Origin of the sequence: Streptomyces sp. NPDC058457 (assembly GCF_042720695.1) — a bacterium.
In the GTDB taxonomy this organism is placed as follows: domain Bacteria; phylum Actinomycetota; class Actinomycetes; order Streptomycetales; family Streptomycetaceae; genus Streptomyces.
Map to the genome: position 1 here is coordinate 1 of NZ_JBHXLU010000107.1, position 40,496 is coordinate 40,496.

General features: G+C 72.0%; 43 protein-coding genes and 3 pseudogenes. 12 read left to right on the forward strand and 34 right to left on the reverse strand.

The genetic code is table 11. The annotated features are described in order from the left end of the window. Positions 1-110 (forward strand): annotated as a pseudogene (locus ACFWPS_RS46375) (transcriptional regulator); the annotation flags it as partial. Between the two features lie 187 nt (positions 111-297). On the opposite strand, the gene ACFWPS_RS46380 reads toward ACFWPS_RS46375, so the two are convergent. From ACFWPS_RS46380 to ACFWPS_RS46430, 11 genes are all read right to left on the reverse strand, one after another. Continuing rightward, a complete protein-coding gene (locus ACFWPS_RS46380; RefSeq protein ID WP_383718245.1) occupies positions 298-990 on the reverse strand; it encodes a DUF305 domain-containing protein in 693 nt (230 codons plus the stop codon). After that, complete coding sequence (locus ACFWPS_RS46385; RefSeq protein WP_383718249.1) at positions 987-1,643, reverse strand: DUF3105 domain-containing protein; 657 nt, start codon at positions 1,641-1,643, stop codon at positions 987-989. The genes ACFWPS_RS46380 and ACFWPS_RS46385 overlap by 4 nt, the downstream gene beginning before the upstream one ends. Before the next feature lie 112 nt (positions 1,644-1,755). Further along, the gene (locus ACFWPS_RS46390; protein WP_383718251.1) at positions 1,756-2,184 is read right to left on the reverse strand and encodes a hypothetical protein; all 429 of its coding nucleotides are present in this window, start codon (positions 2,182-2,184) and stop codon (positions 1,756-1,758) included. A 53-nt stretch (positions 2,185-2,237) separates the two neighbouring features. Next, positions 2,238-4,178 (reverse strand): copper resistance protein CopC, encoded by a 1,941-nt coding sequence (locus tag ACFWPS_RS46395; RefSeq protein ID WP_383718254.1) that lies wholly within the window; start codon positions 4,176-4,178, stop codon positions 2,238-2,240. After that, complete coding sequence (locus ACFWPS_RS46400; protein WP_383718256.1) at positions 4,175-4,396, reverse strand: hypothetical protein; 222 nt, start codon at positions 4,394-4,396, stop codon at positions 4,175-4,177. Before ACFWPS_RS46400 ends, ACFWPS_RS46395 begins: the two co-directional genes overlap by 4 nt. Continuing rightward, positions 4,393-4,596 (reverse strand): hypothetical protein, encoded by a 204-nt coding sequence (locus ACFWPS_RS46405; protein WP_383718258.1) that lies wholly within the window; start codon positions 4,594-4,596, stop codon positions 4,393-4,395. The genes ACFWPS_RS46400 and ACFWPS_RS46405 overlap by 4 nt, the downstream gene beginning before the upstream one ends. Before the next feature lie 12 nt (positions 4,597-4,608). Further along, positions 4,609-4,854, reverse strand: a complete 246-nt coding sequence (locus ACFWPS_RS46410) for a glutaredoxin family protein (protein ID WP_383718261.1) — start codon at positions 4,852-4,854, stop codon at positions 4,609-4,611. After that, entirely contained in the window at positions 4,851-5,519 is a 669-nt protein-coding gene (locus tag ACFWPS_RS46415; RefSeq protein ID WP_383718264.1) for a peroxiredoxin family protein, read from the reverse strand. The genes ACFWPS_RS46410 and ACFWPS_RS46415 overlap by 4 nt, the downstream gene beginning before the upstream one ends. Beyond that, positions 5,516-6,478: a cytochrome c biogenesis CcdA family protein gene (locus tag ACFWPS_RS46420; RefSeq protein WP_383718266.1), complete on the reverse strand. Its 963-nt coding sequence runs from the start codon at positions 6,476-6,478 to the stop codon at positions 5,516-5,518. The genes ACFWPS_RS46415 and ACFWPS_RS46420 overlap by 4 nt, the downstream gene beginning before the upstream one ends. 89 nt (positions 6,479-6,567) lie before the next feature. After that, the gene (locus ACFWPS_RS46425; RefSeq protein WP_383718269.1) at positions 6,568-7,545 is read right to left on the reverse strand and encodes a M56 family metallopeptidase; all 978 of its coding nucleotides are present in this window, start codon (positions 7,543-7,545) and stop codon (positions 6,568-6,570) included. Then, on the reverse strand, positions 7,542-7,913 hold the full coding sequence (locus tag ACFWPS_RS46430) for a BlaI/MecI/CopY family transcriptional regulator (protein ID WP_383718272.1): 372 nt from the start codon (positions 7,911-7,913) through the stop codon (positions 7,542-7,544). Before ACFWPS_RS46430 ends, ACFWPS_RS46425 begins: the two co-directional genes overlap by 4 nt. A 179-nt stretch (positions 7,914-8,092) precedes the next feature. Between ACFWPS_RS46430 and ACFWPS_RS46435 the strand changes: the two genes are divergently transcribed. The 6 genes from ACFWPS_RS46435 (at position 8,093) to ACFWPS_RS46460 (ending at position 11,855) form a co-directional block, all read left to right on the forward strand. Then, entirely contained in the window at positions 8,093-8,857 is a 765-nt protein-coding gene (locus ACFWPS_RS46435; RefSeq protein WP_383718275.1) for a cytochrome c biogenesis CcdA family protein, read from the forward strand. Between the two features lie 225 nt (positions 8,858-9,082). Beyond that, positions 9,083-10,141 (forward strand): cation diffusion facilitator family transporter, encoded by a 1,059-nt coding sequence (locus ACFWPS_RS46440; protein WP_383718277.1) that lies wholly within the window; start codon positions 9,083-9,085, stop codon positions 10,139-10,141. 143 nt (positions 10,142-10,284) lie between these two features. Continuing rightward, the gene (locus ACFWPS_RS46445; protein WP_383718280.1) at positions 10,285-10,467 is read left to right on the forward strand and encodes a hypothetical protein; all 183 of its coding nucleotides are present in this window, start codon (positions 10,285-10,287) and stop codon (positions 10,465-10,467) included. Positions 10,468-10,472: 5 nt separating this feature from the next. Continuing rightward, entirely contained in the window at positions 10,473-10,811 is a 339-nt protein-coding gene (locus tag ACFWPS_RS46450; protein ID WP_383718284.1) for an ArsR/SmtB family transcription factor, read from the forward strand. A 59-nt stretch (positions 10,812-10,870) separates the two neighbouring features. Then, a complete protein-coding gene (locus ACFWPS_RS46455; RefSeq protein WP_383718287.1) occupies positions 10,871-11,098 on the forward strand; it encodes a DUF6126 family protein in 228 nt (75 codons plus the stop codon). Between the two features lie 265 nt (positions 11,099-11,363). After that, complete coding sequence (locus ACFWPS_RS46460; RefSeq protein WP_383718289.1) at positions 11,364-11,855, forward strand: DUF834 domain-containing protein; 492 nt, start codon at positions 11,364-11,366, stop codon at positions 11,853-11,855. A 151-nt stretch (positions 11,856-12,006) separates the two neighbouring features. Here ACFWPS_RS46460 and ACFWPS_RS46465 read toward each other — a convergent pair whose 3' ends face one another. The 17 genes and pseudogenes from ACFWPS_RS46465 to ppdK form a co-directional block, all read right to left on the reverse strand. Continuing rightward, positions 12,007-13,485 (reverse strand): NADH-quinone oxidoreductase subunit C, encoded by a 1,479-nt coding sequence (locus ACFWPS_RS46465; protein WP_383718293.1) that lies wholly within the window; start codon positions 13,483-13,485, stop codon positions 12,007-12,009. Between the two features lie 3 nt (positions 13,486-13,488). After that, the gene (locus tag ACFWPS_RS46470) at positions 13,489-15,171 is read right to left on the reverse strand and encodes a proton-conducting transporter membrane subunit (protein WP_383718296.1); all 1,683 of its coding nucleotides are present in this window, start codon (positions 15,169-15,171) and stop codon (positions 13,489-13,491) included. Then, a complete protein-coding gene (locus ACFWPS_RS46475; RefSeq protein WP_383718298.1) occupies positions 15,171-15,875 on the reverse strand; it encodes a hypothetical protein in 705 nt (234 codons plus the stop codon). The genes ACFWPS_RS46470 and ACFWPS_RS46475 overlap by 1 nt, the downstream gene beginning before the upstream one ends. Further along, positions 15,872-16,828, reverse strand: a complete 957-nt coding sequence (locus tag ACFWPS_RS46480; protein WP_383718301.1) for a respiratory chain complex I subunit 1 family protein — start codon at positions 16,826-16,828, stop codon at positions 15,872-15,874. Before ACFWPS_RS46480 ends, ACFWPS_RS46475 begins: the two co-directional genes overlap by 4 nt. Continuing rightward, positions 16,825-18,858 carry a proton-conducting transporter membrane subunit gene (locus ACFWPS_RS46485; protein WP_383718303.1) on the reverse strand — a complete coding sequence of 678 codons (2,034 nt, stop codon included), beginning with the start codon at positions 18,856-18,858 and terminating at the stop codon, positions 16,825-16,827. The genes ACFWPS_RS46480 and ACFWPS_RS46485 overlap by 4 nt, the downstream gene beginning before the upstream one ends. Beyond that, the gene (locus ACFWPS_RS46490) at positions 18,855-19,337 is read right to left on the reverse strand and encodes an NADH-quinone oxidoreductase subunit B family protein (protein ID WP_383718305.1); all 483 of its coding nucleotides are present in this window, start codon (positions 19,335-19,337) and stop codon (positions 18,855-18,857) included. The genes ACFWPS_RS46485 and ACFWPS_RS46490 overlap by 4 nt, the downstream gene beginning before the upstream one ends. Positions 19,338-19,555: 218 nt before the next feature. Then, the gene (locus ACFWPS_RS46495; protein ID WP_383718361.1) at positions 19,556-19,906 is read right to left on the reverse strand and encodes an ArsR/SmtB family transcription factor; all 351 of its coding nucleotides are present in this window, start codon (positions 19,904-19,906) and stop codon (positions 19,556-19,558) included. 337 nt (positions 19,907-20,243) lie between these two features. Beyond that, the gene (locus ACFWPS_RS46500; RefSeq protein WP_383718308.1) at positions 20,244-20,669 is read right to left on the reverse strand and encodes an ATP-binding protein; all 426 of its coding nucleotides are present in this window, start codon (positions 20,667-20,669) and stop codon (positions 20,244-20,246) included. Further along, on the reverse strand, positions 20,669-21,076 hold the full coding sequence (locus ACFWPS_RS46505) for a pyridoxamine 5'-phosphate oxidase family protein (RefSeq protein WP_383718310.1): 408 nt from the start codon (positions 21,074-21,076) through the stop codon (positions 20,669-20,671). The genes ACFWPS_RS46500 and ACFWPS_RS46505 overlap by 1 nt, the downstream gene beginning before the upstream one ends. Next, positions 21,073-22,806, reverse strand: coding sequence for a SulP family inorganic anion transporter (locus ACFWPS_RS46510; RefSeq protein WP_383718313.1), 1,734 nt, complete (start codon positions 22,804-22,806; stop codon positions 21,073-21,075). Before ACFWPS_RS46510 ends, ACFWPS_RS46505 begins: the two co-directional genes overlap by 4 nt. Then, on the reverse strand, positions 22,803-23,132 hold the full coding sequence (locus tag ACFWPS_RS46515; protein ID WP_383718316.1) for an ArsR/SmtB family transcription factor: 330 nt from the start codon (positions 23,130-23,132) through the stop codon (positions 22,803-22,805). Before ACFWPS_RS46515 ends, ACFWPS_RS46510 begins: the two co-directional genes overlap by 4 nt. Positions 23,133-23,284: 152 nt before the next feature. Continuing rightward, a pseudogene (locus tag ACFWPS_RS46520) lies at positions 23,285-23,365 on the reverse strand (PhnA domain-containing protein); the annotation flags it as partial. 143 nt (positions 23,366-23,508) lie between these two features. Next, positions 23,509-23,958, reverse strand: coding sequence for a pyridoxamine 5'-phosphate oxidase family protein (locus ACFWPS_RS46525; RefSeq protein WP_383718318.1), 450 nt, complete (start codon positions 23,956-23,958; stop codon positions 23,509-23,511). 426 nt (positions 23,959-24,384) lie between these two features. Further along, positions 24,385-25,188 carry a hypothetical protein gene (locus ACFWPS_RS46530; protein ID WP_383718321.1) on the reverse strand — a complete coding sequence of 268 codons (804 nt, stop codon included), beginning with the start codon at positions 25,186-25,188 and terminating at the stop codon, positions 24,385-24,387. 95 nt (positions 25,189-25,283) lie between these two features. Next, a complete protein-coding gene (gene adhE / locus ACFWPS_RS46535; protein WP_383718324.1) occupies positions 25,284-27,947 on the reverse strand; it encodes a bifunctional acetaldehyde-CoA/alcohol dehydrogenase in 2,664 nt (887 codons plus the stop codon). Positions 27,948-28,292: 345 nt separating this feature from the next. Continuing rightward, positions 28,293-29,003, reverse strand: a complete 711-nt coding sequence (locus ACFWPS_RS46540) for a CBS domain-containing protein (RefSeq protein ID WP_383718327.1) — start codon at positions 29,001-29,003, stop codon at positions 28,293-28,295. Between the two features lie 59 nt (positions 29,004-29,062). Beyond that, complete coding sequence (gene ppdK / locus ACFWPS_RS46545; protein ID WP_383718330.1) at positions 29,063-31,747, reverse strand: pyruvate, phosphate dikinase; 2,685 nt, start codon at positions 31,745-31,747, stop codon at positions 29,063-29,065. A gap of 136 nt (positions 31,748-31,883) precedes the next feature. Here ppdK and ACFWPS_RS46550 point away from each other — a divergent pair, with 136 nt between their 5' ends. Further along, entirely contained in the window at positions 31,884-32,210 is a 327-nt protein-coding gene (locus ACFWPS_RS46550) for a hypothetical protein (RefSeq protein ID WP_383718333.1), read from the forward strand. 16 nt (positions 32,211-32,226) lie between these two features. On the opposite strand, the gene ACFWPS_RS46555 is transcribed toward ACFWPS_RS46550, so the two are convergent. Further along, positions 32,227-33,783 (reverse strand): oxidoreductase, encoded by a 1,557-nt coding sequence (locus tag ACFWPS_RS46555; RefSeq protein WP_383718336.1) that lies wholly within the window; start codon positions 33,781-33,783, stop codon positions 32,227-32,229. A gap of 159 nt (positions 33,784-33,942) precedes the next feature. Beyond that, the gene (locus ACFWPS_RS46560) at positions 33,943-34,122 is read right to left on the reverse strand and encodes a hypothetical protein (RefSeq protein WP_383718339.1); all 180 of its coding nucleotides are present in this window, start codon (positions 34,120-34,122) and stop codon (positions 33,943-33,945) included. 320 nt (positions 34,123-34,442) lie between these two features. Between ACFWPS_RS46560 and ACFWPS_RS46565 the strand changes: the two genes are divergently transcribed. The 3 genes from ACFWPS_RS46565 (at position 34,443) to ACFWPS_RS46575 (ending at position 36,988) form a co-directional block, all read left to right on the forward strand. Beyond that, positions 34,443-35,345, forward strand: coding sequence for a universal stress protein (locus ACFWPS_RS46565; RefSeq protein ID WP_383718342.1), 903 nt, complete (start codon positions 34,443-34,445; stop codon positions 35,343-35,345). Positions 35,346-35,423: 78 nt separating this feature from the next. Continuing rightward, complete coding sequence (locus ACFWPS_RS46570) at positions 35,424-36,320, forward strand: universal stress protein (RefSeq protein ID WP_383718345.1); 897 nt, start codon at positions 35,424-35,426, stop codon at positions 36,318-36,320. 341 nt (positions 36,321-36,661) lie between these two features. Further along, positions 36,662-36,988 carry an NAD(P)(+) transhydrogenase (Re/Si-specific) subunit beta gene (locus tag ACFWPS_RS46575; protein ID WP_383718349.1) on the forward strand — a complete coding sequence of 109 codons (327 nt, stop codon included), beginning with the start codon at positions 36,662-36,664 and terminating at the stop codon, positions 36,986-36,988. Positions 36,989-37,038: 50 nt separating this feature from the next. On the opposite strand, the gene ACFWPS_RS46580 is transcribed toward ACFWPS_RS46575, so the two are convergent. Next, positions 37,039-37,338 carry an SHOCT domain-containing protein gene (locus ACFWPS_RS46580; protein ID WP_383718351.1) on the reverse strand — a complete coding sequence of 100 codons (300 nt, stop codon included), beginning with the start codon at positions 37,336-37,338 and terminating at the stop codon, positions 37,039-37,041. A gap of 211 nt (positions 37,339-37,549) precedes the next feature. Here ACFWPS_RS46580 and ACFWPS_RS46585 point away from each other — a divergent pair, with 211 nt between their 5' ends. Then, on the forward strand, positions 37,550-37,819 hold the full coding sequence (locus ACFWPS_RS46585) for a hypothetical protein (protein WP_383718354.1): 270 nt from the start codon (positions 37,550-37,552) through the stop codon (positions 37,817-37,819). A 216-nt stretch (positions 37,820-38,035) separates the two neighbouring features. On the opposite strand, the pseudogene ACFWPS_RS46590 reads toward ACFWPS_RS46585, so the two are convergent. The 3 genes and pseudogenes from ACFWPS_RS46590 to ACFWPS_RS46600 form a co-directional block, all read right to left on the reverse strand. Beyond that, a pseudogene (locus ACFWPS_RS46590) lies at positions 38,036-39,622 on the reverse strand (oleate hydratase); the annotation flags it as partial. A gap of 235 nt (positions 39,623-39,857) precedes the next feature. Further along, positions 39,858-40,067 carry a hypothetical protein gene (locus ACFWPS_RS46595; RefSeq protein WP_383718355.1) on the reverse strand — a complete coding sequence of 70 codons (210 nt, stop codon included), beginning with the start codon at positions 40,065-40,067 and terminating at the stop codon, positions 39,858-39,860. Positions 40,068-40,139: 72 nt separating this feature from the next. Continuing rightward, on the reverse strand, positions 40,140-40,496 hold a 357-nt coding region (locus ACFWPS_RS46600), incomplete at its 5' end, for a response regulator transcription factor (protein ID WP_383718357.1).

The window sequence follows — 40,496 nt, forward strand, 5'->3', positions numbered from 1 at the left end:
CCGCCCGCCGAATCCTCACCGAACTGCTCCACGGGCAGAACGTGCTCCTCGCCGAACTACGGCAGGCCGACGCGTCCGCCGCACCCCTGCCCGCCAACAACCGCGGCTGACCGGCGTGTACTGCGGTCGTGGTCCACGGCATGCGCCGCAGGTCCCTGCCGACCTCGGGACGGCTGCCTGACCGGGCGTCGGTGAGGCCGTCATTCGGTGCCGGAGTTCGCGCTTTCGGTGCTCGGGCGCGAAAGCAGCCGAGACGGAGTTGGCGGCGTGTGATCAGGGCCCTCGCGGCGGCGTACGTCATCGCGGTGCCGAGCCGCGTTCCTTGAGCAGGTCGGTCATGACCTTCATCTCGGACTGCTGGGCGTCGACCATGCCCTGGGCCAGTCTCTTCTCCTGCGGGACCGTGCACTGCTGCGCGCAGGCGCGCGCCATGTCGATGCCGCCCATGTGGTGGGTGTACATCAGCTGGAGGTAGCGGATCTCCGCCTGTTCGCCGTCGAGTTTGCCGAGCTGCCCCAGTTCCGTGTCGGTGGCCATGCCGGGCATCAGGGAGCCGTCCTTGATCTGGTGGCCCATGTGGCCGCCCTGCATCCAGGTCATGTAGCCGTCGGGTGAGGTCACGGGCAGGTTCCACAGGTCGAGCCGGCCGAGCAGCATGCCGCGCTGGTTGGCCTGGGTCTGGGCGATGTCGTAGGCGAGGCCGCGTACCTCTGCGTCGGTGGTGCGGTCGCGGACGAGGTAGGCCATCTCGACGGCCTGTTGGTGGTGGACGGCCATGTCCCGGGCGAAGCCGGCGTCGGCCGAGTCGGCCGTGGGGACGGTGGCCGACTCCTTGTCGTCGTTGCTGGTGACGGCCGGCAATGTCAGGGCCAGGACGACGGTGACCAAGGCCGCCGCGCCGATCGTCAGCCGGCGGCCGATGCCGGGGCGGTGGTTCTGGGCGTCCCCGGGGTCGGTGGCGTCCGGTGCGGTGAGGGTCGTCTCGGTCATGACGCGGTCAGTCCGTTCGTGCAGGCGGCACCCGGCTCGGGGGTCTGCGGGCCCTGGACGTACTTGGTGAGGAACTGCTCGACCCTCGGGTCGGAGGCCGTCTTCACGCTGAGCTGGTGGGCCCAGGCGGTGAGGGTGATCGCTCCGGACTGGGTCCTGTCCGGGCTCATCAGCGTGTAGGGCGTCTTGGAGACCTTGCCGGCGAGGGTCTTGACGTCGGCGGCGGTGGCCTTGTCGTTGTAGGTGACCCAGACCGCGCCGTGTTCGAGGGAGTGGACGGCGTTCTCGTTCGCGACGGCCTTGGTGTAGACGTTGCCGTTGCAGGTCATCCACACCGGGGCGTGGTTGCCGCCGACGGGCGGGTTCTCCGGGTAGTCGACCTTGGTCTGGACGTGGTTGCGGGTGAGCTTCTTGGCGTCCCAGACCTTCTCGCCGGATATCGGCTTCGCGGCCGCGGCGGCCTTCTGTTCGTCCTTCTGGTCAGCGCTGTTGACGGCGTAGGCGCCCCAGCCGACCAGCCCGGCCACGATGACGGTGCTGAGGGTGATGGTGATGATGCGGTTGCGGCGTTCGCGTGCTCTTTCGGCGCGGCGCATCTCCTCGATACGGGCCTTGCGGTCGGCGGCGGCCTGCTTCTTGCTGGTCTTGGACATGACTGGGTGTTCCTCGTCCCCGCCGGACCATGTCGTCGGGCGGCGGTGGGTGCAGGGATGGGATGAACGGACGCTGTGCCCCGCGCGCGTGGGCGCACGGTGCGGCGTTCGTCTACGTCCGCTGCACCTGGAGGAAGTGGAGGTCGGGAGCGCCACGCGTGGGCGTCAGGCCGAGGGAACACGCCAGGACGGCCGAGTCGGCGAGGCTGGAGATGCGGGGCAGGAGGGCCGGCGCGGGCTGGGCCGCGGTGGGGAGCACGGCCCGGACACCGTGCGTGTCCTGAGCGCAGCAGACGTCACCGGCAGGGCAGTCGGCCGGGTGGGTCACCTGCACCGCACGGTGCTCGGTCGGATGGCCCGGTGTCGTCGAGGAGGCCGACGTGGTTGTCATGGCGGCTGTTGCCAGGTCGGCGGCGGCATGTGCTGCGGGGCCCAGGCACATCACCAGCGCGGTGAGCAGCATGGCCAGGGCATGGGACAGCGCCGTGGGCCGCGTGGTCCGCCACGCGCCGCGGCGCCCGTGCTGTGTCCCGCTGCTCATCACGGAGATGCTAAGCGGCCGCTGTGAACGCACTGTTGGCGGGGTCGGGGCCGTCAGTGCCCATGGCCCTCCTCCTCGTCCGTCTCCGGGTAGACGAAGGTGCGGGTGACGAGGTGGTCGGGAGCGGTCAGGGTTTCGTGCAGGATGCGGCCGGTGCCGTCGAGGGTGAGGTCGAGCTGGGTGTGCTCGGCGGGGTAGGCGAGGGCGAGGCGGCGGTGGCCGTTCTCGTCGGGCAGCCGCGTGGTGACCGGGGCGGTGCCGCTGCCGTACGGTTCGGCGGCGAGGAAGTCCTTCCCGGTGAGGGGGAGTTGCTTGAGGTCGCCGAGGCCGAGGGCGGTGTTGCTGGTGACCAGTTCGTGCACGGTGAGGCGGGGGACCTGCTGCATCGCGGCGACCGTCTCGCGCAGCAGCGCGGCGTCGGGGCGGGGCGGCCAGGTGATGGCCAGGCCCGCGCGGCCGCCGGCCCATTCCTCGCCCGCGGCGGCGGTGAGGGTGAGACGGCTGGTGCCGGTGCGCCAGGCCAGCGGGGTGTAGAAGCAGCCGGTGCCGCAGCCGCGCAGGGCCAGCCGCCGCTTCTTCCCACGCGGATCGGCGAGGGTGGCCGTGAGGCCGTAGGACTGCTGGGAGGCATCGCCGACCTGGGGTGCGGTCAGTTCGAGGATGAGCCGGCCGGTGCCGGCGCGGGCGCTGATGCCGATCTCCCCGGCGCGGGTGCCGGCGGGCACGAGGGGGCCGGTCGTCGGGGGCGCGAAGGACAGCGGGCGGTTGGTGTCGGCGGGGGCGCGGACCACGGTGAGGGTGGCCGACAGGACGAGGACGACGGCCAGGACGGAGGCCTCGACGCGGGCCGGGAGGTACGCGAGGCGGCTGCGCCCGCGGTGCAGGTGCCGGCGCGCGAGGCAGGCGAGTGTCGCGGCCACCGCGACCAGTGCGATCTTGACGACCAGGAGCCGGCCGTATCCGGTGGTGAAGACGTCATCGAGGGGGACGAGCAGCAGCGCGGCGATGACACCGCTCGTGATCACTGCCGCGAACAGCCAGGCGGCCAGCCGTGCGTAGGCCAGCAGCAGGGTGCGGGCGGCGGTACGGTCCCCGCGCCAGGCGACCGTCGTGCGCAGGACCTGCACCAGGGCACCGGCCCACAGCGCGGCAGCCGCGAGATGGATCAGGGTCAGCACCGGTCCGGCGACGGTCTGTTCGGCCTGGGGGTGTGCGCGCAGGGCTTCGGCGACGACCACGGCGGCGAGCGGGACGAGCGCCCAGGTACGGCGGCGGCCGGGAACGGCGACTGCCGCGAGGGCGAAGCCGGCCACCTCGATCAGCGACAGGATGCCCGGGCGGGTGTCGATCGCCGAGCGCGGTGAGCCGTCGCCGATCACCAGTGCGGTCAGGCCGAGGGCGGCGGCGCAGCCGACGAGCGCGGCGGGCAGTGCCCACGGGCGGGGCCGCTGTGCGGGTGCGTCGGGGACGCGGGTGGCGAGGCGGTGGAGTGCGGCTTCGCCGAGGAGCAGGGCCAGGGCGGTGAACAGCAGCCAGCGCAGGGCGGTGGTGGGGACGGGGTCCTTGGCGGTCGTGCTCTGGCCGGAGGCGAGGGCGACGGTGCGTGGGCCGATGGCGAAGCGGTAGCTGCCCGTCATGATGTCGCCGTCCTGGGCCGTGACCGTCCAGTCGACGGTGTGCACGCCCTCCGCCGGCTTGCCGCGCAGCGGGAAGGTGAGGGTCCGGCCGCCCTGGCTCCTGGTGGGCTTGCCGAGCGTGGCTGCGGGCGTGAGACGTACGGCGGAAGTGCCGCTCACACTTACCGGCTGGTCGAAGACGAGGACCAGTGAGGCCGGGGAGGCGGGGACCGTGCCGTCCGCGGCCGGGCCGGTGAACAGCAGGGTGGCGTGCGCGGAGGCCGGGGCGGCGGTGCCCATGAGCACGGCCAGGACGAGCGAGGCCAGCGTGAGGAGTGTGTGGCCGGGGCGTCGGAGGGTTGGTGGGAGGGCGGTCACCGGTCGAGGGTCTCCGGTCTGCTGGTCGGGTCGGTCGGCAGGGTGGTCTCGTCGCGAAGACGTCGCAGTTCCTCGTGGGCGGCGCGCAGCTCCGTCTGGAGCCCGGTGTCGGGCTCGGCGTGGCAGGCGCGGTTGCGGGTCATCGGGCGGACGCAGCAGAACCAGGTCAGTGCGGCGGCCGGCGCGGTGGCGGCGAGGGGCAGCCGGATACCGCTCACGCCGGATGGTCCTGGATGCCGCCCTGCGGGGTGCGCTCGGTGCGCAGGGCGTCGATCTCCTTGCGCAGGCGCAGGAGTTCCTGCTGCTCGGCGCCGGGGTCGGGCTGTGCGCCGGGCTTGGGGCGCATCATGAACCACATCATCGCGCCCATGCCGACGGGGCAGGCGAGGGCGGGAAGTACATACAGCAGCTGTTCCATGGCGGATGCTCCTCAGGTCTGGGGTATTCGGGCGAGTTCACGGCGCAGGGCGCGTTCGGAGACGCGTCCGTGGGCGATGAGCCGGTCGTCGTGGAGGAGCCCGGGGGCGAACAGCAGGCGGTGCCGGGCGGCGAGTTCGCGTCCCTCGGCACTCTCCAGGGACACCTCGGTGACCTCGGCGTCGGTCTCCGCGAGCAGTTTCTTCGCGCGCTCGCACCAGGCGCAGTCGGCCTGGGTGAGGAGGGTCAGCGCGATCACGACCTCACCCCGGCCTTGAGGTCGGCGAGGAGTCTGTCGACAGGGACGAACATCGTGTAGTCCGGGGCGCCGCCGTAGTCGGCGCGCCAGCGGATGGTGCCGTCCGGGCCGACGAGCAGGAAGCTGTGGCCGTCGCGGGAGTCGCCCATCATGCCGTACTGGTTGGCCCCGTACTGCTTCGAGACCTTCAGGTCCGGGTCCGACAGCACGGGCGTGGACAGACCCATGTCCTTGGTCTTGCGGGCGATCAGGTCGGCCCGGTCGGAGGTGACGGAGACGATGCCGTCGATGCCGGCGCCCCTGACCTCGGCGGCGGACTTTTCCAGGGCGGTCATCTGGTCCCAGCAGGGCTGGCAGGTCAGTCCCTCCTGGAAGTACAGCAGGACGTTCTTGCCGCGGTAGTCGGAGAGGCTGACCCGCTTGCCCGTGGAGGCGGCGAGAGCGAAGGCGGGCGCCGTCCTGCCGATGCCCGGGGTGCCGACGTCGTACGACGCACCACTGCTGGAGGTGTTGCGGGCCGGGGAGGTGGAGAAGACCGCGTACAGCACGACCAGTGCGACCACGGCGACCGCCGAGCCGATGATCCATGTCAGGCGGCGCCGCCCGGCGGCCAGCACGGCGTCGGGACGCCGCAGCGGGGGCTTCTTGTTGCTGGTGGTGCTCATACGGGGCGGTCCTCTCCGGAGGAGGCGGCAGGAACGGGCGGCTGCGGTACCTCGCAGCAGTCGGCGGAAGAAGCCCTCGCCTCGGCGCCGGGGGAACGCCGGGCGGGAGCGGTCGGACGGGCGCGCGCCTGCCGTGCGAGGAAGACGGCGAGCGCGATCAGGAGGACGGCCGACGCCCAGCCGGGCAGCCAGCCAAGGGCCTTCGTGACCTGGGACGCGGTGTGCTGGAGGCCGGCGGCGATCCGCACCCGCCAGCCGTCCGACGCCATGTCGGGTCCGCGTACGGCCTGGACCAGGGTGAGCCCGCCCATCGCGACGAGGAGGATCCCGGAGGCGGCGCTGCCCAGCGGCATGCGTCGCGTCAACCGGCCTGTTCGAAGGGTGACCTGGCGGCCCTGGAGGAGGCGGCCGGCGCCCCAGTCACGACGGTCCCAGACCAGGGCGAGCAGGCACAGCGGGGCGACCATCCCGGCGACGTACGTCAGTGAGACGGCCAGCGCGGCGGGAAAGGACCCGGCGGCACCGGAGAGCACGGCGACTCCGGCGAGGACCGGTGCGCAGCAGGAACTCGCCGCCCCGGAGAACACCCCGAGCCCGTACACCGAGCCGAAGCCGTGACCGGACGGGGCACGCCCCGCGACCATCGGCAGCCGCGGCTTCCACCCGGCCAGCAGGGCTGTGCCGCCCACCGTCATCGCAGCCCCGCCGATCGAGAACACCAGCAGGTGATGACCGGAGATCAGCGAGACGAGAGCCGTGGCACCGAGCCCGATCGGCACGATCACCGTGGCCACCCCGGCGGCGAAGACCAGCGTCGCGGCCAGGACGCCGGTACGGCGGCGGAAGCCCGTGGCCAGGTAGGCGGGCAGCATCACCGACACACAGCAGGGCGCGAGCAGCGCCACGACCCCACCGAGGAACGACGCCAGCAGCGTCGTGCCGAACAACAGCTCACCCACGCGCACGACCTCCTGACAACTGACACCTGAACTCCTAAGGAGATTAGGTTATGGCGGCCGGGGTGTCCACTGAGGGGTGTTGGCGCAGGTCAGCGCATGGTGGCGACCTGCGCGGGCGGGGTGCCGTCCGGGCAGTAGTTCAGTTGCGTCGCCGCCGCGGCCGGGCCGCCGACGACCAGCACCGGCAGGGCGAGCGCGATCGCCGCGGTCGCCGAACCGACCGCGATGCGGGCGCGCCCTAGCGGGTGGTACGGCGCGACGAGGCGGTGCACCCGGCGGGCCGCGGTGGATCCGCCCGCCGCTAGGGCCACGGCAGGGGTACGGCCCTGAGCGACCGCCAGCAGCGCGGCGGCCGTGGTCAGACGTCCGGAACGGGCGGCGGCCACGTCGTCGGCGCGCATCTCCACCAGACGGGCGATCTCCGTCTCGGCGGTACGGAACAGGGGGACGCGAGGGAAGGCCCGGGCCAGGGTCTGTGACCAGGCCAGTACCGCGTCGTGCCGCTCGGACTGGTGGGCACGCTCGTGCGCGAGGACGGCGTCGAGCTGGTCGTCGTCCAGCGTGCGCAGGGCGCCCGTGGTGATGACCGTACGGCGATGGCGGCCGGGCAGACAGTAGGCGGCGGGCTCGTCGCGGTCGAGGACCACCACCCCGCGCGCCGGATCGGCGCGGCCGACCATGTCCAGCACCTGCCGATGGTCCTGCCGCTCACGCCGGATGCGCAGCAGTGCGGCGCCGGCGCACCAGGCCGTCCGCCCCGGCACCGCCAGCGCGAGCACCGCCCCGGCCGCGCCCGCGGCGGCCCCGCCGGGCGAGGCGTACTGCGCGGTCAGTGCCATCACGCACGCCTGCAGCAACTGCGCGAGGTCGGCGCTCACCCGGACCGTGGGCACGGTCAGCGCGAGGCCCGCCATCACCGCCGACGCCGTCGCGGACACGCCGAGCGCCTGCCACACCACGATCCCGAGCCGTGGGGCACGCTCGGTCCAGCCGGCCCGGGCGAGCAGCCGGGGCGTCAGGGTGCACAGCAGTACGGCGTACGCGAACAGCACGGCGGCGACGATCACTGCGACCCTTCCTTCCGTACGGCCTCGCCGAGCAGCCGGTGCAGTTCCTCGGCCTCGCCGGGCTGCATGCCCTCCACGAAGCGGACCAGCGTCGCGCCGCGGTCGCCGGCCGCCGCGAACGCCTCGCCCATCAGTCCGGCGACGTACTCCTCGCGCGTGTGGGTGGCGCCGTACCTGAACGCGCGGCCGTCCTTCTCCTTGGCCAGCCAGCCCTTGCGATGCAGGATCTCGGTGACGGTGTGCACGGTGTTGTACGCGGGCTCGGGATCACGGCCGAGGGCGTCGAGGATCTCGCGGACGCGCAGCGGCCTGCCCGCGCCCCACACCGCGTCCATGATCGCGGCCTCCAGCTCGCCGAACTGCGGCACCCCGAACCTCCTGATCCTGTGCACTCCGTCCCGACATCCTAAGGGGCCTAGGTGCATGGTCGCTCGGACGGACGGAACCCCCACGCCTACTCCTAATGAGATTAGGAGTAGGGTCGGCGGGGCGTCCGGTGCGGCGCCGTTCCCCTGCCCTGAGCTGTGCCCTGACCGGGAGTCCGACCTTGAGCGCCAACGTCTCCGACCTCGTCACCAGCGGACCGCTCCTGCTGGCCGCGCCGCTCGCGCTGCCGGCCGGAGCACTGTCGTTCTTCTCTCCGTGCTGCCTGCCGCTGGTGCCCGGATACGTCTCGTACGCCACCGGGATGTCGGCGGCCGACGTCCGGGCGGGGCGGGAGGAGGGGCGGGGGCGCATGGTCGCCGGGACCTTCCTGTTCATCCTCGGCTTCGCCGCCCTCTTCGCGAGCTACGGCGCCGCCCTGGGCTACGTGGGCAACCAGCTCCTCGCCCACCAGGACCTGATCACCCGCGTCCTGGGTGCGCTCACCATCGTGCTCGGCCTGCTCTTCCTCGGCGCCTTCGAACGCATTCCGTTCGCCGGCCGTACCTTCCGCATCGGCTACCACCCGCGCGCCGGCCTTGCCGGTGCTCCGCTGCTCGGCGTGATGTTCGGTCTCGGCTGGACCCCGTGCATCGGTCCCACCCTCGCCGCCGTCCTCAGCCTCTCCGTCACCACCGGCAGCGCGGGCCGCGGGGCCCTGCTCGCCTTCGTCTACAGCGCCGGCCTGGGCCTGCCCTTCCTGCTCGCGGCGCTCGGCTTCCGGCGCGGGCTGAAGGCGTTCGGCTTCGCGCGCCGCAACGCCCGGGGCGTGATGCGCTTCGGCGGGGCGATGCTCGTCCTCGTCGGGATCCTTCAGGTCAGCGGGATGTGGACGTACTTCACGGGGCAGCTGCGTTACTGGGTGGCGGGCTTCCAGCCCTGGCTGTGACGACGGGAGACTCTCGGGCGGTGGGGCCGGACCTGCGCCGCGAGTGTGACGGCAGCGCGCCACGCGGGCCGTTGTCTTTGAGCCCATTTCCCCGTGAGATATCTCCGCAGGTCAGGGCCAGGCTAGCGGAGATGACAACGGTCTTCGATGCAGCCTTTGGTGATTCGCGGGCGTGTGCGTTTCACTGCGAGCAGGGCACCCGTAGCGATGGGGGAAGACGTCAGCATGAGTGATCAGGGCCACGACCACGACCACGGGCACGGTTCGGGGCACGCGCACGTCGAAGGACACGGCGCGGGCGCACATGCCGGGCACTCCCACGGCGTCTCGGCGGACGCCGACCGCCGCTGGCTGGCCATCGCCCTCACCCTCATCACCGCGTTCATGGCGGTCGAGGTCGTCGTCGGCGTCGTCGCCGGTTCGCTGGCCCTCATCTCCGACGCGGCGCACATGCTCACCGACGCCGCCTCGATCGTCCTCGCGCTGATCGCCATGCGGCTGGCCGCCCGGCCGGCCAAGGGCGGCTTCACCTACGGCCTCAAGCGCGCCGAGATCCTCTCCGCCCAGGCCAACGGGCTGACCCTGCTCCTGCTCGGGGCGTGGCTGGCCTACGAGGCCGTACGCCGGCTGATCTCCCCGCCGGAGGTCCAGGGCGGCCTGATGCTCGCCACCGCGCTGGCCGGCATCGTGGTGAACGTGGCCGCGACCTGGTGCCTGTCCAAGGCCAACCGGTCGTCGCTCAACGTCGAGGGCGCCTACCAGCACATCCTCAACGACCTGTTCGCCTTCATCGGCACCGCGATCGCCGCGCTGATCGTCGTCCTGACCGGCTTCGCCCGCGCCGACGCCATCGCCACCCTCGTGGTGGTCGCCCTGATGGTGAAGGCCGGCTACGGGCTGCTGCGCGAGTCCGGCCGCATCTTCCTGGAGGCGGCACCGGCCCACGTCGACCCGGACGCCCTGGGCGACAAGCTGGTCGCCGAGCCGAAGGTCGTCGAGGTCCACGACCTGCACGTCTGGCAGATCACCTCCGGCCAGGCCGCCCTGTCCGCGCACGTCCTGGTCGAGCCCGGCGGCGACTGCCACGCCGTCCGCCGTGACCTGGAGGAACTCCTGCGCCACGACCACGGCATCACCCACACCACCCTCCAGGTCGACCACGCCCCCGCCTCCGTGCTCCAGGGCGCCCTGCCCGGCGACCGCGACCTGCTCCCCCTCGACGCCGATGGTCACTGCGAGGAGCCGCACGGCCCGGTCCACCGCGACGAGCCGCACGAACACTGAGCCACCGAGGCGGGGACAACCCACCGGCTCCAGGCAGATACAGGGAACATCGCGGGGCCGTGGTTCGTTCGGCCTACAATTGAAGAGTTCTTCAATTGGTTAGTTGCATTGGTCGACAGATGGTCAACGGCGTGGAGGTCGGGGTGGACACAGTCGTCGAGGCGCTGCTGGCGCGGGTGCGGGCGGCCCGGGCCGCTCTGGCGGCCGCCCGGGAGGCCGAGGACCCCTACGCCGTCGCGGTGGCCCAGGACGAGCTGGATGACGCGGTGAGGTTCGCCCGCAGGCACGGGCTCGACGTCGAGGCGACAGAGCCGGACGAGGGGTGATCGGGATGCCGGTTCCGCTGTACGAGGCGAAGGCGGAGTTCTTCCGGATGCTCGGGCACCCGGTGCGGATCAGGGTGCTGGAGCTGCTGCAGGACGGGCCGAAGCCGGTACGCGACCTGCTGTCCGCCATAGAGGTCGAGCCGTCGAGCCTGTCGCAGCAGCTGGCGGTGTTGCGCCGCTCCGGGATCGTCACCGCCACCCGGACCGGCTCGACCGTCGTGTACGAGCTGGCGGGCGGGGACGTGGCCGACCTGCTGGCCGCGGCACGCCGGATCCTGTCCGTGCTGCTGGCGGGCCAGCAGGAGCTGCTGCACGAGCTGCGTTCCGCGGAGACAGCCCAGTGACGGGCGGGCACCCGTTCCGGCCGTGGCGCAGACGCCGGCCCACGACGGCGACAGAGCATGTGTCGTCACCTGTGCGCCGCCACATCGACTCGGTCCCGATGGGGGCGGGACCGCAGCCGGCGGCCGAGCAGCCGGCGAACACGACGCGCAAAGGGAAGGACAAGGACCGCGAGTGGCGGATCGAGCGCGGTGTCGCGATCCGGGCGGGCTTCTACATCTTCGGCACCCATCTGTTCGCCGGGTTCGTGTGGCTGCTCTTCTACCTCGGCGAGCACGCACACAAGTAACCACGTCGCCGGGGTCCGGGCGCCCCAGCCGCGCGTCATCCGCCCCCCAAGCTCGGGGCCGAACGGCCCTGTGCAACCGCTGAGGCACCGGTGAAGCTGTGGATCGGCCCAGCCGGTGGACGGCCGTTCCTCTCCCGCGGGCGGCTGCCCGTATGCCTCCTTCGCCGCGGACCACCCTGGACGCGGCCGGAAGGCTCCTTCAACGGGCTGGTTGCCATGAGCGGCGTGGACGAGGAAGAAGGGACTGCCGAGGTTGATTGCTGTGGTGGGACATCAGGATCTCGCGCCCTGGACCCTGGCCCTGCTGGAGGAAGAGCTGTGCGCGCGGCTGGCCCGGTGTGCCGAGGCCGGGCGGACGGGTCTGGTCCGGGTCGGGCAGGGGCTGCCGGTGGCGTTCGGACGAGCCGCGAAGCAGGCCGGGCTGGCGCTGGTGACCGTGGTGCCCACGCTGAACCGGGTGCCCGCGCTGCTACGGGAGCGGGACCGGCGCGCGGCCGGGGAGTTGCTGCTGCTGTCCGAGCAGGTGCGGCTGCTGGAGTACGACCCGGCGGACCGGGACGCCTGTGTGCGCGTCGACGAGCGGCTGTTGCGGGCGTGCGCCCGGGTGCTGGCGATCTGGGACGGCACCGCGTCGAACGGCCGTGACACCACCGCTCACCTGGTGGCCTACGCGCGCAGCCACGGCATCGACGTCGAGGTGCTGTGGCCGGACGGCGCCGAGCGGGTACGGGACGAAGCGGTAGGGGAGTCGCCATGACGGCCGGTACGCCACCGGGGGTTCGCATGGTCGAGCTGGGCCGGGACGAGGCGCTGAGACTGCTGGCCGGAGATGGAGCACGTGGTGCGGATCAGGGCCGACATCGTGACGGGATACCGGCCGGTGGGCGGCGAGTCGGGTTCCTGACCGGTCACAGGTCGTTGCCGGCGTAGGAGAGGTTGAAGCTCTTGTTGGTCAGCGGGAAGTCCGGGACGATCGTGTCGTTCAGGGCGACCGGCAGGGCGGGCCAGTTGAAGAAGGACGGGTCGACGGGCTTGACCCGGGTGAGAGTGCCGTCGGCGGCGAGTTCGACGCGGGTGGCGATGGTGCCGCGCCAGCCTTCGACGAGGCCGACGCCGCTGCCGGAGCCCGCACCGGGGGTGGGCGAGGGACCGAGGAGCACGCCGGTGGCAGCACCGTCGTGCAGCCGGCGGATCAGCGCCAAGGAGGTGTCGATCTCCTCGGCGCGGACCAGGAAACGGGCCAGGACGTCACCGCTGGTGTGTACGGGGACCCGGGCGGGGTGCCCGTACGGGGTGAAGGCGTGGGCGATGCGAGCGTCCTGGGCGAGGCCGCCGGCGCGGGCGACGTAGCCGAGGCAGCCGATGTCGCGGACCGCCTGCGCAGGCAGGATCGCGGTACCGGTGAAGCGGTCGAGGACGGTGGAGTGGCCCATGGCCAGCCGTACGATCTCGCGGATGTCCTCGCCGACGGCGTCCAGCCGGGCGGGGTCGGGCAGGGTGCGCAGGGCGCTGCCGCCCAGGACGACGCCGCCGCGCAGCAGCCGGTGCCCGGTGATCTCCTGGTTGAGGCGCAGGAGTTGTTCGCGGACGCGCTGGGCGTGGGCGTTGAGGATGCCGTGTCCGACGTCGTTGCAGAGCATGCCGAGATCGGCGACGTGGTTGTGGAGGCGCTCGAGTTCCAGGAGCAGGGCGCGGGCGCCCTGGGCCGGTTCGGGAACTGCCTGGCCGGTGGCCTCCTCGACGGCCAGGCAGTACGCGAGGGCGTGGCCTACCGCGGTGTCCCCGCTGATGCGCTCGGCGAGTGGCAGTCCGGCAGCCGGTGAGCGGCCCTGGAAGAGCTTCTCGATGCCTTTGTGGACGAACCAGAGGCGGGCCTTGAGTTTGAGGATGGTCTCGCCGACGACGGAGAAGCGGAAGTGGCCGGGTTCGATGAGCCCGGCGTGGACCGGGCCTACCGGGATCTCGTAGACGCCGTCGCCGGTGACCTCCAGGAACGGGTAGGGCCCCTCCTGTTCGCCGAAGGCCGGCGGTGCCCCGGCGTCGGGGTGCATCGGGTACCAGCCGCGCGGCCAGTGGAAGTGCCGTACCAGACGGCGGGGCAGCGGATGGTCGAGGGGCACGATGCCGTGCAGGTCGTGCATCTCACGTTCGAACCGGCCCGCGGGGAAGGACAGATGGGCCAGGCTGGGCACCTCGGGCCGGACCGGGTCCAGGCGCACGTGGAGCTCGACGCGGGTGTCGGGCGGCCCGGAGACGAAGAGGTAGACGAGGCGCACGGCGTCGGCGTCGTGGTGTGCGGCGGCCAGGGCCAGGCGGTGTCCGTCGCGCAGCAGTGCCTCGGCCCGCTCGGGCAGTTCGACGGTGTGGACGTCGTGCACGGTGCGCATCGGTCAGGGCCTTTCCAGGACGGCGGCGGCCTGAGAGAGCAGGTCGCCCAGCGGGCCGGTGGCGATCCCGAGGGCGGCGCAGGCCGCCAGGCCCAGAGCGAGCGGCCACAGGGCTCCGGGGTTCTCGTCGGTCGGCTCGCCGGGGCCGAGCAGCATCCGCGCGGTGCGGGTGGCCAGCGCGGCAAAAGCGACCAGGACCAGCAGGAGGGCGGCGGCCGTGGCCCAGCCCGGTCCGGCTCCGGTGGCGAATCCGGCGCGGGCGATACCCAGTTCGGAGGCGAAGAGACCGAACGGCGGGAAGCCCAGCAGCGCGAGGACCGCGAGCCCGAACGCCGCACCCAGCCACGGAGATTGGGACAGCAGCCCGCGCACCCGCCCGATCTTCGTGGTGTTCCTCAGATGCAGGATCCGCCCGGAGGCGCAGAACGCGGTGGCCTTGGCGAGCCCGTGGCCGGCGATGTGCAGCAGCGCGGCCGACAGTGCGAGCGGGCTGCCGATGGCCGTGGCCAGGGCGATCAGGCTCATGTGTTCCATGCTGGAGTAGGCCAGCATCCGTTTGTAGTCGCGCTGGGCGAGCAGCAGGCCGGCCGCGAGGGTGAGAGTGAGCAGGGCGATGCCGGCCAGCAGGATCCGGGTGAAGCCGAGCCCGAGGGCGGCGTCGGCGATGACGCGGTAGCGCAGGATCGCGGCGAAGGCGACCGCCAGCAGCACCCCGGACATCAGGGCGGAGACCGGGGCGGGTGCCTGGCTGTGGGCGTCGGGCAGCCAGGCGTGCAGGGGGATCAGGCCCGCCTTGGCGCCGTAGCCCAGGACGACGAGGGTGATGCCGAGCCGGGTGACCGCCGGGTCGAGCCGGCCGGCGTGGGCCAGCAGGGTCGGCCAGTCCAGGGCCCACGCCTCCGCGACGCCGGCCTGCCGGGCCGCGTAGTAGATCAGCACTGTGCCGAGGAAGGCCAGCGCGATCCCGGCCGAGCAGATCACCACGTACTTCCAGGCGGCCTCGACAGAGGTGCGGGTGCGGCGGTGGCCGACGAGGAACGCGGTGACGATGGTGGTGGCCTCGACGGCGACCCAGAGCACACCGAGGTTCGCGGTGACCACGGCCAGGCACATCGCGGCGAGGAAAGCGTGTACGAGGGCGTGGTACCGCCGTTCGGTCCGGTCCGTCGCACGTCCGGCGGCTCGCTCGCCCGCCAGGTAGGCCGGGGCTGAGGCACAGGCGATCAACGCGACGGTGCCGACCACCAGCAGCATCCACACGGTGAGCGCGTCGGCGCGCAGCAGGGCGGAGTACGCGGCCACGGGCCCGTTGCCGACGACGTCGGCGGCCAGGAGCGCCCCGCAGGTGAGGATCACCGCCGGAGACACCAGTGCGACCCAGTCGGCCGGACGGCGCCCACGTGCCCGGGGCACCGCAGCCGGCTCACCGTGGCCGAAGGCGTCGCCCGCCCCGTGGTCTGTCACGCTCGCGGCCCGCTGCGCGGGTCCGCGCGAGGGGACGGTGGCGAGCCTCTCCGCGTGCTGTGGGCGTGGTGTCTCCTCCTGCCGGGGTGCGGGGACCGTCCGAGGGGCTTCGCGGGTGGCGAGTGCGGTGAGGGCGTAGCCGGCGGTCACGGCCAGCGGTGCGGCGGCGGGCGCGGTGAGCAGGAGCGCGGTCAGCGCGGGCTCGTGGAAAAGACGCAGCATCAGTCGTGCAGCTCCCGCAGGTCGTCGATGTCGGTGGTGCCGAACGCCTCCCGCACCCGCACGGTGAGCAGTTGCAGGACCAGGACGGCGAGCAGGACGTCGAAGGAGACCCCGAGTTCGACGATCAGCGGTACGCCGGAGGTGGCCAGGAAGGCGGTCGCGGTGATGCCGTTGTCCAGCAGCAGGAACCCGACCACCTGGGCGAGCGCGCGGCGCCGGGTCACCAGGACGAAGAAGCCGATCAGCACCACGGCCAGGCCGACCGGCAGTGCGCGGGTGGCGGGCGTCGGGTCCAGCTCCACCAGGGGGCGGGCGACGGCGTAGGCGAGCAGGGTGAGAGCGGCGGCGGTCAGCAGCGAGGCGGCCACGTTCACCAGCGGCCGCGTCTCACGCACCTCGTCACTGGACGCGTACGGCTGTGCCCGGCCCCGTTCCCGGTCGGCGACCAGCTCCGCCAGGGCACGACGGATCAGGCAGGGCAGCAGTCCGGCCCGTAGCGCGCCGATCCCGGCGGCCACCACGATCAGGTCCCAGCGGGCCTCGTGTACTCCGAGCAGCAGGGCGATGGCTGAGAGCGCGATCCCCTGGAGGGCGAAGAGCCGTACGATCGCGGCGAGTTCGCGTCTCCACAGCACCACCACGGCAGCCAGCAGGAACGCCCCGCAGGCCAGATCGAGCAGCTGGGTGAACAGACTCTCGCTCATCGCTCACCGCCCAGGAAGTACGAGGCGGTCACCGCGAGCAGCGCCAACAGGAAGGACCCGGCGAGCAGTTCGGGCACGCGGAACAGCCGCAGCTTGGCCCAGAACACCTCGGCCGCCGCCAGCGCCATGCCCAGCGCTGCCACCTTGAGCACCACCAGCAGCAGGGCGAGCAGCACGGCTGCGAGCGATGCTCCGGTGGCGATGCCCCACGGCGCGAACAGCGAGGCCAGCAGCCCCAGCAGCACGGTCAGCCGCAGCTGTGCGCCGAACTCGACCAGGGCCAGGTCCGGTCCGGCGTACTCGAGGACCATGGCCTCATGGACCATGGTCAGCTCCAGGTGGGTGGCCGGGTTGTCCACCGGCAGCCGGCCGCTCTCGGCCAGCACCGCGACCGCGATCGCGGCGACGGCCAACAGTCCGGCCGGGGAGGTCAGCCGGGCGGGCTGGTCGGCGGCGCCGGCGACGATGACCGGCAGGTTGGTCGACCCGGCAGGTATCGACAGCGCGAACACCGAGACCAGGATCGTCGGTTCGACCAGCGCGGCGATGGTCATCTCCCGGGAGGCGCCCATGCCGCCGAACGCGGTGCCGGTGTCCAGCCCCGCGAGCGCCAGCGCCAGCGTGCCCAGTGCCAGCATCGCCACCACCACGATCAGGTCGGCTCGGGCACGCACCGGGGTGTCGGTGGACACCAGCGGCACCAGGACGGCCAGCACCAGCGAGGTCGCCACGAGCAGCGGCGGCGCCCACCGGAACGCGGGCCCGGTGCCGACCGGCGTGATCGGTTCCTTGCGCAGCAGTTTGCGTACGTCGCGCCAGGGCTGGAGCAGCCCGGCGCCGGCCCGGCCCTCCAGCCGGGCCCGGGTCTGCCTCATCAGACCGGCCAGCAGGGGCGCCCCGGCGACCACCGCGCCCACCTGAAGGGCGATCGCCGTGTATCCGACCGTGTTCACCAGCCCACCACCAGCACGAGAAGCAGCGCGACCAGCCCGAAGAAGCCATAGCCGAGATAGGCGTGCACGCTGCCGCCGGCCAGCCTGCGCGCCGACTGCCCGGCGACGGCGAGGAGTTCGAGCACGGGCCGGTACAGGCGGTGTTCGATGCGGTCGGGCACCCGGTTGCGGAACCTCACCCGCTCGACCAGATAGACCGATTCGCGCACCGGCGTGACGTCCACGTCCTGCTCGGGGGCGAGGACGTCGTCGAAAACCCGCTGGAGCGGCTCGGCGAACGAGGTGGCCGTGTAGGCCATGCGCGGCGTCGGCGCCCCGCCCCCGCAGTCCCACAGCCGTGCCCGGGTCCGCCGCCGGTGCCGCGCCGCCCACCGCGTCGTCGTCATGACCACGCTCAGTGCCACGGTCAGCGCCGCCACCACCCACAGCGGGGACAGCGAGGCGGACACCTCGTCCAGACGCACCCGCAGCCCGCCGTCGGACACCGGCCGTGTCCCGGTGAACCCGACCGCCGCCACCGCGCGGTCCAGGCCGTCGCCCAGCAGCCCCGGCACCAGGGCCAGCCCGGCGCACCCGGCCGCGAGCAGCCCCATCCCGGCCAGCATGAGCGGCGGTGACTCCCTGGCCGCCGCGGCCTGTTCTGTGCGCGGCCGGGCGAAGAAGCCCACGCCGAGTGCCTTGACGAACACCGCCGCCGCAAGCCCCGCCGACAGGGCGATCACCGCCACCGCCAGGGGCAGCACGATCGCCGTGGTCACCCCGGGCACGGCCAGCCCGTGGATCATCGACTGCAGCAGCAACCACTCGCTGATGAACCCGTTGCCCGGTGGCAGCGCCACCGCGCCCAGCGCGCCGACCGCGAACAGCCCCGCCGTGGCCGGCATGCGGGCCCGCAACCCGCCCAGCAGATCCAGGTTCCGCTCCCCGGTGGCGCGCAGCACCGAACCCGCCGCCCCGAACAGCAGGGCCTTGAACGCGGAGTGATTGACCACGTGCAGCAGCGCGGCCGCCAGGGCCAGCCCGGCCGGCCCGCCGTCCCCGGACTCGGCGAACAACCCGGCCGCACCCACACCGAGGACGACGAGCCCCATGTTCTCGCTGGTCGAGTAGGCCAGCAGCCGTTTGAGGTCGGAGGCCATCGCGGCCTGCAGGATGCCGTACACCGCGGAGAGCCCGCCCATGGCCATCATCAGCAGCCACCACCAGGCAGGCCCTCCGCCCAGCAGGTCGAACCCGACCCGTACTAGGCCGTAGACCCCGAGGTTGACCATGGCCGCGCTCATCAACGCCGACACGGCGCTGGGCGCTTCGGGATGTGCCCGCGGCAGCCAGGCGTGCAGCGGCACCAAGCCCGCCTTCGAGGTGAACGCCATCGCCGTCAGCACGAACACCAGCCCGCGCACGGTCGGCGAGATCCCCGCGGTTCCGGACCGCAGGGCGGCGAAGGTCTCGCCCCCGGCCTGCGCGGCATACACCATCAGTCCCACGAGCAGCAGCACCAGCCCCAGGTGGGTCATCACCGCGTACCAGACGGCTGCCTCCCGCACGGCGGGCCGGGCACGGTGTTCGGCCAGGACCAGGAGCAGCGAGGTGAGCGCCATCAGCTCCCACAGCAGCAGGAACGTCGAGACCGAGGCCGCCGTCGGCACCAGCACCAGGCTCAGCGCGAACAGCGGCAGCACTGCCTGCATGCCGCGTGAGCCGAGCCCGTGCACGCCGTGCCCGGCCGCATAGCCCACGCCGTAGACCGCCACCGCCGCCACCACAGCGCCCGCCACCGCCATGAACAGCCCGGACAGCGCGTCCACCGCCAGATGCGTCCCGGTCAACGGCAGCAGCCAGGGCACCTCGGCCGAGAAGCGGCTTCCCCCGAGCGCGGCCACGCCTGCCGCGCCACCGGCCATCCCCACACCCGCCATCAGCACGCCCACCACGGCGCCGCGCACCCGCTGCGGCAGGACCAGCCCGGCCGGCACGCCCGCCACGCCCAGTGCGGTGGCCGTCGCGAGGGCGGCCGGGATCAGACTCACCGTCCGGTCACCCTCCTCAGCGCGGCGATGATCTCGTCCGGCCGCGGCGGGCAGCCGGGCACCGCCAGATCCACCGGTACGACATCGGCGACGGCGCCCTCGACGCCGTACCCGCCCGCGAACTCCCCGCAGTCGATCGCGCAGTCGCCGACCGCGACGACCAGCCGCGGCTCAGGCATCGCCGCGACCGTGCGGCGCAGCGGCTCGGCCATGTTCCGGGTCACCGGCCCGGTCACCAGGGCCACGTCCGCATGCCGGGGCGAGGCCACCAGCCGGGCGCCGTACCGCTCGGCGTCGTAGACCGGGCCGAAGGCCCCCGCGATCTCGATCTCACAGCCGTTGCAGGAACCCGCGTCCACACAGCGCACCTGCACCGAGCCACCGAACGCCCTCGCGGCGGAGAGCTGTTCCCCCTCCGGTCCGGGAGGGGCGGGCTCGGCCACTCGCCCGGTGTCGCGGATCTTGCGTAGCAGATTCATGAACGCCCCTCCCGAACAGCGGCGAGGACTTGCTTCCGTGGACGGCTAACGGGCCTTTCCAAGGCTCTGGTTACGTCAGTTTTCCAATGTTTTGCCTCGCCCTGCGCTGCTGAGCCGAGCAGGGAGGCGTGCCGCGCCTCGTGGCTGCAGATGGCCGCCTCCCGCACCACGGAGCGCTGTCGAACTCCCGGGAAGCGGCCATCGGTCGAGGGCCGTTGCTACGACGGCGGTTTCGCCTGCGGCTGAGCGGCCTGCAGGTCGGCAAGGAGTTCGGCCTGCCCGGCGAGCACTCCGGACAGGATGGTGCGCGCGACGCGGAGCAGCTCGGCGATCTGCGGGCTGGCCAGGGAGTAGTACACGGTGGAGCCCTCCTTGCGGGTGACCACCAGGTTCGCGCGACGCAACACCGCGAGTTGCTGCGACAGGTGGGCCGGCTCGATGCCGACCTCGGGCAGCATCTGCGCCACCGCGTGCTCGCGCTCGCTCAGCAACTCCAGAACCCGGATCCGCGCGGGATGTCCCAGCGTCTTGAAGAACTCGGCCTTCAGTTGGTACAGCGGCGTGCTCATCGCGCCGTCCCCTTCCCGGCTGAGCAGCAGGGCCGTGCCGGCCGGTCCTCGGTGCATCGCATCCACCCACTCGTCGAACTCATGCGGTCCATCCTCGCCTGCGGAGTCGGCCGAGCCGAATCCGCGTACGAGAACCCGCACCACCCGAAAGCGGTGCTGACAACCTCGGCAATTGCGAAGATTAGCAAGTCTGTAGGTGATGTGGGGGAGGCTTGCGTGAGAATCACTCCGCTGCACGGCGCGACCGTCGCCGATCCAGCTCGGCGGTGTGGCGCCACCCGATGGTCATCGTCGTCAACTTCCTTGCACGGTCACGCTGTCGGTTCGAGAGGGAGGCTCATAAAGGGAGGGTGATCCAGATGCTCTTGCCCCCGCCGTCGGCATCCGCCCGCACGATCGCGGTGCCGCCCAGGCCGAGGGTGAGTTCCATGACGGTGGCCAGGCCGCCCGTCCCGGTGCCGGTGACCGCGCCGTACAGAGGCGGCTGATAAGGGTGGCGGTCGTGCACGGCGAAGGCCAGGCAGTCCACACCGGCCGCGTAGATCACGGTCACCTGCGGGGAGAGCACCGCCGCGTGCCGGACGCTGTTGGTGACCAGCTCGCTGAGGATCAGCAGGGCCGGACCGATGGCGGGGTGGCGCGGATTGACGCCCCACTCGGTCAGGGCCTGCTCGGCGGTCTGACGGGCGGCACGCACCGCGGCCGGCAACGTGGGCAGTGTGAGCACGTGCCGGTGGGGGAGGGCTTCGAGCCGGGTGTTCATCACGTCTCCGCGCGGGCGAGGCGGAATCCGCTCACCGTCTTGGGGTGCAGGCGCAGCAGGGTGTCGTGCGGGCCGTGGCTCCAGCCGGCGAGGGTGCGCTGGTAATGGGCGGCCTCGTCGGCATCGACGATCACATCGACCGGGCCGGCGACGGTGACGCTCCAGCCGGTGCCGGTCGCCGCGCGGACCTCGTCCACGTGGTAGGTCGCGGTGGCGGGGACCGCGGCGGCCGGTGCGGGCGTGCGCACCACCAGGCGGCCGTACTCCCACAGATGCCGGCCGGGCCGGACGACGGTGAGGTCCCGCTGGATGTACACCAGCCGGCCCAGCGCGCTGCCCTCCAACAGCCAGAGGGCCTCGGCGCCGGAGACCTCGACCATGCGCAGCGATGCGGGCGAGGTACTCATCCGACGGTCTCCTCTGGTTCCTCGATGACGGGCCGGGATGTCCGGGCCGGGAACGGCGGCACGACACCGGCGCCCTCCAGGTGGAAGCGGGCGCCCTGGATCGCCTCGGGCGTGGTGGCGTACTCGCGCCCCTCCAGACGCAGCAGCTCCAGCGCGCCGACGGACTCGAGGACCTGCCGCTGGCCGGGACGTATGCCGGAGGTCATGACGACGACGCCGCGCCGGTTCAGCTTCTCCACCACGTCCTTGAGGACCAGGGCTCCGGTGGCATCGATGGTGGTCACCCGGGACATACGAAGGACGACCACGCGCACGTCGGCGACCTCGGCCAGTTCGAGGAGGAAACGGTGGGCGGCGGCGAAGAACAGCGGGCCGTCGATCCGGTACGCCACGATGTGCTCCGCGAGCAGCGCGTGCTCCTCGGCGCTGTGGTCGCCGCGGTCGAGCGGCACCTGGTCGAGACGCGCCTGCTTGGCCACCGCGCGCAGCGCGAGCGCGCCGGCCACCGCCAAGCCGATGATCACGGCGTACACGAGGTCGAGTGCGAGGGTGGCTGCCGCTGTGAGCACGAGAATCACGGCGTCGGAGCGGGTGGCCCCGGCCATGGCACGCAGGGAGCCGACCTCGACCATGCGGATGGCGGTGGCCAGCAGCACACCGGCCAGCGCGGCGAGCGGGATCCTGGAGACGAGGGGTGCGGCGGCGAAGACGATCACAGCGAGGATCGCGGCGTGAGTGAGCGCGGCCAGCCGGGAGCCCGCGCCGGTACGGACGTTGACCGCCGTGCGCGCGATCGCGCCGGTCGCCGGCACCCCGCCGAACAGCGGGGCCGCGATGTTGGCCAGGCCCTGCCCGAACAGTTCGCGGTCCGGGTCGTGCCTCTGTCCCACCGTCATTCCGTCGGCGACCGAGGCCGACAACAGCGACTCCAGCGCGGCCAGCGCCGCCACCGCGACGGCCGGGGCCAGCAGGGAGCCGAGCGCCCCGGGGTCGAGGAAGGACAGCGAGGGAGCCGGGAGCCCGGCCGGCAGATCACCGATCGGCTTGGCGGCGCCCAGGCCCGCGACCTGCGCCACGACGGTGGCCCCGATCACGGCGAGGATGGAGAACGGTACGGTCGGACGCCGGCGGGCGCCCACCAGCATGACCACGGCCACCGCGACCGCGAAGCCGACGGCGGTCCAGTTCGGGGACTTGGCGAACTCCTCCGCCGCCCGCCAGGTCACCACCAGCACCCGATCACCCGCGGGCTTGGGCACCCCGAGCGCGTTCGGAATCTGCTGCAGGCCGATCACACAGGCGATGCCGAGCGTGAAGCCCTCCACGACCGGCGCGGGAATGTACTGCATGTACTTGCCGGCCCTGAGCAAGGCGAGCACGACGAGCATCACGCCGGCCATCAGGCCCACCGTGAGCACCCCGGACGGCCCGTGCTCCGCGACGATCGGCACCAGCACCACGGTCATCGCACCGGTCGGTCCGGACACCTGCAGGTTCGAACCGCCGAACACCGCGGCCAGCGCACCGGCGACGACCGCGGTCGCCAGCCCCGCCTCGGCACCGAGCCCCGAGGAGACACCGAAACCGAGCGCGAGCGGCAGCGCGACGACTGCCACGGTCAGCCCCGCAAGGAGGTCCCGGCGCGGGCTGCGGCGTATGTCCGCCAGGTCGGCACGGCCAGGCAGCAGAGCGGCGATCCGGCCCCGGACCCGGGTGAACGCGGACGTCATCGCGCGGCGACCTCGGCTTCCCGCAGCTCGGCCGGCAGTTCGCTCTGCCCGGCCGGTATCTCGGTCAGGATCCGCGGCGCGGCACCCGTCAGGTCGGCGGCATCCCCGCTCGCTCGCTCGTAGACCACCGTCGAGCTCTCGCGCCTGGCGCTGCCTGCGCCCGAGCGGCGCAACACCGCCACCTGCTGCGACAGCCTGGAGGGCGCCACCTCGATCGCCGTGAGCAGGTTCCGTACCGGCACCGGCCCGTCCAGCACCCGGCTCCGTACGGGATGCCCCGGCATCCGGAAAAACTCGGCCTTGGCCTGGTACAGCGGAACGGACACAACCCCTCGACTTCCCCGACAGCGCCCCCGCCGGGGCAAGCGAAGACTGTGCCCGCGGCTACCTGCAGACACAACAAACACAGCATCTAGCCAATTGCGAAAATTTGCAATTCAGCATCCGATGGCTGCCCGGGGATTCCGCCAGGGAAGGCTCAGCCCTTCTTGACCACGCTCGACTTCAGCTGCATCGCCCCGCAGCCGTCGATTCGGCAGTCGATGTCGTGGCCGTCGACTGCCCTTGTGCGGCAGTCTTCCAAGGGTGGTGGTGCGCACGTTTTTGCCGTGGGGCGGGCCGCAGGGACGGCCCCGGCGCCTCCGGGGGGCGAATGCGAGGAAGTCCGGCTGACGACTCCGGCGTCGGGCCGCACGGCCGGAGTCAGTGGTCCGGCGGCTGCTCCGGTGGAGCCTCAGAACGCTGCGGACGCCCCAGTTCACGCCCGGTGATCAACTCGGAATCGATCCGGACGAACACCGGCTCCTGCGCCGGCATCCATGATCGGGGGCCGTCCTGTGACAGCCGCGCGTGTTCCGCGAGGCTGCTCACCACGGCGGCCCGTCCGGTGACGACCACACTCCAGCCGGACCCGTTTCCGGCGTCGAAGTCATCCACCTCGAAGGCGACCACGACACCTTCGATGGCACGGACCAGTTCCGAATTCGCGTCGGTGCACAGCAGCACCGAGGAATCCGTGTCCAGCGAGAAGTTGACCGGGAGGACTGCGGGCAGCGCCTGCCGGGTGTAGACCACGCGGCCGACCGGCATCTTGGCGAGCAGGCGCAGGCACTCCTGGCGGTCGAGTACGCGAAAGCCGTCGTCCCGGAGCATCTGGCCATCTTCCTCGTACTGCGGGCAGGGCTGTAGGGCCGACCGGCCCATTTGCCGGGGCTGCTCGAGGACTGCTCGGCCCGGGCTCCAGGGGGGTGTCCGCCCGCGCGTGGGTGCCCAAGTACTCGCATACGAATCCACTCGCACCGCACGTACATGCCAAGGGGCGGGCGGCATGGTCCAACCGTCGGAAGCGGAGATGGACAGGTCTGTGCCGGACGAAGCCATGCCCGACAGGCACCTCGATGTCCGGACCATCACCTCCAGCAGCGCGGGCCGTTCCCGCCGGCCCCGCCGCTCCGCCCACGACACGCCCCTTGCAGGCACACCGAGTGAGTCATGGGCGACCAGGATCGCCTGCTGCCTGCGGCGCCGCGAGGAAACGGTGCTGCTCCGGTCGTTCGGTCTGTGTGGTTTCCGGTGCCGTCACGCCGGGCGAGAGCCCTCGGCGGCGTCGGTGGTGTTCGGGCCGGCGGATCGAGTGGGTCCGCCGCGCCATGGCGGGGTGGTCGTACGACGTGCGTCGTGCCAGGCCTGGGCGGCCCTGTCCGTCTGGCAGCGCAGCCGGTCCTGGAGCCGGTCGACGACCTCCGCGCCGGTTGCCTCCTCGGTCGCCGTGACGACCACCTGACGGCCGCCGATGCGCAGGTTCGCGCTCGCCGACCAGGGGTGGCCGGCGTGGTGGGCGACCGCGCGCAGGATGCGCACCTCGCCGGTGACGGCGGGCAGGCCCGGCCTGCTCACCACGGCGTCGATCTTCGCGCGGGCGTATGCCAGGGTCTCCTCATCCACGGCGCCGTCGGAACGCAGCCCGACCGACGGCGTCGCCTGGGAGTTGTTGGTGGTCATACGGGTTTCTCCTCGGAAATCAGGAACTGAAGAACTGGGGAGGGCAGAACGGTGGGATGGTTCGGACCGTGGATCACGGCAGCCACAGGTCGGGGCCGAACACCTCGTAACGGATGCGTCGCGCGGGAACGCCGGCGCGCAGCAGCCGCCCGCGCACGTCCCGACCAGGACCCGGCGGATCGAGCGGAGGCCGGCCAGGTGGCCGAGGATGCCGGTCATGGGGGTGCAGCCGATGCCCGCCGACACCAGCACGACGGGGGTCGTGGTGTCCACCGGGTCGTCGAGGAAGACGTCGCCGAACGGCGTGGACAGCAGCTCGTCGCCACCGGCCACGGCGGGCAGGGTGGCTCGTACGAGGCCGGTGGATTCTGCGGACAGCATGGAACCTCCCTGACAGGGCGGATGAAGGGGAAGGAGCAGCCGCATCGCCATGGGACGGCGGCCACTTGTTCGGCGGTCGCATGCCGCCGGCCGAGCTATGCGCTACGGCCGTAGTAGGCCGCTCGCATGAGTTCCCGCATGTCGTCGAGCATCGGCATCCGCGGGTTGGCGGGCGCGCACTGGTCCTCGAAGGCGTTGAGGGCCTGCTGGGGCAGTGCGTCGAGGAAGGTGCGCTCGTCGACGCCGAGAGCCTGGAACGACGGCTCGACGGCCACGGCGTCCCGGAGCCGCTCCACGGCCGCGGCCAGTGACTCGACGCCCTCCGCCGCGGTGGCGGCCGGCAGGCCGAGGGCGCGGGCGATGTCCTGGAAGCGCTCGGGGGCACGGTAGTGCTCGTACTTCGGCCAGCCGGTGAGCTTCGTGGGGACGGTGCCGTTGTAGCGGATGACGTGGGGCAGCAGGACCGCGTTGGTGCGCCCGTGCGCGATGTGGAAGGTGGCGCCGAGGGTGTGGGACATGGCGTGGACGATGCCGAGGAAGGCGTTGCCGAACGCCATGCCGGCGATGGTGCCGGCGTTGTGCATCTTCTCCTGTGCCTCCGGCCGGGCCGCGCGGTCGTTCACCGCCGCCTCGATGTTCTCGAAGATCAGCCGTATGGCGTGCAGCGCGAGACCGTCGGTGAAGTCGTTGGCGTAGACGGACACGTACGCCTCGACGGCGTGGGTGAGGGCGTCGAATCCGCTGTCGGCCGCGAGCGCGTGCGGGAGTCCGGCGGCGAGCAGCGGGTCGACGATGGCCACGCTGGGGGTGAGCGCGTAGTCGGCCAGCGGGTACTTCTTGCCGGTGGCCGGGTCGGAGATCACCGCGAAGGGGGTGACCTCGGCACCCGTGCCCGAGGTGGTGGGGATGCACACCAGGCGGGCGAGCTTCCCGAGGACGGGGAAGCGGAAGGCCCGCTTACGGATGTCGGAGAACTTGTGCCGCATGTCGGCGAAGTCGACGTCCCTGCCCTCGGCCTGCTGTTCGTACAGCAGCCACATCACCTTGGCCGCGTCCATCGGGGAGCCGCCGCCCAGGGCGATGATGGTGTCCGGTCGGAAGTCGCCCATGAGGCGGGCGCCGCGCCGGACGGAGTCGATGCTGGGCTCGGGTTCGACGTTGTCGATGACCTGGACGGTGACCGGTTCCCGGCGTCGCCGCAGTACGTGCTCGACCCGGTCGACGAGCCCGAGGCGGGTCATCGTCGCGTCGGTGACGACGGTGACGCGGTGGACGTCCGGCATGGAGGTCAGGTAGCGGATGGACTGGGGCTCGAAGTAGATCTTCGGCGGGACCTTGAACCACTGGAGGTTGTTGCGGCGCACGGACACCCGCTTGACGTTGAGCAGCTGGGCGGCGGAGACGTTGTTGGACACCGAGGTGCTGCCCCAGGAGCCGCAGCCGAGCGTCAGTGACGGCAGCAGGCTGTTGTAGATGCCGCCGATCGCGCCCTGGGAGGAAGGGGCGTTGACGATGATCCGTACCGTCTTCATACGACGGCCGTACGCCTCGGCGAGTTCGAGGTCGCCGGTGTGGACGACGGCGCTGTGGCCCTGCCCGTGGAAGGCGACCATGTCCGCGGCCAGCTCGAAGCCCTGCTCCGTGGAGCCGGCCCGCAGGACGGCGAGGACCGGGCAGAGCTTCTCGCGGGTGAGCGGCTCCTGCGGACCGACCCGGTCGGCCTCGACGAGGATGAGTGAGGTGTCGGCCGACACCGTGAACCCGGCCTGCTCGGCGATCCACGCCGGACTCTGCCCGACCGCCGCGGAGTTCACCTTGGGCTCGCAGCCCGCGCCCGCGGCCCTGCCGCCGGGGAACAAGAAGGCCTCCAGCTTCGCCTTCTCCTCGGCGGTTGCCAGGTGGGCGTGCAGCGTGCGGAATTCCGCGAGGACCGCGTCGTAGACCTGGTCGTCCAGGATGACGGCCTGTTCGGAAGCGCAGATCATGCCGTTGTCGAACGACTTGGACAGCACCAGGTCGTTCACGGCCCGGCGCACGTCGGCGCTGCGGTGGACGTAGGCGGGGACGTTGCCGGCCCCGACACCGAGTGCGGGCTTGCCGGCCGAGTAGGCGGCCTTCACCATGGCGTTGCCGCCGGTGGCCAGGATCAGGGAGACCCCGGGGTGGCGCATCAGGGCGCGGGTCGCTTCCACCGACGGGGTCTCGATCCACTGGACGCAGTGCTCCGGAGCGCCCGCCGCGACCGCCGCGTCGCGCACGACACGGGCCGCCTCCGCGCTGCAGTTCTGGGCGGAGGGGTGGAAGGCGAACACGACCGGGTTGCGGGTCTTCAGCGCCATCAGGGCCTTGAAGACAGTGGTGGAGGTCGGGTTGGTGACGGGGGTGACGGCGCACACCACCCCGACCGGCTCGGCCACCTCGATCATGTCGTCGATGTCGTCACGGGCGATGACCCCGACCGTCTTCATCGGGCCCATGCTGTGCGTGACGTACTCGCACGCGAACATGTTCTTGGCGGCCTTGTCCTCGAACACGCCGCGTCCGGTCTCCTGGACGGCGCGTCGCGCGAGCCCGGTGTGCTGGTCGAGGGCGGCGACCGAGGCCTTCTTCACGATGTGGTCGACCTGTTCCTGGTCGAGCCCCTCGTAGTCGGCGAGCGCCTTGAGTCCGTTGGTCACCAGGCGGTCCACCGCGACGGCGATGTCGGACGGCGCGTCGGCGGGCTCGGTGGTCGCGCTGCGGTCGTCGTGGCGGTTCATGTCGGCAGGCCTCCGTTGTGGAAGGGCGGCGACCGCACGGGTGGCGGCGCGGGAGGGAGCGGCACCTCGGGGGACGGGCACCGCTCCCATCAGCAGCGTCTCTCGTCAGCGGCGGTGGACCCAGGTCCCGATGGTCCCCTCGAGGGACTGATCGGCCCGGGCCGTCGGGGCCGGGTGTCCCATCCGCCCCGGCTGAACGCTCCGCTGTGGCAGCCGCGATGCACCGTCGTCCGTCCACGGCGCCGTCGCGGCTGGTCGCGCCCACGCGGCGGCAGCCGCACAGGCAATACGGCCCCGAGCCCTTCGGGGGCGCTGCCGAGCGGCAGCGGACTTCGTCCGGCCTGCTCAGTCGTGGTGCGCACCGGAGGAGTGGGAGCTGTCGCCCGCGTGGGTGTCGTCGACGCGGCACGTCAGGCCGTTGACGACGCCGACCACTCCGTCCACCCGGTACGTCATCCGGATCGCGGTCGGGATGTCGCCGTGGTGCGGTACGGCTCCGGCCAAGGTGACCATGCCGTCCCGGACCGAGACGGTCACGCTGTCGACCGGGAGCCCGAGCGCGAGGTCCAGTACTTCGTCGCGGACCTCCCGGCCGATCTCGTCGTCCGTGCGCAGGAAGACCCGCAGCAGGTCACGGCGGGTGGCGATGCCGATCAGGCGGTCCTCCTCGTCCACCACGGGCAGGCGCTCGACGCCGTGCCGCTCCATCACACGTGCGGCGTCGGCTATCCGCTGTTCCGGATGCACGGTGATCGCGGGCGTCGACATCAGGTCCCGAGCCGTGACGGCGCCGCCGACGGCACCGGGGCGAGGGCGCCTGAGGCGGCTCGACGGGTGACGCCGCGACCGCCGCGCACGGTCGTCCGGGGACCGGGCCGCCTGGCGACGGACCAGGTCCGTCTGCGAGACGACGCCCACGACCTTGTCGTCCTGGTCCACGACGGGCAGGCCGCTGATCCGGTGCCGGTCCAGCAGCCGTACGACGTCCTTGAACGACGTCTCCGGGCGAGCCTCGACGACGTCGGAGGTCATCACCTCACCGACGATGCGGGCCATGGCGGCCACCTCCTTTCCGGCTGGGCCCGGGCTCGGGGACGCGAGCCCGGGCCCAGCACTCACCTGTTGTCGCTCGATCCCGTCCCGGACAGTGCGGCCCGCCCGGCCTCCAGCCGGGCGACCGGGACACGGAAGGGCGAGCAGGAGACGTAGTCCAGTCCGGCCTCGTGGAAGAAGTGGACGGACTCGGGGTCGCCACCGTGCTCGCCGCACACGCCGATCTTCAGGCCGGGGCGGGCGGCACGGCCCTCGTCGACGGCGATCCGGACCAGCCGGCCCACACCGTCACGGTCGAGGGTCTCGAAGGGCGAGGTGGCGAAGATGCCCTTGTCGAGGTAGGCGGAGAAGAACGCCGCCTCGACGTCGTCTCGGGAGAAGCCCCACGTGGTCTGGGTCAGGTCGTTCGTGCCGAAGGAGAAGAACTCCGCCTCCGCGGCGATCCGGCCCGCGGTGAGCGCGGCCCGCGGCAGCTCGATCATGGTGCCGACCGGGCAGTGCACGGGCACGCCGGTCTCCTCGGACACCTCGGCCAGGACCCGCTCCACCTCGGTCCGCTCGATACGCAGTTCCTCGACGGCGCCGACCAACGGCACCATGATCTCCGCCGCGGGGGAGCCCCCGGCCCTCGTACGCGCCACGACGGCCTCGGCGATCGCCCGTACCTGCATGGCGACCAGACCGGGCACCACCAGGCCCAGGCGCACGCCGCGCAGGCCGAGCATCGGGTTCTCCTCGTGCATCCGGTTGACGGCGCCGAGCAGTTCGGTGTCGTGCTGGTCCGGGTGTTCGCCCCGGGCCTCGGCGGCGGCGATCCGCACGGCGAGGTCGGTGCGGTCGGGCAGGAACTCGTGCAGGGGCGGGTCGATGAGCCGGATGGTGACCGGCAGGCCGTCCATCGCCTCCAGGATGCCGATGAAGTCCTGGCGCTGGAGCGGCAGCAGCGCGCCCAGAGCCTGCTTCCGCTCGGTCTCGTCGCGGGCCAGGATCATCGCCTCGACCAGCTTGCGCCGCTCGCCGAGGAACATGTGCTCGGTCCGGCACAGCCCGACACCCCGGGCGCCGAACCGCCGGGCGCGGGCGGCGTCCTCCGGGGTGTCGGCGTTCGCACGCACCTCCAGCCTGGCCGTGCGGTCGGCCTGCTCCATGGTCCGGGCCACGGACTCGACCAGCCCGGCCGACCGCTCGCCCGTCTCGAAGTACCGCATCACCGCGGAGTCGACCAGCGGAGCGGCGCCCAGGTACACGGCCCCTTCGGAACCGTCGACGGAGATGACCGTGCCTTCTGCGACGACGGTCTCACCCACGGTGAAGCGACGGCCCTCGGCGTCCACGGCGATCTCCTCCGCACCGCAGACGCACACCGTGCCCATACCTCGGGCGACCACGGCGGCGTGACTGGTCTTGCCGCCGCGGCTGGTCAGCACCGCCTGCGCGGCGATCATGCCCGGCAGGTCGTCGGGGGTGGTCTCCTGGCGCACGAGCACCACCTGCTCGCCCGCGGCGGCCCGGCGGACGGCCTCGGCGGAGTCGAAGACTGCGGCGCCCACGGCCGCGCCCGGCGAGGCGGGAAGGCCGTGCGCGAGCGCCTCGCCGACTGCGGAGGTGTCGAACCGGGGAAACATCAGCCGGGCGAGCCCGTCCCCGGCGACCCGGCCCAGCGCCTCGGCGGGGCTGATCAGGCTCTCGTCCACCAGCTCGGAGGCGATGGCGAACGCGGCCTCGGCGGTGCGCTTGCCGACCCGGGTCTGCAGCATCCACAGCCGGCCGCGCTCGACGGTGAACTCGATGTCGCACAGATCCCGGTAGTGCGCCTCCAGGGTCTCCATGTGACCGCGCAGCTGAGCGTAGGAGACACGGTCGAGCTCTTCCAGGTCGGCCAGCGACACGGTGTTGCGGATGCCGGCCACGACGTCCTCGCCCTGGGCGTTCGGCAGGTAGTCGCCGTACAGGCCCGGGCGCCCGGTGGCGGGGTCGCGCGTGAAGGCGACACCGCTGCCCGAGTCGGATCCGAGGTTGCCGAAGACCATGGTCTGCACGTTCACCGCGGTGCCGAGGCCGTCGGCGATGTGTTCGCGGCGCCGGTAGATCCGGGCCCGCTCGCCGTTCCAGGATTCGAAGACGGCGAGCACGGCCCGCCGCAGCTGCTCGCCCGGGGACTGCGGGAAGTCCTCACCGGTCTCCCGGCGGATCAGGGCCTTGTACGTCTCGACGAGTTCGGCCAGGTCCGCTGCATCCAGGCCCAGGTCGTCCGTCGCGCCGCGAGCGCGCTTGAGGTCGGACAGGGCGCTCTCGAACAGTCCGCTGCCGACGCCCATGACCGTACTGCCGAACATCTGCACGAGGCGGCGGTAGGAGTCCCAGGCGAAGCGCTCGTTCCCGGACACCTTCGCCAGGCCGAGCACGGAGTCGTCGCCGAGACCGATGTCCAGGATCGTCTCCATCATGCCGGGCATGGAGAAGCGCGCCCCGGAGCGCACGGACAGCAGCAGCGGATCGTCGGGCTGCCCCAGCCTTCGGCCGGCGGCCTTCTCCAGAGCCGTCAGATGCCCGGCGATCTCCTCGGCCAGCCCGTCCGGCTCGCTGCCGGCGCTGAAGAAGGCCCGGCAGGCCTCGGTCGTCACGGTGAAACCCGGCGGCACCGGCAGCCCGAGCCGGGTCATCTCGGCCAGGTTCGCCCCCTTGCCGCCGAGCAGGCCGGCCAGGTCACGCCCGCCCTCCGCGAAGTCGTACACGTAACGGACCATGATGTCGGTCTCCTCCGTCGGGCTTCGGCTGGATGCTCTCTCCAGCGTCTGCCTGCCGGTGTCGGAGGGGGCAGGTGCTGTCGGTCCCCTCCGGTGGGCCGGTCGGCCCAGGCAGATCCGTCGCTGCCGTCGGGGCGTGACGCAGACGGTCTACGGGGAGGGGGTGGGTGCGGCCGCCTCTTGTTCACGGTCGAGTGTCGAACCCGGCTTCCGGGAGGCAAGCGGCATCCCGCGCGCCGCCACTCTGACCGGCGGCAACCGCGATGATGCCGCCCCGCTGGTCCCGCTGCATCCCGGCTGCGGAATCGATCACGACAACGGCCTGGGCACCCCACGCTTGATCGCGGAACGTGCGTTCGTCTGTCTGCACTGGTTCACCGTCTGCGAATCCGCTGGGAGCGCGACGGCTTTCACGGAGCCTTCCTCGCCCTTGGGGGCGCACTCGTCTGCCGGCGACGCCTGAACTCGGCTGTCCCCGACTAGTTTTTCTGCAGTGCGCGGGTGACACCCGCGATGACGGCGGTCGTCAGCACCCAGCCGAAGGCGATCAGCAGGTAAGCCAACCACTGGAGGCTCTCGTTCGGCCAGTACCAGGCCGAGCGCTGCCCCAGGCCACCGATGGGGATCAGAAGGTCCAGCGTGTAGACGAGCGGTTGGAACGGGGCCCCTTCGCCTCCTTGGACCGGATGAGGGGAGTGCGTGCCGAAGGCCAGCGTGCCCAGCAAGGTCAGCGCGAGGAGCCAGACGCCGGCCAGCCAGGGGCGGTAGCCGTAGCCGACGGTCACGTCGAGCAGGTGCCCCCACGCACGCGCGGCCGGGGGCAGCGTGCGACGCCGATGGCGCTGTTTGGCCAGGAGCACGCGGCGGGCTTCGTCGTCGTGGCCGGACTTCCGGTACCAACTCGCCAACTGTTCGTAGGGCTGGGGGTTGTAGCCGGGACTGCGTCGGATCCACGCCAGGCGGTGGCGCACGGAGTCCCGCTGCCCCGCCGCTTCCCGGCCTCCGCCCGCCGCGTCCCCCTTGACGGAGCCGTAGACGAAGCCGTCCAACTCCACCACGTCCGGCCAACTGCGCTCACTGTCGTGCAGGTACGACACCTGTGCACCCCGCAGGTCCACGGCACCGGACGGTGCTGCGGCGAGGGCGAGGTCGAAGTCGACGGCGTGCATCAACGAGGCGGACAGGGAAGGGCCGTTGCCGTCGGGTGGACCGTTCAGCGCGGCCCCCGCGAAGCTCAGACCGGCCGAGATCCGGGCACCCCGCAGCTCTACGGTCCCGTTCGCGACGAACTCGTCGGAGAGGATGACCGTCGAGGCCGCGGAGTTCTCCAGATTGAGCGCCAGGCCGCGCGGGCCGGGCTCCTCCAGCCGTGCGCCGTTCATGTACAGCCCGCCGGGCAACTGTGCGCCCGGCAAACGTACTTCACCCCGTGCCACGAACCCCGGCCGGCAGAAGAACCCCCCTTCCATGACCAGGCCGCCGGCGGCCAGGGCCCACCCGCCGGACGCGTTGAGCTCGGCCCTGTTGAGGAGCACGCCGCCGGCCACCCGGGCGTTGGTGAGGGACAGGGCGGTGATGCGGTGGTGGAAGTGGGAGGAGGCGCCGCTCTCGGCGATCGAGCGGGACAGGTCGAAGTTCCCCTCGATACGGGTCGCCCCGGCCTCGATGCCAGGCACCTGGCAGCCCTTGAACACGAGCGTCTGGGTCGTCGCCCCGAGCAGGTTCACCGCCTCCTCGAACCAGCACTCCTCCAGCCAGAGGGCGTACGCGAGCTGCGCACCGGCCAGGTTGAGCGGTCCGACGATCCGCGCCCCGGCGAGTCGCAGGCACGGTACGGCGCCGGGCTGCCCGCTGTGCGCGCCCAGCATCAGCGCCGCGATCACGGAAGCTCGAACCGTCCGCTCCGGCCCCCACTGCCCACCCTCGGCGACAGGGTCGTCCCCGGGCACAACCGCGCGCAGGTCCACGGCCCGCCCTTCGGGGAACGCGTTCCACAACGCACGCTCCGGCGAAGTCAACTCGTCGTATGAGAACACTAGTGCAGCGTAGTGATCCTCCTACTCGTTCACCTTGCCCTTGTTTCTCATGCTGCGCCTGAACACGCACGCGGGAGGGCGGCGAAGGCCGCGCCGGCCGATGCGCGAGCCGTCGGCTCGCAACGCGGACCTCGTATCCGCGTCAGCGGCCGCCGGCCATCATTTACGGAACTCCCGGTGGTCGTCGCCCTTGCCGAAGTAATGCCGTTCTTCGACGAACTCCCGCTCGCCGGGGCCCAGGACCGTGCCAGGCGTCGACAGGAACGCGATCAGCGCGAAGCCGACGAGTGTCCCCTCCTCGTCCGCCACCGGCAGTCGCTCGACGCGATGCCCGGTCATCAGCCTCGTGGTGTCGGCCGGACCGGCTCCCGTACCCCGGCGACGCCGCGGCCGGGTGACTCCTGCGGTCGGCACCCCAGGGACCTCGTCCCGCTGCGGCCGGGCTGGAGATCCGTGCCGGCGGAGTGTGGCCGGATCCGGCTGCCGTACCTGTTCGGTCCCTGCGAGCAGCCGGACGGGAGCTGCCCCTGCCCGGCCGGCGGCGGGCAGCAGGCCGAGGGGCCGTACGGCCCTTGGAAGGGACCGGGCAGCCTCTGCCTTCGCACAAGCCGCAGCGCGACGCTGGTACGGACAGCAGACCGAGTGCTGGAGGTGCCGAGATGCTTCGCCCCGTTGTCGCCGGAGTCGACGGATCCGCCGAAAGCTTCGCTGCCGCCGCTTGGGCGGCGCGCGAGGCGCTGCGGCAGGACCGGCCGCTGCACATGGTCCATGCCTGGAACTGGCACCCCCGTCAGGAGGAGGGGGAGATCGCCAACGCCGCTCAACGGCATCTGGCCCGGCGCGCACTGCGCCAGGCGGGGGACCGGGTCCGCAGGGATCACCCTCAAGTCCGCCTCAGCGACGAGCAGATGGAGGGACCGGCCACCGCCGCCCTGCTGAAGGCCGCGGACCGGGCCGAGCTGATCGTCCTGGGCTCGCGCGGCCTCAGCGGCTTCACCGGATTCCTGGTCGGCTCGGTGGCCCTCGGCGTGGTGGCCGGGTCCACCCGCCCCGTCGTACTCGTCCGGGCGGACGAGCAGGCCGCGGACGAGCACCTCCTCGCCGGCGACGGAAGCGAATCGACGCTCACCGGCTACCGGGACGTCGTGCTCGCGATCGGCCTGGACGACCCCTGCGACGAAGTCATCGAGTTCGCCTTCGAAGCGGCCCGGCTCCGCCACGCCCGGCTGCGGGTCGTGCACGCCTGGCACCCCGCCGGGCCGGTCGGCCTCGGGCCGGGCGAGGTCGGTCTGATGAAGGAGTCCTGGCAGGGCGAGGAGTGGCTGGGCTTCCTCAAGGCCGTGCTCCAGGTGTGGCAGGACAAGTACCCCGACGTGGAGGTCCTGGCGACGGTGGTGGAGGACAGGCCCACGACCGCGCTCGTGCGTGCTTCGACCGGTGCGAGTCTCCTCGTCGTCGGCCACCGTCTCGCCGATCGCCCGGTCGGCCCCCGCACCGGACCGGTCACCCACGCGGCGATCCATCACGCCGGGTGCCCCGTGGCCGTCGTCCCCCATGCCTAGAAGAGCCCCGGATCCTGCCGCCGGGGCACAGCGCCCAGGTTTCCGCGACAGCGCGGACGGACGAAGGAGGTGACGGTCATGGCGAGGCATGTCGTGGCCGGTCTGGACGGATCGGGGGAAAGTCTCGCGGCGGCCGACTGGGCGGCCAGGGAAGCCCTCCGGCGGGGGCTGCCCCTCCGCCTGGTACATGCCTGGGAAGGCCTGCCCGACGACGGCGTCGACGCGAACCTGCCAGAACTCAGGGCACCGCAGTACCACGCGCGCCGGGTGCTGCGCCAAGCCCTCGACGTGCTGAGCGAGCGGTATCCGCAGCTGTACATCGCCGCCGAACAGGTGCGCAGGCAGCCCGGTCCCGCGCTGCTGGACGAGGCGGCGGACGCCGGGTTGCTGGTCATCGGGAACAGGGGACCGGGCGGGGTGCAGGGGTTCATGTCCGGATCGGTCGCCATGTCGACCGTCGCGCACGTCGACCGGCCGGCCGTCCTCGTCCGGGCCGACGAGACGGCGGCGGACGAACACCTCCCCGACGGCAGGGGGAAGTCGTCGGCCGCGACCCCCTTCCGTGACGTCGCGGTGGCCGTCGACATCGGCGGCGCCTGCGACGACGTCCTCGACTTCGCGTTCCGCGCGGCAGAGCTCCGCAGGGCGCCGCTGCGCGCCGTGCACGCCTGGCACGTACCGCTCACCGGCGTCGTCCCGGGCGTCGAGGAGCGTACGCGGATCAGGGAGCAGGCCGAGCACGAACTCACGGAGCTTCTCCGGCCCTGGCGCGCGAAGTACCCCGACGTGATCGTCCTGGAGAACCTGCACGAGGGGCGGGCAGCGCACGTCCTCGTGCGCGCCGCGGGCGGGGCCGGTCTGCTGGTGGTGGGCCGCCGCAGACGGCGTACCGCGATCGGTTCGCACACCGGCCCGGTGGCGCATGCGCTGATCCATCACGTGAGCCGGCCGGTCGTACTGATCCCGCACGACTGAAGGTGACGTCAGATCAGAGGAAGGGCGGTCCACGATCATGTCCGACGTCCGCACGAAGCCCTGCCACGCATCCGCCTGCCTCGTCCGGGACGTCCTCACCGCGCCCTCCCCGTACAACACACAACCCTGGCGCTTCGTCGCCGAGGACGACGGCGGGGGCATCGAAGTACACGCGGACGACGCCCGGAGACTCCCCGTCTCGGACCCTTCGGCCGGGAAATGGTCATCAGTTGCGGAGCGGCGCTTCTCAACATCCGGCCGACCGTGCGGCACCTGGGTTTCAACCCGCTCGTCGAGCACTTCCCGGGCCGGGCGGACCCGTCGTTCCTGGCCCGGGTCGCGTGGGGTGCGTACCGCCGCCCCCCTGCACCCGGCTGAAGGAGATGGACGAGGCCGACGCGGAGTTCCCGCAGGCGGACGTCGCCCTCGTCGTCGGCGCCGACCACGTCACCAACCCCACGGCCCGACGCCCCGGCAACGCCATCTCCGGCCTGCCGATCCTCGACGTCGACAAGGCGAAGAGCGTCGTCATCAATCGCTCGACGGTCCACGGCTGCGCGGGCATCGACAACGAGCTGTACACGGACCTGAAGACCGGGATGTTCTTCACCGACGCGAAACAGGGACTGAGCGAGCTCCAGGCAGCCGTCGGTGAGTTCGTCGGCTGAGCGACCCGGCGGCGGTGAGCCCCCGCCACAGCGGCGGGGGCTCGGCGCGGTCACTTCCCGGCCGGTCCTGGCGACGAGCCGCGCAGGATGTCCAGGCGGCGTCGGTACTCCTCCTCGTCGATCTCGCCGCGCGCGTACCGTTCGGCGAGGATCTGCTCGGCGCCCGGGCTGCCGGACGGGGGCTGCGCGCTCCAGCCCGGGTGTCCGCCCACGTGGGTACCAGGGCGCAGCACAGCACGGAAGAGCAGCACCACGGCGGTGATGAGCGCGGCCCAGAACAGCAGATTGCCGGCGGTCATCCAGAACCAGGCCCAGCCGCTCATGCCGTGTCCGTACCAGTACATCATCATGGTTCACTTCCCCGGTTCAGCGACGTCCGGGCTGACGTCGCGGGATGGACTCGCTTCCACGGTCCCTGTGGGAGGCCGCCGGACAACAGGTCCCGGACGGCCCTCCTGAGGGCCGGTGGACCCTGATCCAGGGTGGACGCGGGGCCGGGACGGCAGGGCGGTCAAGGCCGGCACGGCACCCGCCGCGGCCCCGACGGACAGCCTCAGCCCCATGCCGCTCACGAACGCCGAGCGCGCCGGCTCCGACAGCATCCGCCCGGACGTGCCACCCACCCGTCCGGCTCTGCGGCAAGGTGCCCGTGAGGGAGTCGAGCGCGGCCGGGACCACCAGACCGGCGCCGAGTCCGAGCAGCAGCATGCCGGTGAGCACGTGCTGGAGACGTCCGCGCCGGACACCTGCCACAGCCCGCACGCGACGGCGAGCAGCCCCGTACCGATGTTTCCGGCCACCGGCATCAGCCCGGCGAAGACCAGGGCGTAGGCGTCCACGATCCACTGCGACCGGGTCGTCGACGCGTCCGGTTCACGGACCAGCGTGGGCAGTGCCACGTTCAGGATCGTGTTGTCCGGTGTCACGATCAGCAGCGACACACAGAGCACGAGCAGTGCCGCCCAGCGGTTGGCCGGACCGCGGTTCCCCGGTGCAGGTACCGAACGTCTCCGGGAGGGCCCGAGCGGCCCTCCCTGGGTGCGTGCGTCAACGGCGGTGCATGGTCTCCAGAGCGGCCGCCAGGACATGGGGATCGTGGTGGCCCCGGTAGACGGCAGGCGGCTGCTTGTCGAGGCGGAGCAGCCGGGAAACCGCGGTCCACGCCGTGCGTACGGAGTACTCGACCGTGAAGACGACGTCGTCCGGCACCTCCGCGAACTGCCCGATGAAGGCGAGGTTGACCGAGCCCCCGGGCACGACGTCGGGCCGGTCGTCACGACGGCGGTTCAGGAACTGGCTGGTGATGTAGGGCATCACGCACGGGATGACCGTGGACGTCTCGAGGACACGGGCACAGGTCCGGTCGTCGAAGTGCAGGTGGTGCAGGACCTCTTCGAGGATCTCCCGGCCCGAGCACATGGTCATGGGCTTGGGCGTGTGGTTGCCGGCGCGGCCGGGGAAGAGGCCGTAGCCCCACCAGACCGAGACGTCGTCCGGCTGGTCGCGGTAGACGGGCTGGCGGTTGGCGACGATGGTGAGCAGCCAGTTGGAGTCGGTGAACGTCATCAGCCCGCCCTTGCCGGTCTCCCGGCCGCTGAACTCGGCGAGGGCGTCGAGGAAGGCCGGGTCCTTGGCGGTGACGGTGAACGACTCCCAGCGGGACTCCTTCACATGCTTGTCGAAGGCGTCCGGGTTCCCGAAGTTCTCGTGTCCTCGGGCCAGCCGGTGCCAGAGCAGCCAGGCTTCCGAGCGCTGGGGAGGCGGCGGCGGGGGAGAGCTGTGCGTGCCCCGACTGGAGGCGTCGGTCATGGAGCCGTTGGTGACCAGGACCAGGTCCTCGGGGGCGACGGCGATCCTCTCCTCACGGCCGGCCCGGCACAGGCGGACGGCTTCCACCGTCCTGCCGTCCTTCCCCGGGGCGAAGTCGAGGTCGGTGACCGTGCATCCGGGATGGATGGTCACGCCGCGCCCGCGCAGCCAGGCCGCCAGGGGGCGCACGATCGAGTCGTACTGGTTGTACCGGGTCCGGTGGATGCCGGACATGGAGCCGAACTCAGGGAACAGGTGGATGAAGCGGCGGAGATAGCGGCGGAACTCGATGGCGCTGTGCCAGGGCTGGAAGGCGAACGTGGTGCACCACATGAACCAGAAGTTCGTGGTGAAGAAGTGCTCGCCGAAGCAGTCGGTGATCCGCTTGTCGTCCAGGTGGCCCTCGGGAGCGGCCAAACACCGGACCAGGTCCAGCCGGTCGCGCTCCGAGAAGCCCATCGAACGGGTCTCGACGATCTTCCCCGCCCCGTCGACCAGCCGGGCGATGTCGTCCCAGGCGAACTCCTCGTGCCCGGCCAGGATCTCCTGCGTCACGGACACCGAGGGGTCGTCCAGGGTGGGAATGCCGGACAACAGATCGTACGTGCAGCGGAACTCGGCCTCGAACATCCGGCCGCCGCGCATGGTGTAACCCGCCTCCGCCGAGCCACCCGCGTCCAGGCTGCCCCCGATGCCCATCTGCTCCTCGAAGAGATGGATGTCCGCGCCGTCGAACCCGCCGTCGCGGATCAGGAAAGCCGCCGCGGCGAGCGCCGCGATCCCGCTGCCCACCAGATATGCCTTCGCCATCAGAACACTCCTCGTCGCTCGCGCCCGTGGATCGGGAACCGCACCTCCTACGTTTTCCTGCGCGAGCGGTGTCGTCAGTGGGCCAATGGTCACCGGCCGGGTCCGGAGGGCCCCGGCGACCGGCGGACATCACCTCAGGCAGTGCGCCACGGCGCCGGCACGTGCCGACGCGGCGACGGAGGTCCCTCCTGGCCGTATCCGGCACGTGTCACCATCTGTGCGTGGCGAGGTCGTCCGTGCGACGGCGGGATCAGCCGGTCACGCAGATCCGGCCATTCCAGCGCCTGGTGGAGCCGGTCGCGCGGACCAGGCGGCGGCTCTCCACCGCTCGGTCGGTGTCGGCGTTGTTGCGGTGTTCCGCCTGGCCGATCAGCCGGAGCAGGGGATCCACGTCCGCGGGCGACACGAGGTCGAGGTGGGCGCCGTCGGCACGGGCGGCGTCGCGGAGCTCCGTGACCACGGTGGTTGGCAGCGCTCGGTCCGAGAAGGGAAAACCGTGGCCAGCAGGTCCTCACCAGGCTCTCCGCACGGCCTACTTCGCCGGTCGTCCCCCGGTCTCGGGCTGTTCCAGGTGGGAGGCGAGGACGGCGGCCTGGACGCGGCGCTGGACGCCCAGCTTGGCGAGGAGGCGGGAGATGTGGTTCTTGACGGTCTTCTCGGAGAGGTAGAGCTTCTTGCCGATCTCGCGGTTGGTGAGGCCGTCGCCGATGAGGGCGAGGATGTCGCGTTCGCGGGGGGAGAGGCTCGCCAGCTCGGGCGGCATGGACGGGGTCTCGGCGGGGTCGGCGCGCAGGGAGCGCATGAGGCGGGCGGTGGTCGCGGGGTCCAGCATCGACTGGCCCGAGGCGACCGTGCGGACCGCGGAGACCAGGTCGGAGCCCTTGATCTG

Bases quoted from the DNA above. Each gene is read 5' to 3' on its own strand.
- ppdK (WP_383718330.1), bottom strand. From the start codon at position 31,747: ATGGTCCGTTACGTGTACGACTTCGCGGAGGGCGGGCGTGACCTGGCC.
- adhE (WP_383718324.1), bottom strand. From the start codon at position 27,947: ATGAACCGCCACGACGACCGCAGCGCGACCACCGAGCCCGCCGACGCG.
- ACFWPS_RS46415 (WP_383718264.1), bottom strand. From the start codon at position 5,519: ATGAGCACCACCAGCAACAAGAAGCCCCCGCTGCGGCGTCCCGACGCC.
- ACFWPS_RS46495 (WP_383718361.1), bottom strand. From the start codon at position 19,906: ATGAGCACGCCGCTGTACCAACTGAAGGCCGAGTTCTTCAAGACGCTG.
- ACFWPS_RS46500 (WP_383718308.1), bottom strand. From the start codon at position 20,669: ATGAACACCCGGCTCGAAGCCCTCCCCCACCGGCACGTGCTCACACTG.
- ACFWPS_RS46530 (WP_383718321.1), bottom strand. From the start codon at position 25,188: ATGCTGTCCGCAGAATCCACCGGCCTCGTACGAGCCACCCTGCCCGCC.
- ACFWPS_RS46505 (WP_383718310.1), bottom strand. From the start codon at position 21,076: ATGAGTACCTCGCCCGCATCGCTGCGCATGGTCGAGGTCTCCGGCGCC.
- ACFWPS_RS46570 (WP_383718345.1), top strand. From the start codon at position 35,424: ATGGCGAGGCATGTCGTGGCCGGTCTGGACGGATCGGGGGAAAGTCTC.
- ACFWPS_RS46475 (WP_383718298.1), bottom strand. From the start codon at position 15,875: ATGAGCGAGAGTCTGTTCACCCAGCTGCTCGATCTGGCCTGCGGGGCG.
- ACFWPS_RS46405 (WP_383718258.1), bottom strand. From the start codon at position 4,596: ATGGAACAGCTGCTGTATGTACTTCCCGCCCTCGCCTGCCCCGTCGGC.
- ACFWPS_RS46380 (WP_383718245.1), bottom strand. From the start codon at position 990: ATGACCGAGACGACCCTCACCGCACCGGACGCCACCGACCCCGGGGAC.
- ACFWPS_RS46565 (WP_383718342.1), top strand. From the start codon at position 34,443: ATGCTTCGCCCCGTTGTCGCCGGAGTCGACGGATCCGCCGAAAGCTTC.
- ACFWPS_RS46440 (WP_383718277.1), top strand. From the start codon at position 9,083: ATGAGTGATCAGGGCCACGACCACGACCACGGGCACGGTTCGGGGCAC.
- ACFWPS_RS46540 (WP_383718327.1), bottom strand. From the start codon at position 29,003: ATGGCCCGCATCGTCGGTGAGGTGATGACCTCCGACGTCGTCGAGGCT.
- ACFWPS_RS46470 (WP_383718296.1), bottom strand. From the start codon at position 15,171: ATGCTGCGTCTTTTCCACGAGCCCGCGCTGACCGCGCTCCTGCTCACC.
- ACFWPS_RS46390 (WP_383718251.1), bottom strand. From the start codon at position 2,184: ATGAGCAGCGGGACACAGCACGGGCGCCGCGGCGCGTGGCGGACCACG.
- ACFWPS_RS46585 (WP_383718354.1), top strand. From the start codon at position 37,550: ATGCCGCTCACGAACGCCGAGCGCGCCGGCTCCGACAGCATCCGCCCG.
- ACFWPS_RS46580 (WP_383718351.1), bottom strand. From the start codon at position 37,338: ATGATGATGTACTGGTACGGACACGGCATGAGCGGCTGGGCCTGGTTC.
- ACFWPS_RS46560 (WP_383718339.1), bottom strand. From the start codon at position 34,122: ATGACCGGGCATCGCGTCGAGCGACTGCCGGTGGCGGACGAGGAGGGG.
- ACFWPS_RS46525 (WP_383718318.1), bottom strand. From the start codon at position 23,958: ATGCTCCGGGACGACGGCTTTCGCGTACTCGACCGCCAGGAGTGCCTG.
- ACFWPS_RS46465 (WP_383718293.1), bottom strand. From the start codon at position 13,485: ATGCGCACCGTGCACGACGTCCACACCGTCGAACTGCCCGAGCGGGCC.
- ACFWPS_RS46385 (WP_383718249.1), bottom strand. From the start codon at position 1,643: ATGTCCAAGACCAGCAAGAAGCAGGCCGCCGCCGACCGCAAGGCCCGT.
- ACFWPS_RS46510 (WP_383718313.1), bottom strand. From the start codon at position 22,806: ATGACGTCCGCGTTCACCCGGGTCCGGGGCCGGATCGCCGCTCTGCTG.
- ACFWPS_RS46450 (WP_383718284.1), top strand. From the start codon at position 10,473: ATGCCGGTTCCGCTGTACGAGGCGAAGGCGGAGTTCTTCCGGATGCTC.
- ACFWPS_RS46490 (WP_383718305.1), bottom strand. From the start codon at position 19,337: ATGAATCTGCTACGCAAGATCCGCGACACCGGGCGAGTGGCCGAGCCC.